Origin of the sequence: Cytobacillus kochii (genome assembly GCF_020171845.1) — a bacterium.
GTDB classification, from domain to species: Bacteria; Bacillota; Bacilli; order Bacillales; family Cytobacillaceae; genus Cytobacillus; species Cytobacillus kochii.
In genome coordinates this window covers 1-57,023 of record NZ_JAIVAM010000011.1, presented here as the reverse complement: position 1 = coordinate 57,023, position 57,023 = coordinate 1, and the positions used below count along the sequence as shown (strand labels likewise).

Annotated in this window: 61 protein-coding genes, 10 tRNA genes, 1 rRNA gene, 2 pseudogenes, 1 riboswitch and 1 other annotated feature (1 of these 76 running past the window's edge); of the genes and pseudogenes, 59 read left to right on the top strand and 15 right to left on the bottom strand. The window is 37.1% G+C overall.

Annotated elements, in window-relative coordinates; translation table 11 throughout:
* The 7 genes from LCM23_RS18085 to LCM23_RS18055 form a co-directional block, all read left to right on the top strand.
* Window positions 1-369, top strand: the end of a protein-coding gene (locus tag LCM23_RS18085) for an ABC transporter ATP-binding protein (RefSeq protein WP_224938164.1). The gene continues 648 nt to the left of window position 1, outside the view; the window shows 369 of its 1,017 coding nt (coding positions 649-1,017); its start codon lies beyond the left edge, outside the window; it ends in the stop codon at window positions 367-369.
* The gene (locus tag LCM23_RS18080; protein WP_224938163.1) at window positions 366-1,148 is read left to right on the top strand and encodes a serine hydrolase; all 783 of its coding nucleotides are present in this window, start codon (window positions 366-368) and stop codon (window positions 1,146-1,148) included. Before LCM23_RS18085 ends, LCM23_RS18080 begins: the two co-directional genes overlap by 4 nt.
* A gap of 594 nt (window positions 1,149-1,742) precedes the next feature.
* Window positions 1,743-2,699 carry an ABC transporter permease gene (locus LCM23_RS18075; protein WP_095370865.1) on the top strand — a complete coding sequence of 319 codons (957 nt, stop codon included), beginning with the start codon at window positions 1,743-1,745 and terminating at the stop codon, window positions 2,697-2,699.
* Window positions 2,686-3,642, top strand: a complete 957-nt coding sequence (locus tag LCM23_RS18070) for an iron chelate uptake ABC transporter family permease subunit (RefSeq protein WP_224938162.1) — start codon at window positions 2,686-2,688, stop codon at window positions 3,640-3,642. The genes LCM23_RS18075 and LCM23_RS18070 overlap by 14 nt, the downstream gene beginning before the upstream one ends.
* Window positions 3,639-4,409, top strand: a complete 771-nt coding sequence (locus LCM23_RS18065; RefSeq protein WP_224938161.1) for an iron ABC transporter ATP-binding protein — start codon at window positions 3,639-3,641, stop codon at window positions 4,407-4,409. The genes LCM23_RS18070 and LCM23_RS18065 overlap by 4 nt, the downstream gene beginning before the upstream one ends.
* Window positions 4,410-4,757: 348 nt before the next feature.
* On the top strand, window positions 4,758-5,780 hold the full coding sequence (locus tag LCM23_RS18060; protein ID WP_095370862.1) for a siderophore ABC transporter substrate-binding protein: 1,023 nt from the start codon (window positions 4,758-4,760) through the stop codon (window positions 5,778-5,780).
* A gap of 146 nt (window positions 5,781-5,926) precedes the next feature.
* On the top strand, window positions 5,927-6,172 hold the full coding sequence (locus LCM23_RS18055; RefSeq protein WP_224938160.1) for a hypothetical protein: 246 nt from the start codon (window positions 5,927-5,929) through the stop codon (window positions 6,170-6,172).
* 297 nt (window positions 6,173-6,469) lie between these two features.
* Here LCM23_RS18055 and LCM23_RS18050 read toward each other — a convergent pair whose 3' ends face one another.
* Entirely contained in the window at window positions 6,470-7,048 is a 579-nt protein-coding gene (locus tag LCM23_RS18050; protein ID WP_095370861.1) for a TetR/AcrR family transcriptional regulator, read from the bottom strand.
* 200 nt (window positions 7,049-7,248) lie between these two features.
* On the opposite strand from LCM23_RS18050, the gene LCM23_RS18045 reads away from it, so the two are divergent.
* Window positions 7,249-7,983, top strand: coding sequence for a glucose 1-dehydrogenase (locus LCM23_RS18045; protein ID WP_224938159.1), 735 nt, complete (start codon window positions 7,249-7,251; stop codon window positions 7,981-7,983).
* A gap of 45 nt (window positions 7,984-8,028) precedes the next feature.
* Here LCM23_RS18045 and LCM23_RS18040 read toward each other — a convergent pair whose 3' ends face one another.
* The 6 genes and pseudogenes from LCM23_RS18040 to LCM23_RS18015 all read right to left on the bottom strand — a co-directional run bounded on the left by LCM23_RS18040 (window position 8,029) and on the right by LCM23_RS18015 (window position 12,201).
* On the bottom strand, window positions 8,029-8,460 hold the full coding sequence (locus LCM23_RS18040; RefSeq protein WP_224938158.1) for a DUF4395 domain-containing protein: 432 nt from the start codon (window positions 8,458-8,460) through the stop codon (window positions 8,029-8,031).
* A 145-nt stretch (window positions 8,461-8,605) separates the two neighbouring features.
* Window positions 8,606-8,869, bottom strand: a complete 264-nt coding sequence (locus tag LCM23_RS18035; protein ID WP_224938321.1) for an ArsR/SmtB family transcription factor — start codon at window positions 8,867-8,869, stop codon at window positions 8,606-8,608.
* A pseudogene (locus LCM23_RS18030) lies at window positions 8,866-9,102 on the bottom strand (SRPBCC family protein); the annotation flags it as partial. The pseudogene LCM23_RS18030 and the gene LCM23_RS18035, both read right to left, overlap by 4 nt.
* A gap of 278 nt (window positions 9,103-9,380) precedes the next feature.
* Window positions 9,381-10,043: an ABC transporter ATP-binding protein gene (locus LCM23_RS18025; RefSeq protein WP_224938157.1), complete on the bottom strand. Its 663-nt coding sequence runs from the start codon at window positions 10,041-10,043 to the stop codon at window positions 9,381-9,383.
* Window positions 10,040-11,260: a peptide ABC transporter permease gene (locus tag LCM23_RS18020; protein WP_224938156.1), complete on the bottom strand. Its 1,221-nt coding sequence runs from the start codon at window positions 11,258-11,260 to the stop codon at window positions 10,040-10,042. Before LCM23_RS18020 ends, LCM23_RS18025 begins: the two co-directional genes overlap by 4 nt.
* Before the next feature lie 611 nt (window positions 11,261-11,871).
* On the bottom strand, window positions 11,872-12,201 hold the full coding sequence (locus tag LCM23_RS18015) for a hypothetical protein (RefSeq protein WP_224938155.1): 330 nt from the start codon (window positions 12,199-12,201) through the stop codon (window positions 11,872-11,874).
* Between the two features lie 220 nt (window positions 12,202-12,421).
* On the opposite strand from LCM23_RS18015, the gene LCM23_RS26225 reads away from it, so the two are divergent.
* The 3 genes and pseudogenes from LCM23_RS26225 to LCM23_RS18005 all read left to right on the top strand — a co-directional run bounded on the left by LCM23_RS26225 (window position 12,422) and on the right by LCM23_RS18005 (window position 13,193).
* Window positions 12,422-12,604 (top strand): hypothetical protein, encoded by a 183-nt coding sequence (locus tag LCM23_RS26225; protein WP_370873341.1) that lies wholly within the window; start codon window positions 12,422-12,424, stop codon window positions 12,602-12,604.
* A pseudogene (locus LCM23_RS18010) lies at window positions 12,578-12,685 on the top strand (IS66 family transposase); the annotation flags it as partial. The gene LCM23_RS26225 and the pseudogene LCM23_RS18010, both read left to right, overlap by 27 nt.
* 55 nt (window positions 12,686-12,740) lie before the next feature.
* Window positions 12,741-13,193 (top strand): GNAT family N-acetyltransferase, encoded by a 453-nt coding sequence (locus LCM23_RS18005; protein ID WP_224938154.1) that lies wholly within the window; start codon window positions 12,741-12,743, stop codon window positions 13,191-13,193.
* Window positions 13,194-13,289: 96 nt separating this feature from the next.
* On the opposite strand, the gene LCM23_RS18000 is transcribed toward LCM23_RS18005, so the two are convergent.
* The 3 genes from LCM23_RS18000 to LCM23_RS17990 all read right to left on the bottom strand — a co-directional run bounded on the left by LCM23_RS18000 (window position 13,290) and on the right by LCM23_RS17990 (window position 15,131).
* The gene (locus LCM23_RS18000; protein WP_224938153.1) at window positions 13,290-13,868 is read right to left on the bottom strand and encodes a pyridoxamine 5'-phosphate oxidase family protein; all 579 of its coding nucleotides are present in this window, start codon (window positions 13,866-13,868) and stop codon (window positions 13,290-13,292) included.
* A 143-nt stretch (window positions 13,869-14,011) separates the two neighbouring features.
* Window positions 14,012-14,458: a Dps family protein gene (locus LCM23_RS17995; protein ID WP_224938152.1), complete on the bottom strand. Its 447-nt coding sequence runs from the start codon at window positions 14,456-14,458 to the stop codon at window positions 14,012-14,014.
* Between the two features lie 97 nt (window positions 14,459-14,555).
* On the bottom strand, window positions 14,556-15,131 hold the full coding sequence (locus LCM23_RS17990; RefSeq protein ID WP_224938151.1) for a YqaA family protein: 576 nt from the start codon (window positions 15,129-15,131) through the stop codon (window positions 14,556-14,558).
* A 121-nt stretch (window positions 15,132-15,252) separates the two neighbouring features.
* Between LCM23_RS17990 and LCM23_RS17985 the strand changes: the two genes are divergently transcribed.
* Entirely contained in the window at window positions 15,253-16,119 is an 867-nt protein-coding gene (locus LCM23_RS17985) for a sulfite exporter TauE/SafE family protein (RefSeq protein WP_224938150.1), read from the top strand.
* A gap of 211 nt (window positions 16,120-16,330) precedes the next feature.
* On the opposite strand, the gene argS is transcribed toward LCM23_RS17985, so the two are convergent.
* The 3 genes from argS to mgtE all read right to left on the bottom strand — a co-directional run bounded on the left by argS (window position 16,331) and on the right by mgtE (window position 21,040).
* On the bottom strand, window positions 16,331-18,016 hold the full coding sequence (gene argS / locus LCM23_RS17980; protein WP_404294370.1) for an arginine--tRNA ligase: 1,686 nt from the start codon (window positions 18,014-18,016) through the stop codon (window positions 16,331-16,333).
* A 56-nt stretch (window positions 18,017-18,072) separates the two neighbouring features.
* Window positions 18,073-18,290, bottom strand: a binding site (T-box leader).
* A 45-nt stretch (window positions 18,291-18,335) separates the two neighbouring features.
* Complete coding sequence (locus LCM23_RS17975) at window positions 18,336-19,523, bottom strand: FtsW/RodA/SpoVE family cell cycle protein (protein ID WP_224938149.1); 1,188 nt, start codon at window positions 19,521-19,523, stop codon at window positions 18,336-18,338.
* Between the two features lie 158 nt (window positions 19,524-19,681).
* Window positions 19,682-21,040: a magnesium transporter gene (gene mgtE, locus LCM23_RS17970; protein WP_224938148.1), complete on the bottom strand. Its 1,359-nt coding sequence runs from the start codon at window positions 21,038-21,040 to the stop codon at window positions 19,682-19,684.
* 457 nt (window positions 21,041-21,497) lie between these two features.
* Between mgtE and LCM23_RS17965 the strand changes: the two genes are divergently transcribed.
* The 21 genes from LCM23_RS17965 to LCM23_RS17865 all read left to right on the top strand — a co-directional run bounded on the left by LCM23_RS17965 (window position 21,498) and on the right by LCM23_RS17865 (window position 42,673).
* Window positions 21,498-22,277, top strand: coding sequence for a hypothetical protein (locus LCM23_RS17965; RefSeq protein WP_224938147.1), 780 nt, complete (start codon window positions 21,498-21,500; stop codon window positions 22,275-22,277).
* 53 nt (window positions 22,278-22,330) lie between these two features.
* A riboswitch (cobalamin riboswitch) is annotated at window positions 22,331-22,510 on the top strand.
* Between the two features lie 107 nt (window positions 22,511-22,617).
* Entirely contained in the window at window positions 22,618-23,580 is a 963-nt protein-coding gene (locus LCM23_RS17960; RefSeq protein WP_224938146.1) for an ABC transporter substrate-binding protein, read from the top strand.
* The gene (locus LCM23_RS17955) at window positions 23,546-24,604 is read left to right on the top strand and encodes a FecCD family ABC transporter permease (RefSeq protein WP_224938145.1); all 1,059 of its coding nucleotides are present in this window, start codon (window positions 23,546-23,548) and stop codon (window positions 24,602-24,604) included. The genes LCM23_RS17960 and LCM23_RS17955 overlap by 35 nt, the downstream gene beginning before the upstream one ends.
* A gap of 7 nt (window positions 24,605-24,611) precedes the next feature.
* Window positions 24,612-26,087, top strand: coding sequence for a heme ABC transporter ATP-binding protein (locus LCM23_RS17950; protein ID WP_224938144.1), 1,476 nt, complete (start codon window positions 24,612-24,614; stop codon window positions 26,085-26,087).
* Window positions 26,077-27,030, top strand: a complete 954-nt coding sequence (gene cbiB, locus LCM23_RS17945) for an adenosylcobinamide-phosphate synthase CbiB (protein WP_224938143.1) — start codon at window positions 26,077-26,079, stop codon at window positions 27,028-27,030. The genes LCM23_RS17950 and cbiB overlap by 11 nt, the downstream gene beginning before the upstream one ends.
* Window positions 27,017-28,093 (top strand): threonine-phosphate decarboxylase CobD, encoded by a 1,077-nt coding sequence (gene cobD, locus LCM23_RS17940; RefSeq protein ID WP_224938142.1) that lies wholly within the window; start codon window positions 27,017-27,019, stop codon window positions 28,091-28,093. Before cbiB ends, cobD begins: the two co-directional genes overlap by 14 nt.
* Window positions 28,072-28,671: a bifunctional adenosylcobinamide kinase/adenosylcobinamide-phosphate guanylyltransferase gene (locus tag LCM23_RS17935; RefSeq protein WP_224938141.1), complete on the top strand. Its 600-nt coding sequence runs from the start codon at window positions 28,072-28,074 to the stop codon at window positions 28,669-28,671. Before cobD ends, LCM23_RS17935 begins: the two co-directional genes overlap by 22 nt.
* On the top strand, window positions 28,637-30,139 hold the full coding sequence (locus tag LCM23_RS17930; RefSeq protein ID WP_224938140.1) for a cobyric acid synthase: 1,503 nt from the start codon (window positions 28,637-28,639) through the stop codon (window positions 30,137-30,139). Before LCM23_RS17935 ends, LCM23_RS17930 begins: the two co-directional genes overlap by 35 nt.
* Entirely contained in the window at window positions 30,136-30,933 is a 798-nt protein-coding gene (gene cobS / locus LCM23_RS17925; protein ID WP_224938139.1) for an adenosylcobinamide-GDP ribazoletransferase, read from the top strand. The genes LCM23_RS17930 and cobS overlap by 4 nt, the downstream gene beginning before the upstream one ends.
* Window positions 30,891-31,496 (top strand): histidine phosphatase family protein, encoded by a 606-nt coding sequence (locus LCM23_RS17920; protein ID WP_224938138.1) that lies wholly within the window; start codon window positions 30,891-30,893, stop codon window positions 31,494-31,496. The genes cobS and LCM23_RS17920 overlap by 43 nt, the downstream gene beginning before the upstream one ends.
* Window positions 31,448-31,888, top strand: a complete 441-nt coding sequence (locus tag LCM23_RS17915) for a bifunctional adenosylcobinamide kinase/adenosylcobinamide-phosphate guanylyltransferase (RefSeq protein WP_224938137.1) — start codon at window positions 31,448-31,450, stop codon at window positions 31,886-31,888. The genes LCM23_RS17920 and LCM23_RS17915 overlap by 49 nt, the downstream gene beginning before the upstream one ends.
* 16 nt (window positions 31,889-31,904) lie before the next feature.
* The gene (locus LCM23_RS17910) at window positions 31,905-32,486 is read left to right on the top strand and encodes a cob(I)yrinic acid a,c-diamide adenosyltransferase (RefSeq protein WP_095370838.1); all 582 of its coding nucleotides are present in this window, start codon (window positions 31,905-31,907) and stop codon (window positions 32,484-32,486) included.
* Window positions 32,487-32,489: 3 nt separating this feature from the next.
* A complete protein-coding gene (locus LCM23_RS17905; protein ID WP_306470089.1) occupies window positions 32,490-32,996 on the top strand; it encodes an ECF transporter S component in 507 nt (168 codons plus the stop codon).
* Entirely contained in the window at window positions 32,993-33,712 is a 720-nt protein-coding gene (locus LCM23_RS17900; protein ID WP_224938136.1) for an ATP-binding protein, read from the top strand. Before LCM23_RS17905 ends, LCM23_RS17900 begins: the two co-directional genes overlap by 4 nt.
* Before the next feature lie 872 nt (window positions 33,713-34,584).
* Entirely contained in the window at window positions 34,585-35,661 is a 1,077-nt protein-coding gene (locus LCM23_RS17895; protein WP_224938135.1) for a D-alanine--D-alanine ligase, read from the top strand.
* A 96-nt stretch (window positions 35,662-35,757) separates the two neighbouring features.
* The gene (locus tag LCM23_RS17890; RefSeq protein WP_224938134.1) at window positions 35,758-37,125 is read left to right on the top strand and encodes a UDP-N-acetylmuramoyl-tripeptide--D-alanyl-D-alanine ligase; all 1,368 of its coding nucleotides are present in this window, start codon (window positions 35,758-35,760) and stop codon (window positions 37,123-37,125) included.
* A 206-nt stretch (window positions 37,126-37,331) separates the two neighbouring features.
* On the top strand, window positions 37,332-38,018 hold the full coding sequence (locus LCM23_RS17885) for an alpha/beta hydrolase (protein ID WP_224938133.1): 687 nt from the start codon (window positions 37,332-37,334) through the stop codon (window positions 38,016-38,018).
* 441 nt (window positions 38,019-38,459) lie between these two features.
* Window positions 38,460-39,941: a DEAD/DEAH box helicase gene (locus tag LCM23_RS17880; protein WP_224938132.1), complete on the top strand. Its 1,482-nt coding sequence runs from the start codon at window positions 38,460-38,462 to the stop codon at window positions 39,939-39,941.
* Between the two features lie 226 nt (window positions 39,942-40,167).
* Window positions 40,168-40,587 carry a FosM family fosfomycin resistance protein gene (gene fosM, locus LCM23_RS17875; protein ID WP_224938131.1) on the top strand — a complete coding sequence of 140 codons (420 nt, stop codon included), beginning with the start codon at window positions 40,168-40,170 and terminating at the stop codon, window positions 40,585-40,587.
* A 177-nt stretch (window positions 40,588-40,764) separates the two neighbouring features.
* Window positions 40,765-41,244, top strand: a complete 480-nt coding sequence (locus LCM23_RS17870; RefSeq protein WP_095370830.1) for a PH domain-containing protein — start codon at window positions 40,765-40,767, stop codon at window positions 41,242-41,244.
* A complete protein-coding gene (locus tag LCM23_RS17865; RefSeq protein WP_224938130.1) occupies window positions 41,237-42,673 on the top strand; it encodes a PH domain-containing protein in 1,437 nt (478 codons plus the stop codon). The genes LCM23_RS17870 and LCM23_RS17865 overlap by 8 nt, the downstream gene beginning before the upstream one ends.
* A gap of 57 nt (window positions 42,674-42,730) precedes the next feature.
* Here the strand turns inward: LCM23_RS17865 and LCM23_RS17860 are convergent, their stop codons facing one another.
* Window positions 42,731-43,456 (bottom strand): rhomboid family intramembrane serine protease, encoded by a 726-nt coding sequence (locus tag LCM23_RS17860; protein WP_224938129.1) that lies wholly within the window; start codon window positions 43,454-43,456, stop codon window positions 42,731-42,733.
* A 91-nt stretch (window positions 43,457-43,547) separates the two neighbouring features.
* Between LCM23_RS17860 and acpS the strand changes: the two genes are divergently transcribed.
* The 14 genes from acpS to LCM23_RS17790 all read left to right on the top strand — a co-directional run bounded on the left by acpS (window position 43,548) and on the right by LCM23_RS17790 (window position 54,974).
* Complete coding sequence (gene acpS, locus LCM23_RS17855) at window positions 43,548-43,904, top strand: holo-ACP synthase (RefSeq protein ID WP_224938128.1); 357 nt, start codon at window positions 43,548-43,550, stop codon at window positions 43,902-43,904.
* Window positions 43,905-44,132: 228 nt separating this feature from the next.
* Window positions 44,133-45,152, top strand: a complete 1,020-nt coding sequence (locus LCM23_RS17850) for a LolA family protein (protein WP_095370826.1) — start codon at window positions 44,133-44,135, stop codon at window positions 45,150-45,152.
* 275 nt (window positions 45,153-45,427) lie between these two features.
* Window positions 45,428-46,576, top strand: a complete 1,149-nt coding sequence (alr, locus tag LCM23_RS17845; protein WP_224938127.1) for an alanine racemase — start codon at window positions 45,428-45,430, stop codon at window positions 46,574-46,576.
* Window positions 46,577-46,793: 217 nt separating this feature from the next.
* On the top strand, window positions 46,794-47,075 hold the full coding sequence (locus LCM23_RS17840; RefSeq protein ID WP_095373546.1) for a CopG family ribbon-helix-helix protein: 282 nt from the start codon (window positions 46,794-46,796) through the stop codon (window positions 47,073-47,075).
* 4 nt (window positions 47,076-47,079) lie between these two features.
* Window positions 47,080-47,430, top strand: a complete 351-nt coding sequence (locus LCM23_RS17835; RefSeq protein ID WP_095370824.1) for a type II toxin-antitoxin system PemK/MazF family toxin — start codon at window positions 47,080-47,082, stop codon at window positions 47,428-47,430.
* Window positions 47,431-47,822: 392 nt separating this feature from the next.
* Window positions 47,823-48,641, top strand: coding sequence for an STAS domain-containing protein (locus LCM23_RS17830; protein WP_095370823.1), 819 nt, complete (start codon window positions 47,823-47,825; stop codon window positions 48,639-48,641).
* Window positions 48,642-48,645: 4 nt separating this feature from the next.
* Window positions 48,646-49,002: an STAS domain-containing protein gene (locus LCM23_RS17825; RefSeq protein ID WP_066192954.1), complete on the top strand. Its 357-nt coding sequence runs from the start codon at window positions 48,646-48,648 to the stop codon at window positions 49,000-49,002.
* Between the two features lie 4 nt (window positions 49,003-49,006).
* A complete protein-coding gene (locus LCM23_RS17820; RefSeq protein WP_095370822.1) occupies window positions 49,007-49,408 on the top strand; it encodes an anti-sigma regulatory factor in 402 nt (133 codons plus the stop codon).
* 12 nt (window positions 49,409-49,420) lie between these two features.
* Entirely contained in the window at window positions 49,421-50,434 is a 1,014-nt protein-coding gene (locus LCM23_RS17815) for a PP2C family protein-serine/threonine phosphatase (protein WP_095370821.1), read from the top strand.
* A 60-nt stretch (window positions 50,435-50,494) separates the two neighbouring features.
* On the top strand, window positions 50,495-50,827 hold the full coding sequence (locus LCM23_RS17810) for an anti-sigma factor antagonist (RefSeq protein WP_095370820.1): 333 nt from the start codon (window positions 50,495-50,497) through the stop codon (window positions 50,825-50,827).
* Window positions 50,824-51,297 (top strand): anti-sigma B factor RsbW, encoded by a 474-nt coding sequence (gene rsbW, locus LCM23_RS17805; RefSeq protein ID WP_095370819.1) that lies wholly within the window; start codon window positions 50,824-50,826, stop codon window positions 51,295-51,297. The genes LCM23_RS17810 and rsbW overlap by 4 nt, the downstream gene beginning before the upstream one ends.
* Window positions 51,275-52,069 (top strand): RNA polymerase sigma factor SigB, encoded by a 795-nt coding sequence (gene sigB, locus LCM23_RS17800; RefSeq protein ID WP_224938126.1) that lies wholly within the window; start codon window positions 51,275-51,277, stop codon window positions 52,067-52,069. Before rsbW ends, sigB begins: the two co-directional genes overlap by 23 nt.
* A complete protein-coding gene (locus LCM23_RS17795) occupies window positions 52,066-52,659 on the top strand; it encodes a PP2C family serine/threonine-protein phosphatase (protein WP_224938125.1) in 594 nt (197 codons plus the stop codon). Before sigB ends, LCM23_RS17795 begins: the two co-directional genes overlap by 4 nt.
* Before the next feature lie 149 nt (window positions 52,660-52,808).
* Window positions 52,809-54,974: a Tex family protein gene (locus LCM23_RS17790; protein WP_224938124.1), complete on the top strand. Its 2,166-nt coding sequence runs from the start codon at window positions 52,809-52,811 to the stop codon at window positions 54,972-54,974.
* A gap of 78 nt (window positions 54,975-55,052) precedes the next feature.
* Here LCM23_RS17790 and cmpA read toward each other — a convergent pair whose 3' ends face one another.
* A complete protein-coding gene (cmpA, locus tag LCM23_RS17785) occupies window positions 55,053-55,172 on the bottom strand; it encodes a cortex morphogenetic protein CmpA (protein ID WP_095370816.1) in 120 nt (39 codons plus the stop codon).
* A 115-nt stretch (window positions 55,173-55,287) separates the two neighbouring features.
* On the opposite strand from cmpA, the gene LCM23_RS17780 reads away from it, so the two are divergent.
* The 12 genes from LCM23_RS17780 to LCM23_RS17725 form a co-directional block, all read left to right on the top strand.
* Window positions 55,288-55,743, top strand: coding sequence for a SprT family protein (locus LCM23_RS17780; RefSeq protein WP_224938123.1), 456 nt, complete (start codon window positions 55,288-55,290; stop codon window positions 55,741-55,743).
* Window positions 55,744-55,834: 91 nt separating this feature from the next.
* Window positions 55,835-55,909, top strand: a tRNA-Asn gene (locus tag LCM23_RS17775).
* 4 nt (window positions 55,910-55,913) lie between these two features.
* Window positions 55,914-56,004 (top strand) — tRNA-Ser (locus tag LCM23_RS17770).
* A 39-nt stretch (window positions 56,005-56,043) separates the two neighbouring features.
* Window positions 56,044-56,115, top strand: a tRNA-Glu gene (locus tag LCM23_RS17765).
* A gap of 15 nt (window positions 56,116-56,130) precedes the next feature.
* A tRNA-Asp gene (locus LCM23_RS17760) sits at window positions 56,131-56,207 on the top strand.
* Between the two features lie 11 nt (window positions 56,208-56,218).
* A tRNA-Gln gene (locus LCM23_RS17755) sits at window positions 56,219-56,293 on the top strand.
* A 7-nt stretch (window positions 56,294-56,300) separates the two neighbouring features.
* Window positions 56,301-56,373 (top strand) — tRNA-Lys (locus LCM23_RS17750).
* 15 nt (window positions 56,374-56,388) lie between these two features.
* Window positions 56,389-56,475: transfer RNA gene (locus LCM23_RS17745), tRNA-Leu, on the top strand.
* Between the two features lie 65 nt (window positions 56,476-56,540).
* A tRNA-Arg gene (locus LCM23_RS17740) sits at window positions 56,541-56,617 on the top strand.
* Between the two features lie 8 nt (window positions 56,618-56,625).
* Window positions 56,626-56,702: transfer RNA gene (locus tag LCM23_RS17735), tRNA-Pro, on the top strand.
* 25 nt (window positions 56,703-56,727) lie between these two features.
* Window positions 56,728-56,801: transfer RNA gene (locus tag LCM23_RS17730), tRNA-Gly, on the top strand.
* Between the two features lie 118 nt (window positions 56,802-56,919).
* Window positions 56,920-57,023, top strand: a 16S ribosomal RNA gene (locus LCM23_RS17725); the annotation flags it as partial.

The window sequence follows — 57,023 nt, the reverse complement described above, 5'->3', positions numbered from 1 at the left end:
CATATTAGTGACCGAATCGGCGTGATGTATTTAGGACATTTAGTAGAGTTAACTTCAAGTGAAAACCTTTATCAGAAACCCTTACATCCATATACACAAGCACTACTATCAGCAATCCCCATACCTGATCCTGATGTAGAGGATAGGCGGGAACGAATTATTTTAAAAGGAGAATTGCCAAGTCCAGTCAATCCACCAAGTGGCTGTGTGTTTCGGACGAGATGTCCTCATGCTATGGAAGTGTGCGCGACACAAGCTCCTGTTTGGCAAGAGGTTGATGATAAACATTTTGTTGCTTGCCACTTATATAATGAAGACCTGCAAGACGGTAAGAATGGTAAGCAAGCAGCTGCATCGAGGGAATCATGAGTAAATTGGAGGTAATAAAACAAGCTGTTAATGAGTTGTTGCAGCAACATTGTCTAGATGCAGCTGTACATATAGAAACAGACGAAGGCATTTTATCAGTCAATTCCCATCAAGTGTTTTCGTCAGCAAGCTTAATAAAGGTGCCCATTTTATTAACAGCATTAAGTGAAGTGGAAAAAGGTCGTTTACACTTAGCAGAAGAAGTAAAGGGGGGACTATCTGTTGGAGGGGCAGGGGTTTTATCAGCGCTATCTCCCAATCCTTCCTTTACATGGCAAGATATCCTTACATTAATGATGATTGTCTCTGATAATAGTGCAACAAATTGGATCATTGATCGATTGGAGATGGAGACAATCAATCGTTTGATTAAAAGCTTAAATTTAGAACAAACATGTTTAAACAGAAAAATGATGGACTTTCAAGCGATTGAAAGAGGCGTGAATAACCTAACAAGTGCTTACGATATGGTGCAATTGCTAAGAGTAATGAAAGACAAAGGGCGATGGATAAAAGATAGCTACATGCTCATGGAGAGTATAATGGCGAAACAACAATTCACATTATTAACGGCAGAATTAGAGGAAGAGAGCCATCCAAATATTAGTTACGGAAGTAAAAGTGGCTCGCTACAAGGTGTTCAACATGATTGTGCTTACTTCTGTCATGAAAATAAGTATGTTCTTGCCGCTGTTTTAACAGCTAATTTACCTAATCAAATGATTGGTAAACAGCTTATTAGTGAAATAGGAATGGCGATTAAGAGGTATATAATATAGTTGTTATAGCAAATCAGGCTCTGGGTAACCATTGTGTTCGGAGCCTTTTTTTTGTTTAAGTGGCGATATCAGTATTGCTGTACGATTGGAGGATGGTAGCAGGGAATTACTGCATTCTTCACAGATAGAAACGTGAAAAAATGTGAGTCAATCAAGGCTACGGTAAAGTCGCCATTGCTGAGAAAAGAGTCAATTCGGTTTTACAAAAGCGGTTGAATTAGCTCCGAAAAAAAGTGAGGAATCGAGTTAAACATGAAGAGAAAACCGAAAGTCTACCTCTAAAGTATCAGAATCTCCGCAGTCAAAGCGCACACTTACCCATGCATCATAAGACCGGTGACTTGCCCGCAATCAATCCATCTCTTGTAAAATATAACGGCTACTAAAGAGACCAACGTAACTTTATGAGCATATATTCCTTGGTGGCACAAAATATATCCTCCTTTTTAGATTCGAATTGTCTAACTTTTCTTTCTATCTATAGGATTTCACTGTTGTTTTAGGGTTTTTTATACTATATAATGATAAATGGACTTAGATTGATAATCATTTTCAGTTGTCATGATGAGAATAAACAGATAATGAGGTTTACATATGAGAATATGGATGTTAATCTGTGCAGCTATAGTCCTGTCATTTATATCACTATTTATCGGTGCGATTGATATTAAACCAATGGATTTGCTAGATTGGGAGTCTGATGAAACACAAATTTTCCTGATTAGTCGTGTACCTAGATTAATAGCGATTATTTTAGCTGGTGCAGGAATGAGTATTGCTGGTTTGATTATGCAAAGTTTGAGCAGGAATAAATTTGTTTCTCCGACAACCGCGGGAACGTTAGATGCTGCTAAGCTAGGTATTATGATTTCCATGCTATTTTTTACGAACGTAACGTATACCCAGCAAGTTCTTTTTAGTTTTGCCTTTGCGCTTGTCGGTACGATGGTATTTATGCAAATACTTGATCGTATCAAATTTAAAGATGTTATATTTGTTCCTCTTATTGGAATAATGTACGGGAATATTTTGTCTTCTATTACCACTTTTTTTGCGTATGAAGCTGATATCCTGCAAAATATATCTTCATGGTTAATGGGGAGTTTTACTTTAGTAATCTCGGGCCGATATGAACTTTTATATGTAAGTATCCCAGTTTTCATTTTGGCTTATTTATATGCTAATAAATTTACCGTTGCAGGTATGGGAGAAGAATTTGCGAAAAATTTAGGATTGAGCTATAAGTGGGTTTTAAATATTGGTCTCATCCTTGTTGCTATCATTGCTACGACTGTTGTACTAACTGTCGGTGTCATTCCGTTCTTAGGCTTAATTGTACCTAATATCGTGTCTCTGTATATGGGAGATAATCTCCGAAAAACGATTCCACATACGGCTCTTTTAGGCGTTGTGTTCTTATTAATCTGTGATATTATTGGGCGCATTGTGATCCACCCTTATGAGATACCGGTGAACGTAACAGTTGCGGTAATCGGTAGTGTCATCTTCTTAATTATGTTGTTTAGGGGGAGAGCATATGCGAAAAAATAGTACCAAATTAATCGTTTTGGCGGTCATATCTATCGTTTGTATAGTACTGTATGGTTTTTACGATATAAAAGGTGGGTTTGATTATGCTTTCCCAAGGCGTATGATTCGTGTGGCAGCTATGGTGGTTACCGGAGTTGCGATTGCTTATTCTACAGTTGTATTCCAAACAATCACTAACAATAGAATCCTAACACCTTCTGTGATGGGGATCGATTCTATGTATGAAGTAGTTCAGACGATGATTTACTTCTTCGCGGGTTCTATGTCGATATGGGTATTAAACAAATATTTAAATTTTGGTGCAGCGATATGTGCCATGGTCATTTTTGCATTGTTGTTATACCGCTTCTTATTCAGAGCAGACAAACACCCGATTTACTTACTTTTATTAATTGGGATGATTATTGGTACATTGCTTGGCAGCTTGGTAACATTCTTACAAGTAATGATTGATCCCGTTGAATATTTAAGTTTACAAAGCAAGTTATTTGCAAGTTTTACAAATGTAAAAGCTGATTTACTAATGATTGCTTTTGGCATATTGTTACTTGCTTTTATATACGGGTATTTCATCATGGATAAATTGGATGTTATGTCGCTTGGGCGTGAAAATGCGATTAACCTGGGGATTAACTATGATCGTATGGTTATGAATGTACTAATTCTATCATCAGTCTTGATTGCCACTTCTACTGCGTTAGTTGGGCCAATTACATTCTTTGGGCTGATTGTTGCTAACTTGTCCTATCAATTTCTCTCGTCATATAAGCACTCTACGCTCATTCTTGGTGCTAGTTTAATTAGTATCATAGCTTTAGTCGGTGGACAATTCCTAGTTGAGCATGTATTTGAATTAAAAACAACATTAAGTGTTATTATTAACTTTATTGGTGGTATTTACTTCATCTATCTATTATTAAAAGAAAGTAGGTCAGCCGGATGATTGAAATAAAAGGATTAACGAAGCGTTTTAATAAAAAGCCTGTTGTTGAAGACGTTACAGTCGCAATTGAGCCAGGGACCATTACTTCTTTTATCGGACCAAATGGTGCAGGGAAATCTACACTTCTATCGATGGTTAGTAGATTGTTAGAAGCAGATACAGGAGAGGTATTGCTTGATCAAAACGATGTGACGAAATGGAAGTCCAATGAATTTGCGAAACGCGTATCGATTTTAAAACAAGCCAATCACATTAATGTCAGGTTAACAGTGAGAGATCTTGTAGAGTTTGGAAGGTATCCATATTCTAAGGGTAGATTAAATGATGCTGATAAGAAATTTGTTGATCAGGCCATTGAATATATGAACCTATCAAATATGGAAGATAAGTTTTTAGACGAGTTATCAGGGGGACAAAAGCAGCGAGCTTTTATTGCTATGGTTATTGCACAAGATACCGATTATGTCTTACTTGATGAGCCGTTAAATAACTTGGATATGAAGCACTCCGTCCAAATTATGAAGATTCTCCGTAAATTAGTTGACGATCTTGGAAAAACCGTCGTCATTGTTTTGCATGATATTAATTTTGCTTCTGTTTATTCCGATCGGATTGTCGCATTAAAAGACGGCAAAGTAGTAAAGAATGGACCGACTGAAGAGATTATTAATTCGGTCGCATTGCGAGAAATTTATGATATGGATATTCCTATTCAAGAGCAAGATGGTTGCCGTATATGTGTATATTTTAATTCGCAAATTTCTTAAAGAGATTCCTTATAGAGAGGGTTACTATCAACCCTTTTTATAAGGAATTAACATAACTAAAAATGCATATTTATTCATTATAATGCTTCTTTTATTAAACCATCTTAATTTATGCTTCTTTTTTAGCAAATGTTAAAAATCTAAATTTGACAAGTGTTTCGATAGATGAAATAAACAGTCAGTTAAATAATTGATTTCCAATTATAGCATATTTTTCTAAAAAAATTCAAAATAATTATACAAATGGTATTGACGGTTGGTCTAAATCAATCTATAATGATTATTGTTATCAGTGATAATGATTATCATTGCTAATAAGAGATTATACAATAGGGAGAGGTCATACATATGAAGAAATGGAAGTTAGCTAGTCTTTTTCTAGCGCTTGTTTTAATGCTTGCTGCATGTGGTTCCAATGACGATACTGCTGAAGATGCAGGCAACTCAGAAGATAAACAAACTGAAAATAATGCAGCGGAAGGTTCTGCTTATCCAATGACTGTGTCTCCGACTGTTGCTTCAACTGAAAGTCGTGATGCCGGAACAACAGTTAACTTTGAAGATGTAGAATTTGAAAGCATGCCTGAAAAAATTGTTGTTTTTGACTACGGTTTCTTAGATACACTAGATGCACTTGGAGTTGAAGGGGTAGTTGGTTTACCTCAAGAGTCTACTTTGCCATCTCACTTAGAGGCATATGCATCTGATGAGTATACAAATGTTGGTTCTTTAAAAGGTCCTCTTTTAGAAGATATTGCTGAACTTGATCCAGACGTTATCTTTATTTCTGGTCGTCAATCAGCTTTTTATGAAGAATTAAAAGAAATTGCACCAGTTGTTTTTGTAGGTACTAGCGAAGATGCTTATTGGGATACATTCCAAAATTCTGTTGACGTAGCTGCCAAAATGTTTGATAAAGAAAAAGAAGCAGAAGAATACCTTGCAAAATACGATACAGCACTTGAAGAAATTAACGAGTTAGCTGGTAACTATGAAACTTCATTAGTGACTATGTATAATGAAGGAAAACTTTCTGGATTTGCTGAAAACTCTCGCTTTGGTTATATCTATGATGTTTACGGCTTCAAACCAGTGACACAAGATATCGAATCTTCATCTCACGGTTCAAACTTCGGTTTTGAAGCGATTCTAGAATTTGATCCAGAAGTATTATTTGTTATCGACCGTACAGCGGCTGTAGATGGTAATTCTAATATCGAAAAAGATCTTGAAAACGATATTATTAAGAAAACACAAGCGTACCAAAATGATCGTGTGATCTACCTTGATGGTGCTCTTTGGTACTTAAGTGGTGGCGGCTTACAATCTGAGCTTGCTAAAATCGAAGAAGTATTAGCTGAATTAAAATAATCTGCTGTTAAAGTAAGCGATTATCCTATAGAAAAAGAAGCATTCATAAAAAGATGCTTCTTTTTTGTTTGGAGTACATCCTTTTTGAAGGGGGTTGCGGTTACAACGAGAGCGGAAAGACCAAAGAAAGAGGATTTGTTCGTACATTGAGAGTGAAAGTATCAAAGATAGCAGAGCAAATGGGGTTTGTTCGTACATCAAGAGTAGAAATCCCAAAGATAGCAAAGCAAATGGGTTTTGCTCGTACATTGAGAGAGGAAATACCAAAGATAGCAGAGCAAATGGGTTTTGCTCGTACATTGAGAGAGGAAATACCAAAGATAGCAGAGCAAATGGGTTTTACTCGTACATCGAGAGTGAAAGTATCAAAGATAGAAGAGCAATTGAATTAGCTCGTACATCAAGAGTAGAAAGCCTCTAAGTGGTCCAATATTAAAAATCCCCAATAAAATGAAGGTTAACTAATTCTCCCTTTTATCCGGGTTAATTGGCATAGTGCCGGTTAACGCGATGAAAAAATTTCCATTTTCACAGATGGTTAAACAGTCACAACTAAAGAAGGATAGGGTGGGAACAATTGTTGCACCACCCAAAGCTAAAATAAATAGTAATATAAGTTGGTATGCACCTATCAATGTAGAATGATTTCAATTTAATAGACAAATCTATGTATAGCTTATGTGTTCATTTTATTTAACAATGGCCTCTCCCAAGCTGGTTGAGTGAAGGAAAGAAAGTCTTTGAGCCATTTCCTCGGGAGTTGTTTGGAAGTCTTCTTTTATCCAAAAGATAAATAGTCCTAAAAGGGCGTAGGTTTCATAGAAATTAATCGCTTCTATATCAAACCATACTTCTTCTTTTAATTGTAACTCACTGCGACTAATGCTAGTAATGGTTTCACAAAAATGGTTTTGTGAACCTGGTATCACTTCGCCAATCAACATAAGGGAGAAGACGAATTGATTTTTTTGTACGTATTCGAAGATGGGAACATTACGTGTTGGGTCAGATAATAAGAAGCTTTTTTTTCCTTTAAAGCTATCACGGAAATATTGAGCGAGTTGTTCTAGGTAGTCTTGAAATATATCTTCTAATAAATGAGAGCTATCTTTATAATGCGAGTAAAATGTCACACGATTACAATTGGCCACTTTAGATATTTCAGTTATTGAGATCTCTTTAAAGTCTTTTTCGGATAACAGCTTTAACATGGCACTTTTTAAATTTGTACGTGTTCGCACGACTCGACGGTCTTCTTTTACCACCATGACTACCACCTTTCATACTGTGTCTTAATAAAGAGTATAACATGAAAAATAGAGCGTTAAGCAAATATTATTTTCATACTCGAAACATTTATTTTGACAACGGATTAGAATTCTGTTAATTTACATATGTAGTATAAAAAACGGTGACAATTTTCCTGGTTTCATGAATAACTTTTAATAGATTAGAGGAGGAATTATACATGGCAAGATTAGAGGGGAAAGTAGCAATTATTACTGGTGCGGCTCAAGGGATGGGTGCGGCTCATGCGCGTCTTTTTATTGAAGAAGGGGCAAAAGTAGTGATTACTGATTTAAACACAGAAAAAGGTGAGGCTGTTGCAAAGGAATTAGGTGAAAATGCTTTATTCGTAAAACAAAACGTAACAACCGAAAGAGACTGGGCAACAGTTGTAGCTAAAGCAGAGGAAGTATTCGGTCCTGTTAATGTGTTGGTTAATAATGCGGGTATTACAATGTCTAAATCATTACTTGAAACAACGGAAGAAGAATATCGTCGTATTGTAGATATTAACCAAGTATCTGTTTTCTTAGGGATGAAAGCGGTTATTCCTTCCATGCAAAAAGCAGAAGGTGGCTCGATCGTTAACATTTCATCAATGAATGGTATTGTTGCCGGTGCAGTCGGTTATACAGATACGAAATTCGCCGTTCGTGGGATTACAAAAGCCGCAGCAATGGAATGCTCTCACTATGGCATTCGTGTAAACTCTGTACATCCTGGAGTAATTGAAACACCAATGATTATTCAAGAGGATACGAAAGCACAAGTAGAAGAATTCGCTAAACATATTCCACTTAAACGCATGGCAAAACCTGAAGAGGTTTCTAACCTGGTATTATATTTAGCATCAGATGAATCAAGCTATTCAACAGGTTCTGAATTCATCGTTGACGGTGGATTAACTGCAATGTAATCAATATAAAAAAAGCGGGGTCTCATATTGACCTCGCTTTTTATTTTATGAACGCAAAGAGCGTCTATATTTATACTGATTGTACTGAAAGTGAATAAAACAGCCAATACAAAAGCCACAAAGAGCAATGGTTGCTGCTAATCCAACAATAATGGCGAAAGAGTAAGATAGTATGGTCCATCCAATGATAGAGCTAATGAATGCAATATTTAAACATACTACAGCAATTAGCTGATTAAATTGTTGTTGTGCTTTATCTTCAGGTATATAAGAGGATAAAGGTTTTTTGAGAAACTTTTTAGCTATCATCATCACCGGATTATTCCCTGTTAGTAAGCCAATCAAGCCAGCAAGTAAAGGAATAAGCAAAATGAAGAATTGCCCTGTAATCAATGTGGCGATTACACTTAAGGTGATTACCCACTGATTCGTTTTAACGAGAGGACGTGGAATAGAAGCGATTTGTTGGTTGTTCATTTTAAAAACCAACCTTTCCAATGTGTTTAGTTCATTATATCATGAAATTTAGTTGATTATACCTATTTTCGCTTCTTTACCAGGACTACTCTTCTTTATCATTCTCGACAATAAACTTTAATTTAGTGAGTTTGTTATTCCAGAATTATTCATAATAATGCAGCCACTGGCTTACTTCTGTTAAAGGTTCTGGATTAATATGATAGATGTTTTCTCTGCCTTTCCTGTGGCTCTTCACTAAGTTGGCATCAGAGAGAATATGCAGATGTTTGGCTACCGCCGTGCGACTGATTGGAAAATGAGCACTGATTGCAGCGATAGATAGTTCTTCTTTTGAAAGTAGCTGGAGAACATGTCTTCTAGTAGGGTCAGCAATTGCCTGAAAAACGTCGTGCTTAATTGCTGTCATGATTGCTCTATTGCCATCCTTAAACGTTTTTGCACGATGGCTTCCCATCCATTATTCATACGTTCACGAATAATTTCGCTTTTTTCATTTGGTTTAGTAAGAATTGTATTCGCTTCTTTCCAACCACTATGAATGAGTGTGAATTTTGTGCTAATGTCTACTTCTTCTAGTAAAAAGGTGACAACCCATCCGTCAGTATCCCAAGAGAAAGATAATTTATTGGGTTCATCAATTACTTATTTATATGGATGTCTATGTGCTTTTCAGTTCACTAAAAAAGCTGCGTAAATAAAATAAACGTTTCACCCAGATACTAAATATAACTCATTTAATGATCTATAATGATTATGATTCTTATTTAGGCCATCCTAGATAAACAGCAAAAAGAATGAGAATAATTCCTAGCGCTAATAAAAACTTATACAACAAATGACGTTTTCTGCGAGAAGTGCCAAGAATGGTGAAGAATATGCCAAGGATGAATGACATGACCATTGTAAGGAATCCCATTTTATTCATTCCTTTCGAGAGTAATTATTCGTTCATGACGATTGGCTACATCTAAATCATGAGTCACTGTAATGATAGTAGTATTAAATTCTTTATTCATATCAAATAGTAGATTGATAATTTTATTTTTATTTTCTAAATCTAAAGATGCAGTTGGCTCATCTGATAAAATTATTTGGGGATTCATAATTACAGCCCTAGCAAAAACAGCTCTAGATCGCTGACCCCCAGAACAATCAAGTGGTTTTTTTTCCAAAATGGACTCTATCCCAATTTTATTAGTAATCCGTTTAAATCGCTCTTGTACAGTTAGGTCTTTTTCAACGTTACCATACATAAGCGGCAGTTTAATATTGTCCTCTATGGTTAAAGAATTAATAAGCGAGGACTCCTGGAGAACAAAACCAATTTTTTGATTACGCCACTCAGCTAGTTTATTTCGGGATAAATCATTAACAGGTGAATCAAAAAGCTTATAATTCCCTTGATAGTCTGTATCAAGTAGACCAAGAATATTAAGCAAAGAAGTTTTTCCAACTCCAGACTCTCCTATAATAGAAAGTCTTTCCCCAGGTTTTACTTCCAAATCAAAGTCATTTAGAATAGAAAAATCTTTCTTCTTGAATGTTTTTTTCTGGATTTCTAGCTTAATTATACTATTCATTGTAACACCCCTACGGATATCGGAATACTTTTGATTTTTTTTATCGTAAGTTCAACAATCACAAATGCAATAATAACATCTATAAAAAGAACAATAAGTAAAGCCATCCAATCCATACTTATTAAACCAAGTATTCCGTAAGTAGCAAAAGTTGAATCGTTTCTTAACCAAGAGCTGTATCTATTATAAGCGGTGATCACAGATACTATGACTAGAATAATAGAGAACAACATTCCAAAATAGCTATAGAAAATTGCTCTTAGTTTTGAATAACTTAATCCAACTAATAAATTGATTGTAAAATCTCTTATCATTAATCGAACACTCACTAAATTATTCCATATAGCTAGACCTACAATGATTATAGTTAAAATAAGGGTGATAGTACAGATGATTATTAATGAATTTAAATAATAATCTTCAAAGAACTCAAAATTTTCTTGTTGATTAAAAAAGTTAAATTCTAAACCTAGATTTTCCTTGATATTTTCTCTTAAATTCATTGCTTCTTCTTTTGTAGAATCTAGAAGTATAAGATCCATTAAACCATTAACGTGGAGGTCAAGACCCGCATTTTGAATAAATTCTTCATTAATAGGTAGAAAAATTGAGAAGTTATGATAATTCTTTGAATTGGGAGCATAAAAATTAGAACTTTGAGCATTCTTCTTCAAAACTCCTTGAACTTTTAAATTAACTAGTTGTTGGGTCACAGGATCCGTGATCTCAATATTTGACCCTACAGGATATGTTTTGGCTAAACCTGCACCTATTAAAACAGGTATGTCATCTTTATTAAATTTATAATTGAAATTTAAGTGGTCTCCTTGAGATAATTCCAATTGATTTATCTTATAAGCCTCTTCATCGATATAATTAAAAGGAACTTCCATCTGATGTTCATTAGGCAATAAAGTAACAAAACCATCGACTCGCAGAGCATAAGTGTAATTGTTGTTTAAGTATTCATATACTTTTTGTGTATCTTCAATCTTAATTCTATTAAAATCAGCTTCACTATCTGGATCTAGATTAGCAATAATAGTCCCTTCTTGATTCAGTTTTTCCATTTCTTCATAGCCTTGAAAAGTTGATATAACTGAACGAACAGTAGTAAAAGAAAGATAATTGGCTAACAAAAGCAATGTTATCATACCCAAAACAAGTAACGGTCTTTTTAAAAATATTTTAAGTATAAAAAAACGTAAAATTCTCATTCTTTTTCCACCTTACCTGCACTAATTAATATATATATAATAAAAATAAAAACTAAGTAGAGATTACTGGTTATATTCAACTCTAAATAGAAGTTTAATAAGAGTGATAGTAAAAAACTAAACACTAATATAGCTAGACTATTCAAGATATACCGAATCACAACATTTACCATAGTATCTCCTACAAGTATTCGGCAGGATATTTCTGTTTTCTTACGATTTAAAAATTGATAGTGAAATACTATCATAACAAATGTAAGAAAAATATTTATTAAAAGCTGATACTCTATAATACTTTCTAAAAAAGTTCTTAAAATATAAGAATCTCCTAAATCCAAAGTTTTTACATAAGTAAATATTAAATTTGTAGAAAAACACATTAGGTAAATAGCAAAAGCCTCGATAACGTCGATAAATCTAAATAAAGAATATTTCAATAGTATCACCTTTTAGTTGACATCAACTACGTAGTTATTATTCATAATTATAGTAATGCGGTATTTTATAAGATTTAAAAGTCGAATCGGGCCCTGTAGAAAAGTACCTATCAGGCCCGAACGATTTCCTATATTATATTACAAAAAAATTATGAATATTAAAATCATAGAAAATTATTTTTTTGCTCCACGACTCCAAGAAAATTTCGTAGTATACTTGTCTCCCCATCTTAAATCGTCCCAAACAGAACCTGTCACTTTACTAGAATAGGCGGTTTTGTTCATTAAAGTTTTACCATTTCGTGAGTATTTAAACGAAGTAGACCTATAAGCCGAACTAGAGTAATTCCAGGCAGCCCCATTATACCTAATTTCAAGAACTTCTTTAGTAGAGGCTCCACTAGAAGAATTTCCGAAAGAGGCCCCAAACGCTGTATTTGCACCTAATCCAATTGAACCAACTACCAATGCCGAGCAAATAAGTTTTGTCATTTTCTTTTTCATATTTCATCCCTACTTTCTATTATTTGTTTACCACGAGTATAAAAATAACATAACTTTCTTTAAATTACAATAATTAGGAGTATAAATAATAATATTTTCACAAATAGTGTAATTATTAACAGGTGCTGCAATTGTAAGTGTCAAACAATCCCCACCTTTTCATTAGGTGGGGATTGTTTTATGATTTATTTATTCGTTTTCGTAAAACAAGAGGCTGCCAATGACTTGGACCATGGAAGAATGGCGTCTCTGTAAACAGGAACTTCAAATACTCATAAGGAATTATTCCATTTTCTTTCGTCTTTTTCTACAATACTATACGTTACAGCACTTGCTTGAGCTTCTTTTGGCGTATTGGCAAACATCCAGGCCCGATCCGATTATCTTGTTTGATTATCATTAAACAAGAGCGAGTAAGCATCCGAAGAGATTCCTCTCTCCGTTTGAAGGATATCTATATGTGGATGGATATGCGGGTTATCACGGCATTCTTTTAAAGCGATGATGAGGGAAGGTAAGATAAGAGAGGAGGTGTTGGTATGATTATCTTTCGAGAGGCAAAAAGAGAGGATTTAGAAAGAATTGTTCAATTATTAGCAGATGATATGTTAGGAACAGGTAGAGAAGATGTGTCCATCCCCCTGCATCAGGCATATGAGCAGGCGTTTGAAGCGATTAGCAAAGATAAACATAATGAATTAATAGTAGCAGAATGGGATGAGAAGGTTGTCGGTGTTTGTCAATTGACCTATATCCCTTATTTAACCTATCGTGGATCCTGGAGAGCAATCATTGAAGGTGTCCGCATAGCAAGTGAATGTAGAGGAAAAGGTTTTGGTGAAGCCCTTATAAAAGAGGCCATAGTTAGAGCGAAAGAAAAAGGAGCGCGGCTTGTACAATTAACAACAGATAAGCAACGATCTCAGGCGAAACATTTTTATGAGAAAATAGGGTTTAAAGCAACGCATGAGGGGATGAAGTTGAAATTGTAAATCTACACTTGGGTTGTAGCCGTAATGAGATTCCTTCTAAAAGATCTTTTAGAAGGAACCTATAAGCCTATTAAAACAATTGTAAGTCATAGGGATTTATACTTTTTCTATGACATTTGTAGCAATATGTGCAGCGAACATTTTCGCGGGTGAAGGAAGGGACTCTTTTGCGAGCCAAGTTTCAGGCTTCCAAATTCCCGCTCGGTTAAATGAGTTAGCGCAATGGAGGAAACATTCTTCAACTTCAACAGCGATCCCTAAGAGCGGTGCCTTTCCTTTATCGGCCATTTTAGCTAGGATGTCTTCATCTTGAATAATCGAAGCTTTTCCATTAATTCTTAATGTTTCATTTAGACCAGGAATGATAAATAATAGACCAACTTGTGGGTTGCTTAAGATGTTGTGCATACTGTCTAATCTCCTGTTACCCGGTCTATCAGGTATAACTAGATGCTTCTCATCTAACACTTGTACGAACCCAGGGTAATCTCCACGTGGCGAGTTGTCACATTGCCCGTCTTTATTCGTTGTTGCTAAAAAAAGAAACGGTGAACGAGCAAGAAAGTCTTTGCAATGTTCATCGATTATAGATATGACCTTATTAGCAGCTGCTTTACTTGGGGGAGTGAATAGAGCTTCTAATTCTTCTTCTGATTGAATGACATTGTTGAACATTTGTTGCCTCCTTTAATTTAACAGTCGTTGATTGTCTTATGTTTATTATACGGGGGAACAGCTAAATAAAAAAGAAGCGATTGCGAATAGACTGAAAAACTATTAGTCTATTTCGCTCGCTTCTTTTTTTATTTCTATTGTACTTAGCCTAGATAGGCATTAAGCATCCAAATATGTTTGTCTAAAGAATTGATTAAGCCAACTGCATAATCTTCAACTGCTGGTTCCTCTTCTTCATCCGCTAGCTTCGTAATCTCTTTTAATTCAGCACGTAACTGTTGATAATCACTGATCAAGTTCTCAACCATTTTTTCTGCTGATTTTTCATCAAGGTTTTCTTTTAGTGTAGCTACCTCAAGATATTCTTTCATTGACGCAACTGGTTTGCCACCGATTGTAAGAATGCGTTCAGCTATTTCATCGACTACCTCAGCTGCCTCATTATATAACTCTTCAAATTTTTCATGTAGTGTAAAAAAGTGTGGACCTGTCACATACCAGTGGTAGCGATGTAACTTCGTATAAAGTAGGCTCCAGTTAGCAACTTGTGTATTTAGGGCAGCGTTTAATTTCGTATCTAATGTAATCATTATTTAGTCATCTCCTCAAGAATGTTTTGTCTTAATTACATTATAACTGATTTAAAATTAAAATCAATACTTAATTATAATAATTATAATTAAGTAATTAATTTAATCTATTTTTGATATAGTGTGTTGTAATGAAGAGAATAATAATGAATATAGCCATATAAATGGTCAAAGATGTAAAGTGGTCTTTTATGAAAGGTACAGCTTTATTGCCTAATTGATGGATGAGAAAAGCTTCAAAATAAAACCTTGCGCCCCTTCCAATCGTCGCCCATAATATAACGGTCTGTATATTCATTTTTGAGATACCAGATAAAATCGTAAATATTTTAAACGGTAATGGTGTAAAGGCAGATATCAGAATGGCCAATGGACCAAGTTTTTTAAAGTAAAGTTCTACTTTCATAATTTGTTGCTCTTTAAAAAGTGCTCGTAGGACAGGCCTGCCAACTCGTAAGCCGATATACCAGCCAAAGATTGCACCGACAACAGAAGCGAAAGTAGTGAGAAAAGCGTACCAATACACGTGCTCACTATCTGCTAGTCCCATTGGAATCAAAAGTAAATCAGGAGGAATGGGGAAGAAAGAAGAGTCAGCGAACGAAACGAAAAACAGTCCAAACACACCATATTCCAATAACCATTCTTTAAGTAAATGTAAAATTTCTTGCATATATGAAAACCCCTTTTTAAGATTACATGGTTTGTCCTTTAGAAATTATATGTGCACTTTTTCTTTTCATTACTATGGGGTATGATGGGGATGGTTGTTTGCATAGAAAGGTGATGGAATTGTGGAATTGATATTGTTTTTTCTACTAGGTGCCTTAATCAGTGTGTTGTCAGGTTTTTTTGGCATCGGTGGAGGGTTTATATTAACACCATTATTAATGCTCATTGGACTTGCCCCTATTGAGGCAATTGCGACAAGTTTGTTATTTACAATTGGGAGTTCATCTTCTGGGATTATCGGTCATATAAAATTAAAAAATATTAATTGGAAAGCAGGGATTATTTTAGGGGTGAGTGGGATCATTGCTACCCAAATTGCCCATCCTTTTGTTGTCTTTTTAGATGCTCATCAGTTAGATGAATGGGCGATTCCTGTTATGTATATTGTGTTGCTTTCTTTCTTTTCTGTTCAAATGTTTAAGAAGAAAAATACGCAGCAAGGAGTGAGCGGGTTAGTTCAACCTTCCATATTAAAAATGGTCTTAATCGGCTTGTTTGCAGGGTTTGTCTCCACTTCTTTAGGTGTAGGTGGAGGGTTTATTATTGTACCAATGTCGATCGCCTTTCTAGGTATGTTACCTAAGAAGGCGGTAGGAACGAGCTTATTTGCAGTCCTATTTATTGTTTCAGCAGGTTTCTTATCCTACGCATTCACTGTAGAAATTAATTATTTTATGGGAATATTCTTACTTGTTGGTGGGCTTCTAGGTTCTCAATTCGGAGCTAGATCAACCGATGTTTTTGAAAACAAAGAAATTACTACATTACTAGCATTTCTATACTTAACGACGATTTTGAGTGTGGCACTTAAGGCATTTGAACAAAATATTTTGGGATTAATCATCGTTGTCCTTTATCTTCTCTACTTTTTCACTGTTCTAGGGAAAAGACATATTGCTCATTGGCGAGAAGAAAAAGGGTACTCTTAAACAGGGACATACAGGGTAGGCTTTGGTTTAGTGTGAATAAGAAATATGACGAAGTAAGCCTGTTTTCAGCTCTTTCCTGATAGATCGCATTTTTCAATAGGCTACATATTGTAGCCGCACTATTTTTGGTGGTAACTAACTGTGTACTTTTGCTTCATTCAATCAAATAGCTCCCAATTGGCTAAAGAGGGAGCTGGTGTGCAAGGTGAAATTACATCTCCTGAGGTGCCTTCATACCAAGTAAATGCAGACCGTCAGTTAAGATGATTGTTACTGCTTTGACAAGACCGAGTCTCGAAGATAAATGTTCATCTTTATGAAGTATTTTTTCGTTAGCGTAGTATTTGTTAAAGCTTTGCGCTAGACTAATTAAATATTTGGCAATGATGGACGGTGCTGATTTTTCATGGGCAAGGACGAGCTTATCTGGATAAAGGGATAAAAGTTTAGCTACTTGCCAAGCGTATTCACTTGATAAACCTTCTATTTTATAAGTCTTTTGCTGACTTTTGTGTAAAATAGATTGCGCTCTAGCTTGTGTATACTGTACATACGGACCGGTTTCCCCTTCGAATGTTAACATGTCTTCTAAAGAAAATTCTATTTGTTTCATTCGTTCATTCTTTAAATCATGAAAAATAATTGCTCCTACACCAACAGCTTTAGCTACCTCATCTTTGTTTTTTAGATGAGGATTTTTTTGTTCAATATTTTCTGAAGCTAATTGTATGGCATCTTGTAGTACTTCCTCCAATAATATGACACGACCTTTTCTTGTCGACATCTTCTTACCTTCTTGTAAATACAACCCAAATGGGATGTGATGGATATGTGTCGCCCAGGAATGCCCCATTTTAGATAATACGGCTTTGACTTGTTGGAAGTGGATGGACTGCTCTGGACCAACGATATAGAGAGCCTCGTCAAATTGGTATGTTTGTTTACGATAAATGGCCGCCGTAATATCGCGTGTAGCATATAGAGTCGCTCCATCTGATTTCTTAATTAAGCAAGGAGGTAGATTTTCATCTGATAAGGGTACGATTTCTGCTCCATCAGAGGTGCATAGCAAGTCAGATTGTTGCAGTGTATCGACAATCGCGTTCATTTGATTGTTATAAAAGGCCTCCCCATGATTAGAGTCAAAAGAGACACCGAGCAGTTGATAGGTTTTCTCGAATTCTTTTAAAGATTCGTCTCTAAACCACGACCAAAGTTGCTTTGCCTCCGCATCATCAAGTTCAAGTTTTCTGAACCAAGCTCTTGCTTCTTCATGCAAGTGGGGATGTTCCTCAGCTTTCTCGTGAAATTTTACGTATAATTGGAGTAATTCCTTAATTGGCTCCTTCTTAATTAAAGCTTCACTTCCCCAATACTTATAGGCGGTAATGAGTTTGCCAAATTGTGTGCCCCAGTCGCCTAAATGATTAATCCTAACTGTATCATATCCATGCTTTTCTGCTATAAGTGCAAGGGAATGACCAATGACTGTCGAACGAAGATGCCCCATTGAGAATGGTTTGGCGATATTTGGGCTAGAGTAGTCTACTACGATTGTCTTACCTTTACCGCTTCCTGATTGTCCGTAATTCTCTCCTTGATGTAGTACGGCTTGAATAATGAGTTGACTGATTGCTTTTTTATTAAAAAATATATTTACATATGGCCCAATAGCTTCAACATGATCTATCCATTCATGAGTTAGCTTTCCTGTTAAGTCTTTTGCTAATAGATTTGGGTTTTCTTTATAAATCTTTGCTAGTGCAAAACATGGGAAGGAGAGGTCGCCATGTTCGGATGTTTTAGGCGTTTCTAACAAGCGACGAATCTCACCTTCACTTAAGGCGTTATCTATTGCAACTTGAATACTTGAACTGATGGTCTTTTTCATATCTATCACCTTTTTCACCTCCAAAAAATATAGAAAACATAAAAAAGCCCGTCTCTCATAATTTGAGAGACGAGCCTTAAACCCGCGGTACCACTCTAATTGTTCGTAACGAACCCCTTTACTACTTGCCTGTAACGGGGCGAACAACCGACATGACCTACTTGGATTCTGCCATGCTTCTATCGAAGTGCGCTTCAATGTGGCTTTTCTCGCAGGCTCTCACCATCCCTGCTTCGCTTTAGAATTCACCTACATCTACTCTCTTCGTCACTGAATTTCCGTTTGATTTTCCATTATTATACGCTAGATATTTAAAAAAGCAACCTTAAGATGCACGATAATATTTAGAGCTGTCTTGGAACATATAACTCTTTTGGTGAAATCTAATGCTAAAAATAAGCCCCATAGCCATCATATTGCCGATTAAGGAACTACCCCCATAACTAATAAAAGGAAGAGGAATACCTGTAATCGGTAATACTTGAATGGTCATCCCGATATTTTGAAATACATGGAACGTAATATAACTAATAACGCCCACGCAGACATAAGTATTAAATGGGTCATTGACTGATAAGGCAATTTTCGTTAAGTGGAAAATAAGTATAAAATATAAGCATATCACGACACTTGCTCCAATAAAGCCGTATTCTTCACCAATGACACTGAAAATAAAGTCTGTGTGAACATCGGGGATATAAACTTGTCTCTCATAAAAACCTTTACCACCCAATTCTCCCGAGCCGATAGCATGAAGAGAATTGTACAGTTGTAAGCCAGCTCCTTGTTTATGTGTATACGGATCTAACCAAGCATAAATCCGCATTAATTGGTAGTTATCCACTGATAGATACTTTAATAATGTTTCAGGAGCCCAAATAATGTAATAGATGATGGTTCCACCTACAGCTGCAACCGTTCCGTAAACAGGGAGGATAATTTTCCAAGTAATACCGGACACAAGTAGAATCCCCGTGAAAATAGCGATAATAACGAGCGCCGTACCCAAATCTTCTAAAATGATTAGTCCTAGCGGAACACAAGTAACGAGCCCAAGTTTAATAAACAGTATAAGGTCATTTTTTACCGTTTTCATGGTGTATTTTGCATAATGATCTACAATCACTTTACTTAGTGCGAGGATAAGAAATATTTTAAAGAACTCGGATGGCTGCAAAGAAGGTCCTGGCAGACCGTTGTACCAGAGCTTTGCACCTTTTACTTCATAGGCAAGGGACTCTGGTGCGATAAAAAGTCCTGCTTGAAGTATTGTGCCAATACCGAATAAGATCCAGGTCATTCGCTTTATCTGATCAGAATCAAAGTACATAATGGCTGCGATCACAATCATACCTATACTATAAAAGATTATTTGTTGTAGCACGAAGTTATCTGGATACTGTGCTGTTGTTTGCCCGCTATAAATAGCAGTGCAACTAATGATGCAGAACAAAAATAATATTAGGGCTAATGTCCAATCAAAGCGATCATTCTTTTTTTGTATACGATCCATATATAAACACCTATCTTTATTTTATACATTAAGGTCATGCTACGAACAGAAAAAAACCATTAGGAATCTTCTGCAAGGGAATATGTTTAAACGTATATATAGACGTACAGAATTGAAAAAGAGTTTCCTTATTTACAATATAAAATAAAAAAGTAATGTTAAGTTAAGTAGGAAATAAACATTGTGGCAATACCAAAATACGTAACAAGTGAGAAAATGTCATTTAATGTTGTGATAAGAGGCCCGGAAGCTATGGCTGGATCTATCCCGAATTTGTATAACAATAAAGGGATAGTGGCTCCCGAAAGTGTCCCGATAATTAAAGTTAGAAGTAGGGAAACTCCGACTACTAAGCCTAAATAAATATTTCCTTGCCAAAAAAATGCAATCAGCGCGATTAAAATACCACAAGTGACACCAATAATCACACCTACCCCTAACTCCCTAAGGATCAGTTTCGTAACCACTTTTTTATTTAAATCATTGGATACAAGTCCTCGGACAACTACTGCTAATGATTGCGTACCTGTGTTACCTGTCATACCAGAAATCATGGGCATGAAAAAGGCGAGGGCTACGACTTGCGATAAAGTAGCCTCATACCCGCTTATGATACTGCCTGAAATAATGCCGATGAATAATAAAAGAATGAGCCACGGTAACCTTCGATAAGCGGCGACGAAAGCTTTCGTATCAAAGTCAATTGCCTTACCCGAAGCGGATAGCTTTTCAATATCTTCATTCGCTTCTTGGACCACAACATCCATCAAGTCATCAACAGTGGCAATACCCATTAGCACATTTTCTTCATTCACAATTGGAATAGCAAGGAAATCATATTTTAAGACCATGTTTGCAACTTCTTCTTGGTCTGTCGTCACTGCAGCTGAGATGACCCGCTCATACATAATGTCTTGGATGACCTCGAGAGGCTCTGCGATTAGTAAGTCACGATGAGAGACAACCCCAACTAATTTTCTGTCTTGATCAATCACGTATAAATAATTAATCGTTTCAGCATATTCTGCAAAGGATTTTAACTTTTCTACTGCTTCTCGGACTGTGTAATAATCACGAATCCATACAAAACGGTTAGTCATTAAGCGCCCGGCAGTTTCTGGTGGATAGGTCATCATATTCTGAATGATGCGAGATTCACTTTGTTTCATACCGGCAAGGAGATTTTCTATTTTCTCAGCTGACATATCATGAAGTAAAAGGGCAAGGTCGTCATTATCCATTAAATCCAAGACTTTTCCTGTTTTCTCATTTTCTAATTTATTTAAAACCTCTAGCTGCATGTCTTTATTCAATTCCTCTAGCAACTGGGCAAGGCGGTCAGCAGTCATAAATAATAAGAAACGTTTTTTATGCTTTTCAGGCAGATGATCATAAGCTTGAGCAATATCATACGGTTGCAGTTCATCTAAAATCCTGTTAAATTCTTTTTGTTTATTATCCTTTAATGCTTTGATGATCAATAAAGCGATTTGGTTTTCTGTCATCGTCTGAATCATAAAGCTCAAGTCCTTTCAACCGAGGATATACCTTAAATTGTAAACGGAGATTACATGCTTATCTTACCATTCTTTAACTGGGAAAATCATGATTTTTTTTAAGTAATATATGGTTTAAAAGTTAAGATTGTATGCTAATCCATTAGTTATTTTCATAGTATGTGTTAGAAGTGGAATGTTATCATTGGTTTGATACAAAAAGGCTTTTTTAGGGTATGAACAAAATTCAGGAATTGAAATAGTTATTTTGTAATGTTTTTTTAATAATCGTATTTCCTTATCTTTGCTAAAATGAAATGGATGAAATGAAGCATTGTATCGGTTGTTTATGATTGACATGTAGTTAGTATAAATTATTGCAGTAAAACGAAATAGTGTGTGGTATGAGGGTAATAACTAAGGTGGTACTATTGAATTTGCTCTTCGTCTTTCTATTTTCAGTTCGGAGGTTTCTAAATTGCGAAAGAAAAATCATAGTGTTCGAGATCTCATCTATATCTTATTAAACGAAAAGGACCAGTCCGTTATTTCTTATGGAATTGAATTTTCTGAGTTTATGCAATCATTACAGAACAGGACTGGGCATCTTCTATTAGTGAAGCACCAGTATGATAATGGGGAACTGAATGTACATACCATGTTTGATTGGGTGGCTCATGAAGACCTGCCAGCACTCATAAACGAAGATGTTTATAGTTATGGTGATTTTTGCTGGATAGATTTCGAGGAGGAAGAATCGTTAAATGAATTGCCCGCTCAAGCAATTGCTGAGCTCCTATATCTTAGTCATGTAAAGGAGCATTTAAAGAAACCTTTCTATAACCATTTAAGCAATCGTTATTGTTATTTAGCGCATGATGATGGTTGGTTAAATAAGGTCTATTACCGAGACTGGCAGGACTTTTACAAAATGCTTGGCGACGTTGCTGCTATGAAGATGGAGCATTTAAAAGTAGAAAAATCTTTATTAGGCCTAAAAAAGAAAAAAACATATCCACAAGTTCCAGAAGGCGCGTTAAGGGCATTAAGAAATTTAATGAAGGAAGGCCTGGTGATTTCTTTTGAACAGAGTGAGCAGACACGTACAAAAATTAATATACCGCTCTGGACAGTTGGAGATTTCGCTAATATGGATGATATGTATGATGAGTTCGAAGCAATGAGGAAGGAAGCCACGCCAGACGCGAGATTGGTTTTTGATAAAAAACTGAAAGAATGGCAAGTAACTGATTCATAAAAATAATAATGCACCACAAAATATGATAAGGTATAATAAAATCGACAGAAAATTGTAGATTTAAGGAAATAGGTGTCAATTTTTGACTTAATAGGGGAAATTGGTGTAAAACCAATGCGGTCCCGCCACTGTAACTGGTTAATAAACAAAGACAACTGCTATATAGGTTCTATAGGAGGAGCCTTTGATTATAAACCATAAGCCAGGAAACCTGCCTATCTTCCATAAACACTGTAACCTACGAGGATAGGGGGTGTTTGGTAAGGCTTCTTTGTCGTGATTATTCCTTCCAAACATCTCCTACTACTGGGGATGTTTTATATTTTAAGGAGGGTCAATCATGAAGAAATGGTATTTATTTTTAGTCTCGATTTTACTATCAGCAGGTATTCTTGCTGGATGTGGGAATGACACAGCTGAGCCGAAGAAAGATGGAGAAGAGAAGGTTGAAGAGAGTACTGAAACTAGCGCTTTTCCTGTAACAATAACGGATGCTGCGGATCAAGAAGTGGTGATTGAAGAGGAACCAGAAGCGATTGTTTCGTTAATCCCGAGTAATACTGAAATCGCTTTCGAATTAGGGTTAGGTGAGAAGGTAGTCGGTGTATCTGATTTTGATAATTATCCAGAAGAAGTGGCTGATATTGAAAAGATCGGTGGACAAGAATTTAATGTAGAAGCAATTATTGCTTTAAATCCAGATGTTGTATTAGCACATAATTCAGGAGCACATAATAGTACTGAAGGCTTAGATCAATTAAGAGATGCTGGTATTCCTGTTCTTATTGTCAATGATGCACAAAATTTTGAAGAAGTATATGACTCCATTGAAATGATTGGTAAAGCAACAGGAGCAACAGAAGAAGCAAGTCAAACAGTTGAGGGAATGAAAACCCGTTTGGCAGAAATCGAAGAAAAAGCAAAGTCTGTTGAAGAGAAAAAATCTGTCTTTGTTGAAATCTCTGCAGCTCCTTCTTTATATACTGCCGGTCAAAAAACATTTATTGATGATATGCTCAATTTGATCCAAGCGGAAAATGTAATTGAAGAAGAAGGTTGGCCACAAATTGACGAGGAAGCTGTCATCGAAAAGAATCCTGATGTGATTATCACTACATACGGGTATTATACGGAAAATGCGGTAGAAACCCTTTTAAGCCGAGAAGGTTGGCAAGATGTAACAGCCGTTAAAGAGAAGCAAGTCTATGATGTGCACTCTGATAAGGTAACTCGTACAGGTCCTAGACTTGTAGAAGGAGTAGAGGAGCTTGCAAAAGCGATTTACCCAGAAGTATTTAAATAATAGAGGTGTTGCTTATCTCTGTGCGTTCGTTTTCTTATGTGTAGCAATGATGATGGGGATTTCTATAGGCACTGTTTCAGTGCTACCGTTAGATATATTCAATATCATTGGAGCGGAAATCTTACGTTTACCGATAAGTAATGATGTTAATCCAATGCATAGTAATATTGTTATGAATATTCGCTTGCCTAGAGTAGTATTGGCGGGCTTTGTCGGGGCATCACTTGCAATTGCAGGTGCTGCCTTTCAAGGTTTATTAAGGAACCCTTTAGCTGACCCTTATACATTGGGGGTGTCTTCAGGAGCTTCTGTTGGTGCTGTATTAACGATCTTTCTCGGTTTATCCATTCCGTTTGTAGGCACCTTTACTTTACCGTTATTTAGTATTACAACAGCTTTTCTAACGATAATTGTTGTCCTTTTCTTTGCGCGACAAATTGATCGTGGCATGAGAGTAGAGACAATCATTTTAACCGGTATTATCTTCAGTTCTTTTCTAGGTGCATTTATTTCCTTAATGATTGCTTTAACGGGGGATGAACTGAGACAGATTATTGGGTGGTTGTTAGGAAGCGTATCGATGAGAGGTTGGGACTATGTTCAAATCATCCTTCCTTTCTTTATCATTGGGTCTGCGATGCTCATTGCCAATAGCAAGGAATTAAATGCGATGTCATTCGGCGAAGAAAGAGCTCGTCATATCGGGGTAAATGTACAGAAACGTAAGATGATGGTCTTAATTGCCGGATCGATTTTAACAGGTGCCGCTGTAGCAGTGTCAGGTACAATCGGATTTGTCGGCTTAGTCATTCCGCATCTAACCAGATTGCTATGGGGACCAGACCATAGACACTTGCTTCCTTTATCGATGATGACAGGTGCTGGGTTTTTAATACTTGCTGATTTATTTGCAAGAACAATCATTTCACCTACTGAGTTACCTATTGGTGTCATTACTGCGTTAATTGGTGCACCAGTTTTTGCTATCATTCTAATTAAAAGAAGAGCGGAAGGCAGAGGATAATGTGATGATGTATAGCTTACGACAAATTAACGGTGGTTATGGAGGCAAGCAGGTCATTCATGATGTTTCCTTTGAAGTAGAGAAAGGACAGTTATTTGGCATACTTGGACCGAATGGGAGCGGCAAATCGACGGTTTTAAAGATGCTAAGTGGTCTTATACCGGTCACATCTGGTGAAGTTTATTTAAAAGATCAACCAGTACAAAATTATAACACGAAGGAAATAGCGAAAATCGTTGCTGTCCTACCTCAACATGCCGAACATAGTTTTTCTTATACAGTAAAGGAAATTGTATCGCTTGGCCGCTATGCTCATCAAAGTGGTTGGTTCCAAACATGGTCTGAAGATGATGAAGAAGTTGTGCAACAATCGATGAAACAAACAGGTGTACAGCATTTTGCACATAAAAATATAACTGAGCTATCAGGTGGAGAGAGACAACGTGTGTTTTTGGCACAAAGTCTCGCACAAGAACCAGAAATATTATTACTTGATGAGCCAACCAATCATTTAGACTTATCTTATCAAAAAGAATTGCTAGATATGTTAAAAGAGTGGACTGAGAAAAAGGGTTTAACGGTCCTATCCATTTTTCACGATTTAAATTTAGCCGGTTTATATTGTGATCAAATCGTTTTATTAAATGATGGAAAAATAGTCTCTAATGATAAACCTAATGAAGTATTGCAAGAAGCACGTATTATAGAAGTCTATGAGACTGAAGTGAAGAAGCACGGACACCCGAAAGTACCAGCACCTCAAGTAGTCCTAATACCTGAGGAGAAATGGCAAAATGAAGAGATTATTACACCGGCTATATTAATGGTGAATGAAGAATATATTACACTTCAGTCTGCCCAACCTCTAAGGGTAATGTCATCAGGCGTTGTTGGTTCTGGCATTGGCTGGTATCAAACATTTGTTAATCGCCATGTTGATAAAAGTTATAACTGTGATGATTTTTATGAGGAGATGGTAGATTTTCTTATAGAAAAAGGGTTTGAGCCTTCGGAAACGGTTGGGATGATGACAGCGGTGTATACGGATGATGTGATCTACGGATTTTACGAAATGGATCTGTTCTCTGTGTTGATCGTGGTAACAGCAGGTGTAGGAAACGCTGTCGATGCTTCGATGGCGAGCAAACATAAAGAGGTAGTAACCCCAGGCACTATAAATAGTTGGATATTTGTCAATGGTCATCTTTCTGAAGAGGCATTTATTCAAGCAATGATGACGGCAACTGAAGCGAAAGCAAAAGTATTAATGGATTTAGAAGTACGAGACAAAGAAACCGGGACAGTTGCCACGGGCACATCTACGGATAGTATCTTAGTTGCTGCAACACAAAGCGGAGAGAAAATAGATTTCGCTGGAACAGTTACACCCCTAGGAAAAATAATTGGAAAAGGTATTTACGAATGTACACAAAAAGCGATTCACAAGAGTCGTAAAAGAAAAAAGGAAACAGATGATGATTGAACATTTAATCGCATTAACAGTAGCAGTGGTCATTGACCGATTCATAGGTGACCCGCCGCAATGGCCGCATCCTGTAAAGTGGATGGGTTCTTTAATAGGATTTTTAAGGAAGAAATGGAATATAGGGGAGCATAGAAAATGGAAAGGTGTAGCTATGTTAACAACCGTCTTATTGATTGTATTAGTTATATCGATAAGTATTGTGGTGATTGCCTATGCGGTCCACCCTATCGTGGGAATATTATTTGAGGCGGTGTTAATCGCAACTACCATCGCCCAAAAAAGTTTAAAGGAAGCGGCAATAGAAGTGTACGAGCCTTTAAAGAAGGAACAATTAAGTGAGGCAAGGCAAAAGCTTTCATATATTGTTGGTAGGGATACAGACGAGCTAGATGAAGCGGAGATTGTTAGGGGAACAGTTGAAACAGTAGCAGAAAATACAAGTGATGGGATTACTGCCCCGTTGTTCTTTGCATTAATTGGTGGTGCACCATTTGCCTTAGTTTATCGCGCTATTAACACTTGTGACTCAATGGTCGGTTATAAAAATGAGAAATACATTGATTTTGGCTGGGCGTCTGCAAAGCTTGATGATGTGGTGAACTGGGTGCCGAGTAGACTGACAGCATTTTGTATGCTTCTCGTGAATAAGCCGAGATTTATACAAAGGAAAGAGAGTTTTCAATTAGTGATGAGCGATGCGAAAAAACATCCAAGCCCCAATAGTGGCTGGGGAGAAGCAGCTGTGGCTTATTTATTAGGCGTTCAGTTAGGTGGTAAAAATACATATGAAGGGCATGTTTCTTATCGTGCCACGATGGGGGAAGCCAATATGCCATTATCAAGGAATCATATTGTAGAGGCGAATACTATTATTACTAAGACCATTCCACTGTATCTCTTTATCTTATGGCTAGGGGGTGTTTTGATTGCAATGGCCTAAGCATGGTGCGAATCCACAATATTTATACGAAGTATTAAAGTTAGATATGCCCGCAAAAACAATTGACTTTAGCGCGAATATTAACCCATTAGGGCCTCCACAAGTTGTAAAAAGGCAATGGTCAAGCTTACTTTCATCATTATACGAATACCCCGATCCGTTTGCCACAAGATTAACAGAGCGTATCAGTAAAACCACATTACTTCCAAAAGAAAATGTTCTCATTGCCAACGGTGGAGCCGAAATCATCTCAATGATTGGGCAATTATTTGCGAGAAAGCGTGTAATGATTGTCCAACCTGCTTTTTCCGAATATGAGACAGCTTGCCGAGCGAATGCGTGTGAAATCACCTATTTCTTCTTAAATAAGAACTGGCATTTAGATATAGAAGGTTTGATAGCTACTTTTAAGGAGATTGATGTAGTTTTTTTGACGAACCCGAATAATCCGACGGGTAAATACTTCTCGAAAGATTCAATCAAACGTTTGATTGAAGCCGCAGAATGTCTAGGTGTTTACCTCATTGTCGATGAAGCTTTTTATGATTTTGTGGATAAGTATGAAGCGATCTCACCGTTATTACTGCAATACGATCAATTAGTTATTATTCGCTCTATGACTAAAATGTTTGCCATTCCTGGGATTCGCTTAGGGTATGTGCTCGCGAATGAACAATTTATAACTGACTTAAGGGCAATACAACCGCATTGGAGTGTCAATAGTGTGGCGCAGGAAATAGGGTTACTGTGTATTGAGGATAATAACTTTCAGAAGAAAACACGTGAGTTGATGAAGGTAGAACGGAAGAAAATCTTTTCTTTTTTAACACGTAATGATTACCTACATTCAGATTCATCTACCAATTTTTACTTACTAAAAGATTCATTTTCCAAAGAAAGCGAGAGCCTTTTTCTTTTTTTATTAGAAAAGGGACTGATTCCAAGGCATACATACAACTTTCCCGGATTGGAAGGAAATTGGCTTAGACTAGCAATAAAATCACCGGCTGAAAACATTCGATTGATGGAGGCATTAAAGCGATGGCGCGAATCATCTTTATAAGCGGAGGAGTAAGAAGTGGTAAGAGTCAGCTTGCTGAGAAGTTGGCAATTGATAGGGCTCACTACCATGGGAAGCAATTACATTACATCGCGACAGCTCAACCAAGCGATAAAGAAATGGTGTTGCGCATTAAGCATCATCAAAAGCATAGGCAAGAGAGTGGTAAGAAGTGGATGACATGGGAACAACCAAGAAACGTTCACCAACTAGCTACCCACTACTCTTCAAACGATATTATTCTTCTAGATTGCCTAACAACTCTGCTTAATAATGAGTTTTTTTATGAAAATCGCTGGTCTGATTACGAATTTCAACAACAAATTTTTAAAAATCTTGTCCAAGGAATAAAAGAACTTTCGAGTAAAGTCGATACGTTAATTCTCGTAAGTAACGAAATATTCCATGATGTGATAAGTGATGAACCACTTGTACTTGTGTATGGAAAGATGTTAGGACGACTCCATCAAAAAATCGTGGCACTTGCAGATGAAGCTTATCTAGTAGATGCTGGCTGTCTCATTCAGATGAAAGGAGGAGAAGAATATGAAAGGCTTAATGGTCGTTGGAACAGCCTCTGATGTGGGGAAAAGTATGATTGCCACAGCTATATGCCGAGCCTTAGTAGAAGAGGGTGTGCGTGTTGCTCCGTTTAAATCACAAAATATGTCTAATAATTCTTATGTAACAAAAGATGGCAAAGAAATTGGACGGGCACAAGGTATACAAGCAGAAGCTGCAAAAATAGAGGCAACCGTCTATATGAATCCAATTCTCTTAAAACCAACATCAGACTCGACTTCTGAAGTCGTTTTGTTTGGGAAAGCTGAGACCATTCAGTCTGGTCGGGACTATAGAGCATCTTTCTATGAAAAGGGGCTAGAGGCGATTACGATAGCACTTAATAGACTAGAAAACACTTATGATGCGATTGTGATGGAAGGTGCCGGCTCTCCTGTAGAAATTAATTTAAAAGATCGTGAGTTAGTCAATATGAAAGTGGCTGAGATGGCAGATGTGCCTGTGTTGTTAGTAGCTGATATCGATCGAGGAGGCGTGTTTGCGAGTATCGTTGGGACGTTATCATTACTAGAAGAAAACGAAAGAAGTCGAGTGAAAGCGATTATTATTAATAAATTTAGAGGAGATCTGTCTCTATTTGCGGACGGTAAGAAGTGGATAGAAGATCACTGTGGTATTCCAGTTATCGGTGTGATGCCATATTTACATCATCATATGATCGATGCAGAGGATTCCTTATCTATACAGGTTTCTAAAAAGGATAACCCAATAGATATTGCTATATTGAAACCACCGTATCTTTCAAATTTTACCGATATGGACCCGTTTTTATATGAAGATGATGTATCTTTCCGCTGGGTTAATCATAGTGATGAAATGGGCATGCCTGATGCTGTCATTTTACCAGGAACGAAAAGCACGATTCATGATTGGCAATATTTCTGTGATAGAAAGCTCGATAAATGGTTAAAGGATTATATAGAAAATGGCGGCAGAGTCATCGGAATTTGCGGTGGTTTTCAAATGTTAGGTAGGCGATTAGCCGACCCTTATGGTGCGGATACGGGAATTGAAGGGAAGGAGATAAATGGACTCGGGGTAATTCCAGCTGACACCACTTTTATCACTGAAAAAACAACCATTCAAGTGGAAGGAACGCTTTACCCCAAGTTAAAAGGCTCATTTGTACAATCATTAAAAGGATATGAAATCCATTTAGGCGAAACAGTAGTAGAGAATCATGATAGGCATTATTTTCTGAAAAAAGCGGATGGCCATTATGATGGATATACAAGTAAAGGTGGCAAGGTTATTGGTACATATATGCATCATGTTTTTCATCACGATGAATGGCGTGCACATTGGTTAAATCAGATTCGCGTAGATAAAGGTTTGCCTTTAAAAGACCCGGTTTATATCAGTAACAAGAAGGATAAAAAGTATGCAGAACTAGCAGCACACTTTAAATCAAATATTGACTTTGATCTTCTTAAAGAAATCATCGGTATAGAGGATCACACCTTATGAAAATATGGCTAAAAGGATTATTAATTAATTTGCAATTCTTCACTGCCATTCCGATTCCTCTCCAATTACCGATGGATAATAAGCATTTAAATGGCGCGATTAAAACGTTTCCATTGTTAGGTATCATACAAGGTGTCATCTATGGGCTTATATTTTATTTGTTATTAATGATTTCTCCTTTTTCGCCATTAGCAGCTGCCATTTTTCTTTGGGTGACATTAATCGTTGTCACTGGAGGGATTCATTTAGACGGTTGGATGGATGCAAGTGATGCATACTTTTCCTATGGTGATCGACAAAAGCGATTAGAAGTGATGAAGGATCCAAGAGTTGGTGCTTTTGGTGTGCTATCGGTCATTCTCTTATTAAGTACAAAACTATTTTTTATTTATGAAATTGCTATTAAGTTTGAAAGCACATCTGTTTTCTTTTTTATTGCTTGTATTCCTTTTTTTAGTCGTATGGTCATGGGCATGATGCTAGTGAAGGTGAAGACAGCTAAAAATAGTGGGTTAGGTAAAATGTTTCAGGATGCAGCTACTTTGAGAAGTGTTGTGATGTATGGTGTATATATTTTACTAGTTGCAATAGGGCTGTTCTTCTTTTTTCCTTCCCTTATATTCGGATTTACTTGCATGTTAATCATTTCATTATGTTTGTTTATGATTATGAAACAAAAAAGCGTAGGTTGGTTTGGGGGCACAACAGGCGATGTCATTGGTGCATGTGTGGAAGGAGTGGAATGGAGTTTATGGATGGTTCTTTGGTTATCACATTATTTCGTCATGGGATGACAGAGGCCAATAGGAGGAAAGCTTATCTAGGGTGGAGTGATTCTCCGCTTGTTTCGGCGAAAGCTATCGTCCCGATAGTACCCCCTTGCGATATCATTGTAACAAGTGATTTAGGTAGATGTATTGAAACGAGTAAGAAATTATTCCCTAATGAACCGCTTGTCTTGATGAGTGATTTGAGAGAACTTAACTTCGGTGAATGGGAAGGCTGTACGTATGAGCAATTAAAGAATCATCAACCATATCGAAAGTGGTTAAATCATTGGCAAACCTTATCACCTCCTGATGGAGAAAGTTATAGTGAATTTAGTCAACGACTTGATCACGCCTGGGACTCATTAGTAGCAGAAGCGTTGGAGAAAGCAATTTCAACAATGGCGATTGTCACGCACGGTGGAGTGATCCGCCATATCTTACATACGAAAGTAAAAAATACAAAAGCTTTTTGGGACTGGAAGATTCCTTATAGTGGAGGCTATCAAATCGATGTTAAATTGAAAGGGGGAGAGATTATATGCACTTTGTTACAGGAGGAGCCTATAACGGAAAGGGAGAATGGGTAGAAAAACAATATGGTATTCACCGAGCAAGCCATTTCTGGTATTCCGCCTACCGTAGTTCGGCACCACCTGAAGTAGAAAATTTTACAGATATTGATGGTGTAATTGTATGGGAAGGAATAGAATATTGGGTAAAGGATGTATTAACTTACAGTCGAGAAGAGGAGATACAACAAAGAGTACAGCAATTCCTCGTTGATTTTGCAGCATGGGAAAACAGCAAACGTACACGCAAAGTCATCTTAATTGGTACGGATATAACAAAGGGCATTGTACCAGTAGATGAGAAAGATCGACTTTTACGGGATGTTTGCGGACGAGTGTATCAAAAAATGGCAAAACAGGCAACGCAAATGGATATTATTTGGTATGGTATAGCACAGAAAATTAAATAAGGGAGTGGGCGATTAGATGAGAATTTATACGAGAACAGGAGACAAAGGAAAAACGAGCATTATTGGCGGCAGAGTAGAAAAGGACGATATACGTGTTGAAGCCTATGGTACAGTTGATGAAGTCAATTGTTTTGTCGGTCAGGCTGTAACTGAGTTGGATCAAGCAAAATTCGCAGACGTCTTGGATGATTTAGAGAAGATACAACATGAACTTTTTGACTGTGGTGGAGACTTAGCAAACGTAACAAAGACACGTGAACTGAAGCTAAAACAAGAGTCCATTGATTATTTAGAAGAGAGAATTGATGTGTTTATTGCAGAAGCACCAGAATTAGAACGTTTCATCTTGCCAGGAGGTGCCAAGGCATCTGCTTCTATTCACATAGCAAGAACCGTCACAAGAAGAGCAGAAAGATTAGTCGTATCACTTAAGAAAACAGATGATACTGTTCCGGATGTAGCTGTTATGTTTTTAAATCGCTTATCTGATTACTTTTTTGCATTAGCCCGCGTCATCAACTTTCGCTTAGGGAATCCGGATGTAGAATATGTACGTAGTGCGAAAGTGTTCCGTGGAGGTAAAAGAAAAGGGGAATAAGTGATGGGTCTTTTGAAAGGAATTAAAATAACATGGCTAAGTGTTTTTGTTGCCCTATCGGTGATTGGTGCAGCAATTAAGATTCCAGCTGGGATTGTCACTAGTGTGGCACTAGATTCATTTCCTGCGCTACTCGCTAGTGCCTTACTAGGAGGTCCGGCTGGTGCAATCGTTGGAGGGACAGGTCATTTATTGTCAGCACTATTAGGTGGGTTGCCAATGGGGCCCTTTCATTTGGTAGTAGCGATGGAGATGGCCATTCTAAGTTATATATTTGCATTATTGTACCGCAATGGACATAGATGGATTGCTTCTATTCTCTTTGTGCTTGGAAACTCGTTTGCAGCCCCACTTCCATTTCTTTTTATTATGGGGGAAGCGTTTTATTTGGCACTCGTTCCTTCGCTTTTACTTGGTTCTATTTTTAACGTAGCTATAGCTCTTATCCTCATTCCAAGATTGGTCAAAATCATACAACCGGTAAAAACATCCATGGAAAATACCAAATGAGAGATGTACTGGTGATTCCATTTAACAAGGAAGAATCACTTGTCATAGCAAGTGATAATAGCGGTGGTATTGGATTAAAGCATGAGGATTTAATTAAAGTTTCTTATGAGGATGTCGCTTATTATGCTTTAAGGGTGTCGATGATGGAATGTATAGCTATAGGTGCAACGCCGTTAGCGATAATTTTGCAGAATTTTTCTGGAGATCAAGTGTGGCGATCATTAATAACAGGAATTGAAAAGGGCTTGCTGGAACTAGGCCTAACCGAATTATCTATAACAGGAAGTACAGAAAGTAACTTTGAGTTGAAGCAATCTGCAACAGCTGTATCTGTTATGGGGAAAATACATGCGAGTAAAGATATTCATGCGATAGAGTTTAAAGAAGATAATCGGATAGCAGTTATCGGTAGACCGTTAGTAGGAGAAGCCGTCATTAATGATGCTCTACATATAGCTCCGCTAGCGCTATGTTCAAAACTCGTCAATATGGAAAAAGTGACAGTCATGCCTGTTGGCTCTAAAGGGATATTAGCTGAGTTAAACCAATTATTTAAGAATCGTGTCTTTGCCCTAACTGATATCACTTGTGAATTAGACTTACTTACTTCTTCAGGTCCTGCAACCTGCTTCATTATTAGTTACACACTTGAAAATGAACAGAAAATAAAAGAAATGGCTACTGGTTATTTTTATCCTGTAAAGGTGAAAGAATGAGTTTAACTGTTTTTTAACAAAGGCATGGCAAACGGAATGGAGTATAGAGAATAGAATGCAAGGTCGATTATATTCTCTTTTTACTGACAAAAGAAAGTTACAAATTGGGAAAGAAGCATGTACGGCACATTGCCAATAACTGGCGTGCGGATGCTTCTTTTTACTTTGACAGCAGTCAATGTGGCATGGGTAGAAAGTGAATGTAGATAAAGGTGGTAGGTCTTTTGGCAGATTTTATTACTAAATGACAAATCGTACGATTGTAATCGTAACGATGCGATGATTAATCTTGCCATTTATTTTAGCTAGTATAAAATATATAAATGAGGTAAAATGGGCTGGCAATCATTTGCGCTATTTAGTGAATGATACCTAATGTCAGTTCGTTATAAAGGAAATTTTTTATTATATATTGATAACGATTACAGATATTAATCTTTTTGTAATAGAAAACTAGAGCTTTTGTAACATAATGTTAACAGAGAAGTAAGTGAAAAAAAGTATAATAGTGGTATATCAGTAGGTAGAACAGCTTCAAAGAATTTTGCATCTATATTGATGCTCTCTATAGGTTGTAGAAGGAATGAAGGGTATATGATTAAATATTTCAGGATAATGGGAATTAGGTCTTTATATCCTGAAATGAGTTCATTCTCATTGCCATTAATAATCGATATGAGGACAATCTCCAATGACGATATAACTTTTTTCAAGAGAGAAATGGCTATTTTTTAATTGAAGTAAGCTCCTTTTCCCATGGTTATACATACATATACTTTTATAGGCATTTATCTTGTTGAAACATTTACTCTCTTATTTTATAAAGTGGTAAAATAAATTTAAGTTACTTGTTAAAATTGGAGGTTTTATTGATGACGATTAAGATCGGACTTTTGTACGGTGGGAAATCTGCTGAACATCATGTTTCTATGCAGACAGCGCTTGCCGTGATTAAAGCATTAAACACAAATAAATTTGATATTTATCCTATTTATATTTCGGAAGAAGGTCAATGGATCAAGGGACAACAACTTGCTGGGCCCGTTGATACAGTGAAAGAATTATCTTTTTCAGAAGGCCAACAGCTATCACCTTTAGCGTTAGCACCAACCCTTTTCGAGACGCAAGAAAGTCGACCTTTTGATGTGATTTTTCCATTATTGCATGGTCCAAATGGGGAAGATGGTACGGTTCAAGGAATGCTTGAGCTTTTAAATTTACCATATGTTGGAAATGGCGTCCTTTCTTCTTCAGCAGGAATGGATAAAGTGATCATGAAAAATATCTTTGCTCAAGCTGGATTAAACCAAGTTAATTATGTTTGGTTCCTTCGAGGGGAATGGGAAACTGCGGAAGAGGATGCTTATCGCAAAGTAGAAGATACCATCGGATACCCGTGCTTTGTTAAGCCAGCAAATTTAGGCTCTAGTGTAGGAATTAGCAAATGTACGAATCGTAGTGAGCTCCATGAGGCATTCGTTGAAGCATTTAAATACGACCGTAAAATTATTATCGAACAAGGTGTAGATGCAAGAGAGATTGAACTAGGTGTAGTGGGAAATGATTACCCTGAGTGCTCTGTTGCCGGTGAAATTATTCCGAAAGATAAAAACTTCTACGATTATACGGCAAAATATGAAGATGGGAATACAATTTTAATGATTCCTGCTGATGTTACAGAAGCTGAATATAGCGAATTAGAAGCGATGGCAATTAAAGCCTTTAAAGCATTAGATTGTTCGGGACTTGTTAGAGCGGATTTCTTCTTAACAAAGGAAGGAAAAGTCTATATAAATGAAGTGAACACAATGCCAGGCTTTACACCATACAGTATGTTCCCATTACTTTGGAAGCATTCAGGTGTTGAATATCCAGCCCTTATTGAGCGTCTTGTCAACTTAGCAATTGAAAGACATCAAGAAAAACAAAAAATTAAGCATACAATGTAATTGTAAGCGGAACAGCTAAGCTGTAGCGTATACAGTTACATAGAAAGATAGGCTTTGCACCCCGCAGTGCACCTGTCAAAAAGGAGGCAGGAAAAGTTGATTAAGAGAACCTTGAATGATTTAGCAGAAATGATTCAAATAGAGAATTCACCATACGGAAAAAAAGAAATTCAAGGTGTAAGTATTAATTCTCGTGAGATTACTCCAGGACAACTATTTATACCCTTTAAAGGAGAGCGAACAGATGGGCATCAGTATGTGTCGGATGCTATTGAAAAAGGAGCTGCGGCTGCTTTTTGGCAAGAGGATGTACCAAATCCACCGACTCACTTACCCATTATCATCGTTAAAGATACGTTAACTGCATTACAAGAGCTGGCAAGAGCCTATCGTAATCAGTTAAGTATAAAAGTGGTAGGGATTACTGGTAGCAATGGTAAAACGACGACAAAGGATATGATGGCGAATCTTTTAGCGTTAAAATATAAAGTCCAAAAAACCGAAGGCAATTATAATAATCATATTGGTCTTCCGCTTACCATCTTAGCGCTAGAAGAAACAACAGAGGTAGCTGTATTAGAGATGGGTATGAGTGGAAAAGGTGAAATTGACTTTCTAACTAAGCTAGCACGCCCTGATGCAACGATTATTACCAATATCGGTGAATCACATCTACAAGATTTAGGCTCAAGAGAAGGAATTGCTGAAGCAAAGCTTGAGATTATAAATGGCTTAAAGTCAGATGGATTGATGGTATACATGGGGGATGAACCCCTTTTAAGAAATTACTTTGATTCATATAAAGGGCAAGCTACGGTTAAAACCTTTGGAAGAACCGAACAAAATGACCTATATCCTGTGAATATCCAACAATTAGACAACGGCAGTAAGTTTCAGGTCAATGCGAGCGAAATAGAATTCACTTTACCTATTTTAGGTATGCATAATGTCTTAAATGCTCTATCAGCTATGATTGTTGCACAACATTTTAATGTGTCATTTGCGGAAATGGAAGCAGGATTAGTGAAAGTGAGACTGACAAATATGAGGATGGAAATACTACAGGGTCAAAATGGCGAGAAAATAATAAACGATGCATACAATGCGAGCCCTACTTCAACGCAAGCTTCAATAGAATTATTAGCGAATTTACCAGGATATAAGAAGAAAATACTTGTTCTTGGTGATATGTTGGAACTGGGGGCAGATGAAGAGAGATTTCATGAAGAAATCGGGTTATCCATCTGTGCGGAAAACATCGATGCCGTATTTACCTATGGTCGATTAGGACACTTAATTGCAAAGGGAGCCAAGGAAGTATTGTCTGAAGACCGTGTATTTGCTTTTGATGAAAAGGCACCATTAATTGAAGAACTAAAAAAACATGTCAATGATGAAACAATTGTACTCGTTAAGGCTTCTAGGGGAATGAAGTTAGAAGAAGTCGTTGAGGGATTGCAATAATACTATACTAAAATTCAAAAAACCTTATTGTTTCACATGGAACATAAGGTTTTTTCTATCTTTTGAATTATATTATAATAATTCACATTTTTTACGTTATGAGGATTTAATTTTCCGTATAGAGGGTAAAAAATAAACTAGATGCTTATGTTAAAGTTGAAAAGCTGTTCAATAGCCTGATAAATTTACCATTGGCGGTGTAAAAGATGATTGGATGTTTATGCATACATGGATTTACAGGTGCACCTTATGAAGTTGCCCCATTGGCGAATTATATAAAGGAACATACGGATTGGGAAATAGCGGTTCCTACATTACCTGGTCATGGAGAAAGGCAGTCCTTAAAGGGGATTGTGTTTCAAAAATGGATCAATCATGCAGAGGAAGAATTAAAAAACTTACTAGAAAAATGTGAAGTTGTTTATATTATTGGATTCTCCATGGGAGGCATGATCGCTAGTGAATTAGCGGTAAAATACCCGGTAGCGAAACTGGTTTTACTTAGTGCAGCTGCCTATTATTTAAATCCAAGACAAATTTTCCTTGATATTAAAGGGTTATTAAGAGAAGGGCTTCAAGGCACAAGAATAACGCAAAATCCATTATTTATACATTACAAACAAAAGATCAGCTCCACGCCGATTGCTGCAGCTAGGCAGTTCCAAAAGCTAGTAGCGACGGTCCGCCCACGATTAAAAGAAGTGAAGGTTCCAACTTTCATCGCTCAAGGAGAGGATGATGGCATCGTTCCTGTACGCAGTGCAGATTATCTTTACAAACACATCACCTCAGAACAGAAACACAAAATTATTATTAAACGGTCAAAACATTTAATTTGCCATTGTGATGAAAGTGAGCAACTGTTTAAAGAAGTACTTCAATTTCTTTCATAACCTTTTAGTTAAGGCGATTTTCTTCAAATGAACTCTCTTTCGTCAATGGTTTATTTTTATACTACTGTCATACTATGTCCTGCTAAAGCATTGCAAATCATGCGTTGAGATGGTAATATATACAACAAAGTGTCAACAGGAACTCCATTGAAACCCGGACATACTCCACTGGTAGGAGAATGTCTTTTTTCATTACATGTCTGAATAAAAATTTCTATTTGTAATTGTTCGTTAGATTTAGGATGCGGAAGTCATCATACATTTATTTTTTTATACAAATAAGCATAGCACAATTCATGCATTGGTAATAAATTCTCCCTCATCCTCTCTATAGTGGGTTTCTCTTAAATCGTTGTAATTATAACAACTTTGATTGGGGAAATTTCCTGCCTACTTGATGAAATAAAATATTTTTCAAAGAACAGAAGGAGATTGGATACATTGACTAAGTTTCAAGATTTGGGTATAAGCCCTGAAACAATGAAGTCTCTTAAAAGAATGGGGTTTGAAGAGGCAACCCCGATTCAAGCAGAGACGATTCCTTTAAGCTTGCAGAATAAGGACTTAATTGGACAAGCGCAAACAGGTACAGGTAAAACAGCCGCTTTTGGTATTCCTATGATTGACCATATTGACTATAATGATAGTTTTATTCAAGGTTTAGTCATCGCACCGACAAGAGAATTAGCCATTCAAGTGTCAGAGGAATTATACAAACTCGGTTTTGGGAAAAAAACGAGAGTGTTATCGATTTATGGTGGCCAAGATATTAACCGTCAAATACGTGCTTTAAAAAATCGACCTCATATTATTGTCGGTACACCTGGAAGAATCCTTGATCATATTAATCGAAAAACACTAAAACTAGATCATGTCAAAAAAGTGATTTTAGATGAAGCTGATGAAATGTTAAATATGGGCTTTATTGATGATATTGAAAAAATCTTATCAAGTGTCCCAGAAGAGAAGCATACTTTACTCTTCTCTGCGACGATGCCACCAGCCATTCAACGTATTGCTGAGCGGTTTATGAAAGAGCCACAAATCGTTCGAGTGAAAGCGAAGGAAATGACTGTACCACTCATTGAGCAATATTATATTGAAGTACAAGAAAAAAATAAGTTTGATGTGTTAACAAGACTGCTTGATATTCAATCACCAGAACTTGCGATTGTTTTCGGACGTACGAAAAGAAGGGTGGATGAACTTTCTGAAGCCTTAAGTTTAAGAGGTTACAATGCAGAAGGAATACATGGTGACTTGAGCCAGGCTAAACGTATGTCTGTCCTTCGTAAGTTTAAAGAAGGGTCCATTGATGTCCTTGTCGCAACAGATGTAGCAGCTCGTGGATTAGATATATCTGGTGTTACACATGTGTATAACTTTGATATACCACAAGATCCGGAAAGTTATGTTCATCGTATTGGTCGAACAGGTCGCGCGGGTAAAGAAGGAATGGCCATGACATTTATTAACCCACGTGAGAAATCATACTTACGTATCGTTGAAAAAACAACGAAAAAGAAAATGGAAAGAATGGCTGCTCCGACGTTAGATCAAGCATTAGAGGGGCAACAAAAGGCTGTTGCAGAAAAAGTCGAGCAAATCATTGAGGATAATCATCTTCAATATTATCAACAATCTGCACAACAATTACTTGAACAACATGACGCAACAACGGTAGTTCAAGCATTGTTGAAGCTCATGATCAAAGAACCGGACACGACTCCAGTAAAACTAACAGAAGAGAAACCTTTACCGGCTAAACGAGACAGAAGATCCACAGATAGAAGTAACCGTCCTAGAGGTGGGTATAGCCCGAAAGGAAGACAAAGTAACTCCTATCGCTCCCGTGATGGTAAACCTTCAGGTAAAAGGAATTATCAAGGAAATAAGAAAACAAATGCAAATAGCTATAGATAATATATTGGGAGAACCGAGCAATAAATGAAGCTCGGTTCTTTGTGTTATGTAGACATGTAGCAATAGGGTCTATGGTGGAGGAAATCAGAGGAATAAAAAGCCCACATAAAACCTATAACCGTTAACCTAGATGTGTTTTTATCTATAGTATTTGCTGCTGCTTCAGTATAATGGATAATAGGATGCCAGATAAATTTAATGAAATCAAGATGAGGTGAACGGCAGTATGATTAAAGGTTTGAACCATATGTTATTCTCTGTTTCTGATTTAGATCGTTCTATTGCTTTTTATGAAAAGGTTTTTGTAGCTAAGTTGCTTGTAAAAGGGAGAACGACAGCATATTTTGATTGTCAAGGCATGTGGATTGCCCTTAATGAAGAAAAAGACATACCTCGTCAGGAGATTACCCAATCTTATACTCATATTGCATTTTCTATTGATGAAGATGATTTTGAAAGTTGTTATCAACGTTTACTAGACTTAAAAGTGAATATTTTATCCGGGCGCATAAGGGACGAAAAAGATAAGCGCTCGATTTATTTTACTGACCCGGATGGTCATAAATTTGAGTTCCATACGGGTACCTTACAAGATCGATTAGCTTACTACCGACAAGATAAAGATCATATGACATTTTATAAGTAAATGAAGTAGATAGGTAAGGGATTAATCAACTTCACTCCAATTGAAACCTTTTTCTTAGATCATCGTATAGAATTAATAACTAAGAATGAAAAAATATCCAAGTTTTTACTGAGAAATAGTATGGCTTTCATGTATACTATAGTTGTTCAATAAGGAATTTTTAGGGGGTTTACATATATGTTATCAAAGCCGCAAAAGCGTATTTCTAAACGGGGTCTGACTGTTTGGAAAATATCTGGTGCACTACATTCCCTTATCCCATTTGTATTGGCAATTGGCGCTATTGTTTTAACATTCATTTTTGATTGGCCGATGTGGATAATTGGTGTTGCATTAATTATATTTGCTCTTTATGCTTATTTAGCGATTAAAGTTTTCCCGACTGTGCGGTGGAAAAGGTGGCGCTATGAAGTGAGAGAGAATGAAATTGAACTACAGCATGGAATATTTATTATCAAACGTACACTCGTCCCAATGATCAGAGTGCAGCATGTAGATACTCACCAAGGACCTATTCTTCGAAAATATAAACTAGCTACCGTGACGGTTTCAACTGCGGCAACTGTTCATGAAATACCCGCTTTAGATCTAGAAGAAGCAGAAGAACTGCGATTTTTTATATCTAACTTAGCAAGGGTGGCTGTAGATGATGTCTGAGCCGAGAAGACTTCATCCGATTGCAGCCGTATCAAATGTACTGAAAACATTAAAGGACTCCATTATTCCCATTTTAATTATTGTCGTATTTGGTAATAGCGAAGGGAAGATTCAGCTTTTTATTACAATAGGTATTATCGCTCTTATTCTTATATCCGGTATTCTTACTTGGCTTCGTTTTACCTACAGAATAGAAGAGGGAGAATTACGAATTGAATCAGGGTTAATTATTCGGAAAAAAAGATATATCCCCTTCGAAAGAATTCAAAGTCTTGATTTATCAGAAGGGATTTTACAAAGACCTTTTGGTTTAGTGAAAATGACCATTGAAACAGCTGGTTCAGGACTAGAGGCAGAAGCTATATTGACTGCTATTTCTAAAAATGAGGCACAGCAGATTCAAGATATCCTATCGCAATCTAAAAAGGCACATATAGAGTTAGATGAGCAAATCGAAACAGAACAAAAAGAGGAACAAATACTTTACCAAATTAAACCTGGAGAGTTGATTTTACTTTCTTCGACCTCTGGGGGAGTAGGTGTTGTGATTTCAGCTGTTTTTGCCTTTTTATCACAATTTGCTGAAGTCATTCCTTATGAGAAGGTATTTGATGAATTGAGTGTCTTTATTACAGGCGGTGTTATGCTCATCAGTTTAATGGTTTTCCTTGGTTTCGTTCTTGCTTGGCTTATTGCTCTCATTGGATCAGTGTTAAAGTATGCTAATTTCACTGTAAGAAAAGTGGGAGATGAATTAGTTATTACCCGCGGTCTATTGGAGAAGAAGCAACTAACGATTCCTCTACATCGGATTCAAGCATTAAGGATAAATGAGAATCCAGTTCGCCAAGCAATTGGCTATGCATCTGTTTACCTTGAAAGTGCAGGTGGGTCATTAAAAGATGCGGATAGCTCGAAAGTGATGCTGTTACCGATTATTAAGAGAAACCGAATCCGCGAGAAGATAGAAACTGGATTAAATGATTACCAATTGACAGATATGTTTGTTCCAGCACCAAAAAAGGCTTTAAGAAGATACATATTGAGAGGATTATTTATCTCTGTTCCAGTCGCAGTTATCCTTCTTTATTTCTTCTCAGTGTGGGGTTTATTTAGTTTAGTGTTCGTTGGATTGATGCTTATTTTATCTTATTACCGTTATAAAGCAGCTGGTTGGACGATTATAGGAAATCAACTCGTTCTTCGTTCACGATTTATTTCTAAAACAACTGTTTACTTGAGGAAGAATAGAACACAATCAATTTCAATGAAAGAAACGTATTTTCAGAAGCAAAATCAGTTAGCTACTATTTCTGCTAAGGCTATGTCTGGTTCAGGTGCAACTGGAGGAGATGTAGTTGACCTAGAAGTAGAAGATGTATTATCTATATACAAGTGGTATTCTTATACCCCTGAGAATACAGAATGAGAAACAGCAAATCCGAACATAAATTGTTCGGATTTGCTGTTTGTTTGAACGATTTCATTAACGTGACAATAGACCGATAATGGCAAGAAGAATAATGCCCCCAAAGATAAGAATGGTTGATAGGGGGACGCCTTTTAATCGTCTGGCTGAAGATTTCCATTGGTTTGTTGGTCTCGTTGCACCATATCCAGCTTTTAATTTCGTTTTAATCATTGCTGAACCAGTGAGGAAACCTGCTAATAGACCAAATAGATGGGCAATCACATTTACATTCGCTTGCAAGAAGGTCATAATTACACCAATAACTGTGATGGCAAGAATGAGCTGAGTATTTTGCTGTGAAAGTAAATCTCTACGGTACACAATAATAGCAATAAAGAAGCCGAAGATACCATAAATCGCTCCGCTCGCGCCAACGTGAATATATGTTAACGGTTCAAGGATGAGTGTTGCGATATTCGCGCCAATACCAGCTAGGAAGTAAACAAGGAGGAAACGCCCCTTGCCAATTGCTCTCTCTAGTGGGGGTCCAAATAAAACAAGTGAGAAGCAATTAAATAAAAGGTGAGCAAATCCGCTATGCATGAAGATAGGTGTAACAAGTCGCCAAAACTCCCCTTGCATAATATAAATATTAATACCTGCAAAATGCGCCATTAACCAATTGGTTGGTAGGATGGGCAAAACAGTAAGTAAATACAATACAATATTAATAGCGATAATAGAAGTAACGATGGGATAGAAGCGAATAAATTCTTTAAAGCTTTCTGTCCTGATAAACAATAATTGACTCCTCCTAAAATGTTCTCATACATTAAATATACTATAGTTTGTTTTATGCAGCATTTATTTTATTTAGAAGATGGTGATTAGAATGATTAAAGGCATTGGTATCGATATGATTGAATTACAGAGAATTAAACAATTAGTAAAAAGAAAAGAACGGTTTGTCGAACGTATTTTAACAACAAGCGAAAAACAGAAATATGAGACACTAACTGGGCATAGAAAAATAGAATATTTAGCAGGGAGATTTGCTGCGAAAGAAGCCTTTGCTAAAGCGAAAGGAACAGGCATCGGGCAATCACTTTCGTTTCTAGATATTGAAACAGCTAACCATATGACTGGACAACCGATCATTGTTCGTCCGGTTGATGGCTGTCTTGTACACTTATCTATTTCCCATAGTAGAGAGTATGCCATTGCTCAAGTGATAATTGAAAAAGAGTAATATTCATTAGGACAGGAAGTAAAGTTGATTAAGCTACTATTCCTTCAAATAAACGCCTGTAATTAATTACATACGAATCATCCCCAGGCTCCAAAAAATATTCTTGATCTATTAGAACGTCTGGAATAATCTTTGAGGTTGTCTCATATATTCAATAGTGCAATGGAGGAGACAGGCCACGGAAGCGTTTGACTGCACTGTTGATTATAAGATAAAGGGGTTGAAGGAATGAAGAAGAAGTTTTTCTGGCTACTCATGGGACTGGCCATAACTGTCACACTAGCTGCATGTGGGACAAAATCCCAGGAGGATGTGACAAAAGATTTATCGAGCAAACTAGAATCATTAAAAAGCTATAAGGCGGAAGCGAAAATGACGCTGCAAACAGGTTCCGAGCCGCAATCCTATGATATAGAAATATGGCATAAGAACCCGGAATTTTATCGTGTGGCACTTAAAAACACTGAAAAAGATCAAAGTCAAATGATCTTAAAGAACAAAGAAGGTGTGTTTGTTCTTACGCCAGCTTTGAATAAAAGTTTTCGCTTCCAAAGTGACTGGCCAAACAATAGTAGTCAAGCGTATCTTTATGAGTCATTAATTGAAGATATTCAAAATGATAAGGAAGCAAAATTTAAAGCAACGGAAGATCATTATGTTTATGAAACAAAAACGAGTTATCAAAACAATCAAATGCTGCCTCTCCAAGAGATTACCTTAAATAAATCGGATTTATCTCCAGTTAGTGTAAAGGTAATGGATGCAGAAAGAACGCCAGTTGTGACGGTGGATTTCTCCAATGTGAAATTTAATGAAGAGCTAGATAATAAAGATTTCGATACGAAGAAAAATATGACAGGTGCGCAGCTAGAATTCCCAGTCATGGCTGAAGTAGCAGAAGAAGAAGATTTCACTGTCTTCTATCCAGAATCGCTACCTGAAGTTGAACTTGTTTCTGAAAAAGAAGTAGAAACAGAAGAAGGTAAACGTGTCATTCTAACCTATGAAGGTGAAGACAAATCATTCACAATGATTCAAGAGAAGGCTGTTATTGTTCAAACCTCTGGTGGTGAAGAGGCGATGATGAATGGTGACCCTGTTGACCTTGGCTTCACTGTAGGAGCCGTATCAGATAATATGGTATCCTGGACGCAAAATGGCGTGGATTATATGATTGCATCGACTAACCTATCGAAAGAAGAAATGATCCAAATTGCACAGTCTGTACAAGGGGAAGTTGTAAAATAAATATAGATAAGATAAACCCGAGGTAGATTCCTCGGGTTTCTTTGCGTTGTTTGCGGTTTCTACGGATGATAATTTTGCCAATATTAACGCCATATCATCTAGATTAATTGGTAATCAAAGGTAACTTAAAGTTACCAAGTTTAACATACTTCTTAATTACATCTTACACTGCTTTTACTTCACTCGGTCTAAGAAGAAAGTTTGTCTTTTCTGTTATACGTTAATGTGACATAATCAAATAATAGAAGGAAAAGTATAAAGAGGAAGTGGACGGTATGAATCAACAGGTCCCATATTTTCGTGATACTTGGGCAGAGATAAATTTGGATTATATCACATATAATGTAGAGTCAATGATTAAGCATATTGGAGAAGAAGCAGAGTTGTTTGCAGTTGTGAAGGCAAATGCATATGGCCATGGAGATATAGAGGTAGCCAAGACAGCTCTAAAGGCAGGTGCCACTTACTTAGCGGTGGCGACTTTAGATGAGGCTTTTGCTCTTAGGAATAAAGGGATTGACGCGCCAATATTAGTTTTAGGACTCTCACGACCAGAGGATGTCGGGTTAGCTGAACAAGCAGGAATTACTTTAACCGTTTGCCAAGCTGAGTGGTTGATGAAAGCTGCACCATTCATAAACAAAGAAGTAAAAGTTCATGTGAAGATGGACTCGGGGATGGGTAGATTAGGGATTAAATCAAAAGAAGAATGGGGAATATTTCAATATCAACTACAGCAAGGAAAGTTCCATGTTGAAGGAGTTTTCACGCATTTTGCGACAGCGGATGAACTTGAGACAGCCTATTTTAATGAACAGTTAAGCACTTTTAATGAAATGATAAGCTGGATGGATGAACAACCAAGATATATTCATGCTAGTAATAGTGCAGCTGGCTTGAGACATCCTGAGGCGAAATTTAATGCAGTTAGATTTGGGATTTCAATGTATGGCATGTCACCATCTTCTGAAATTAAAAATCATTTACCTTTTAAATTAAAAGAGGCCTTTTCACTTCATACGAAAATAGTTCATGTGAAAAAATTGCTACCGGGCGAGAAAGTGAGTTACGGAGCAACGTACGAAGCTGAAAAAGAGGAATCAATTGGAACCTTGCCAATCGGTTATGCAGACGGGTGGATTAGGAGGTTAGCTACACAAGAGGTCCTTGTTAATGGAAGAAGAGTAAGTATTGTCGGCAGAATTTGTATGGACCAATGTATGATTCGTATTAGTGAGGAAGAGCAAGTTGGAGATGTCGTTACGTTAATCGGGACTCAAAATGGTCAGACCATCTCTGTAGATGACATAGCTAACACACTTGAAACAATTAATTATGAGGTAACTTGCCAAATAGGTATGCGCATACCAAGAATCTATATTCAGGATCAAACAAAAATTTCTACAAGAAATGGGATTCTTTAATGCATATCAATGAACATGTTGGTAGATAATAGTTATTAATAATTTGGGAAATTATCACTGAAATTCCTAGGAAGACATTGAAAGAAAATGCAACTGTTTTTATGGATAATTTCTTACTAAATAAAAAACCCCCTTTGCAGCCTAAGAGAATAATGGTAATATGAAAATTGGTAGATATAAAAAATATGGTGTGTAGTGATGGTGGAGGTGTATGTTTGTGTCTGAATCCAGCGCAACAACAGAAATAGTGGTGAAGCTGCCGCAACATCTATTAACGGAATTAGATGGTTATGCGAAGCAAGAGAACGTAAACAGAAGTGAGTTTATTTATCAAGCAACGAAAATGTATTTGCGTGAACGGAAGAAAAGACATATTCGTGAGTCCATGAGACGTGGTTACATGGAAATGGCAAAATTAAACTTGACGATAGCATCTGAAGCATTTCAAGCGGAATACGAGGCAGAAAACGCAGTTGAACGTCTTGTAAGCGGAGGCTGATCCTTTGATTGTTAAACGTGGTGACGTTTATTTTGCAGACCTATCCCCAGTTGTTGGCTCAGAACAAGGCGGTGTCCGTCCAGTACTTGTTATACAAAACGACATCGGGAATCGGTTTAGTCCCACAGTAATCATCGCAGCAATTACCGCTCAGATTCAAAAAGCAAAGCTGCCTACTCACGTTGAAATTGATGCGAAGCGATATGCTTTTGAGAGAGATTCAGTAATATTGTTAGAACAAATTCGTACAATTGATAAGCAGAGATTAACCGATAAAATCACCCATCTTGATGACGAAATGATGGATAAGGTAAATGAAGCCTTACAAGTCAGTTTAGGTCTTATAGAATTTTAGAAAACGCTCAAAAAAGTTGGGGCGTTTTTTTATATGCTTCCTAATCTTAAACAAGTCCATTCATTGTAATGATAGGACTTATTAATATATGTAATACACTTATTGAAACGAGCTTAAACTTTAAATCCCCCAATTTTATATTTGAGATATTCTTCTGAACAAAAAGAAATAAAAGGAATTTAATGTTTTAGGTTTGATAATAAGCAAAAAAGGGTACACACTTAATTTGGATATATTGTTAAAGACGTTTCAAATAGAAAGCGTTATAATATAAGGCAATAGTTGTAGATTTTTGCTGGATTTTTTACAATCATGTAGATTTTTTTACAATCAATGATAATAAGGAAAAACTAACCAATAGATGTGCTAGTATAGGAGGTAAGGGAAGACAAATGACTTTGAAATATATTCAACACAATAAAGAAGATATTTTTAAAGAATGGTTGAACCGATTGAAAGAAGATTCTGACGAAACAATTACCAATGTCATCCTAGATCAAAACTTCGAGACATATGGAAGAGAGTTAGTGGAGCTCGCTATCTTGAAAATTTCTGGCAAAAAGGACGAGTACGAACGTCAATCAGAGAATTTTTCAGATAGAATTGTCAGTTTAGGCTGGCCTCTACGTTTTGTCGTAAATGCTCTAGATGTACTGGGCGATGTTGTATTTGATGAAATGGTCAAAGATAAGTATATTCGTCCAGAGAATGAAGCGAAAGTGATGCATGATTTGAATCATTGGTTAAAAGCGATGAATAGTGAAATAATTAATGATTACACTGTTTCTTGGGAAAGAACGATCGCTAATCAAAAGATTGCATTGCAAGAACTATCGGCACCTTTAATTCCTGTATTTGAAGGCATTACAGTTATGCCATTAATTGGGATGATCGATACAGAACGTGCGAAGCAAATTATGGAAAACCTTCTTCAAGGTGTGGTAAAACATCGTTCAGAAGTTGTCTTGATTGATATTACAGGTGTCCCTGTTGTTGATACAATGGTTGCTCACCATATTATCCAAGCAGCAGATGCAGTCCACTTAGTAGGAGCAAAATGCATGCTTGTAGGTATTCGTTCGGAAATTGCGCAAACGATTGTGAGCCTTGGTATCGACTTAAACCGAATTATTACGAAAAATACGATGAAATCAGGCGTAGAAGCAGCATTGGAAATGACTAAACGTAAAATTGTGCCATTGGAGGGGTGACGTTTTGAGAATTCCGATTTTAAAACTACATGATTGTTTACTTGTTTCTATTCAATGGGAACTAGATGACCAGACGGCACTTCAATTTCAAGAAGACTTGTTAAAGAAAATACATGATACGAGTGCAAATGGTGTTGTAATCGATTTAACATCAATAGATTTTATTGATTCTTTTATCGCTAAAGTATTAGGTGATGTGATTGAAATGTCCCATTTAATGGGTGCTAAAGTTGTCATTACAGGCATTCAACCAGCAGTAGCAATTACGTTAACTGAATTAGGAATCGGTCTGAATAATGTATTGACCGCCCTAGATTTAGAAAAAGGTTTGGAGAAATTACAACAGGAATTGGGGGAATAGCCGAATGGACAACCAATCCTGCGTTAAAATAATCAATGAATGGGATATCGTTTCAGCGCGTCAGCTTGGTAGGAATGTTGCAAAAGAGCTGGGCTTTGGGACGGTTGACCAAGCAAGAATTACAACAGCAATAAGTGAACTTGCGAGAAACATATTCTTATATGCAGGTCAAGGTCAAATTTGTATAGAGAAGCTCTATGAAAATGGCAAAACGGGACTAAGATTATTATCGATTGATAGTGGTCCAGGTATTAAAGATTTGCGCCAAGTAATGGAGGATGGATATTCGACATCGGGCGGACTAGGAGCAGGTCTCCCAGGGGTAAAAAGACTGATGGATGATTTTCAAATAGATTCAAGCCCAGGTGAAGGTACAGATATAAGGGCGATTAAATGGCTCCGTTAGGGGGAACTTGAGATGGATTTCAGACAGAAATTGGAGTCCAAATATAGAGAGATATTAACGAATTATTTAGCTGACCGTTCAGAGCAGGCATTATATCAAGGACAAAAGTTAAGTAGGAATGCAATTGAACGGAACATTCCTCCAGAGGAAATTGTCAGCATCCATAGAAATATTATGGCTGAGATGTTTCCAGAAAAATTTAACGATAGAATGCAGGAGTCTTTTGATATACTGCTTGAAGTGATGGTGGCATATGGTTTTGCTTACCGCGAACACCAAAATTTAAAACATATTCAACAGGAATTAAGAACCGAAATGGAAATCGCGGCTAATGTGCAAAAAACATTGCTTGGGACAGAGATTCCATGTAAAAAAGACATGGATATTGGAGCAATCAGCGTCCCAGCAAAACATATGAATGGTGATTATTTTAATTTTGTTGAGGATGAAAATAATAGTGTAAGTATCGCAATAGCTGATGTTATTGGAAAAGGGCTACCAGCAGCCCTTTGTATGTCTATGATTAAATATGCTATGGACAGTTTACCAGAAAATCGTAAAACACCTACTTTGGTGTTGGAGAATTTAAATCGTGTTGTGGAACAAAATGTTGATTTAACTATGTTTATTACGATGTTTTATGGCACATACCATATCGATCATCATATCTTTTCCTATGCCTCTGCTGGGCACGAACCGGGCTTGTTTTATCATGCGGAAACACAGACATTTTCTGAGTTGCCTGCAAAGGGTTTATTATTAGGTATTGAAAAGAATACGAAATATAGAAAGTACGAAAAAGAAGTGATGCCTGGGGATATGATTATTTTGATGTCTGATGGCGTAACTGAATCAAGAACAAAAGAAGGCTTTATTGAACGTGAAGAATTATTGGCCTTAATCGAGAAAAATATACACTTAAAAGCACAAAATATCGTGCAAAACGTATATAAAGAACTTGAAAAATTACAAGATTTCCAATTAAGGGATGATTTTACTTTAATTATATTAAGAAGAAATGTTTAAGCTAAAATTAAAAGGGTAAATGAGGAGTAACCAGCTATTCCTAAAAGGTGGGCAAAAAATATGAACATTAATATAGATGTAAATCATAATCAAAATATTACTGAGGTAACTGTAGGTGGAGAGATTGATGTATACACTGCACCAGAATTAAAGAAAGAACTTATACCGCTTTCTGAAAAAGATAATGTGGAGATGATTGTTGATCTTTCGGGTGTATCCTATATGGATAGCACCGGGTTAGGTGTTTTTGTAGGACTTTTTAAAAATGTACGTGCGCACGATGGTCAATTTAAAATCATTGGGCTTTCTAGTCGTTTAAAAAGGCTATTCGAAATTACTGGTCTTGCTGACATTATTGATATCAGCACCAAAATGGAAGGTGAAAAGAAATGACCGAGTCGTACGACTACATTGAGATGAAAATCCCATCGAAGCCGGAATACGTCGGTATTATTAGATTAACCTTATCTGGTATTGCCAGTAGAATGGGATTTAACTATGACGAAATTGAAGATTTGAAGATTGCAACGAGTGAAGCTTGTACAAATGCAGTTCAGCATGCATACAAAAACAACGAAAATGGTGAAGTGCTTGTAGGATTCGGCCTTTATAAAAATAAATTAGAAGTCATGGTTGCGGATGAAGGTGAGAGCTTGGATTTTCAACAAGCAAGAGACAGTGCAGGTCCTTACCAAGCAAATGATTCTGTTGAATTTTTACGAGAAGGAGGATTAGGCCTTTACCTAATAGAAACATTAATGGATGAAGTGAAAATTCATCATCAAAAAGGTGTAACAGTCTTTATGACTAAGTACCTAGAAGGAGAGCAGGTGGAGAGTGATGCAGAAGCAATCTCAACCTAAACAACGATCAAAAGAAGAGATTAATGATCTCATACAACAATATCAATTACATCAGGACGAATACGCACAGGAACAACTTGTTGAACAGTATTACAAATTGGTTGAATCCATCGCACGAAAATATTCTAAAGGTAGACCTTATCACGAAGATATTGTTCAAGTAGGTGTGATTGGACTACTTGGTGCGATTCGTAGATATGACGCCTCTTTTGGTAAAACGTTTGAAGCATTTGCTATTCCGACAATCATCGGTGAAATTAAACGTTTCTTACGAGACAAGACTTGGAGCGTGCATGTACCGAGACGAATAAAAGAATTAGGGCCCAAGATTAAAGCTACGGCGGAAGAATTAACAACTGCTTTGCAACGTTCGCCTAAGGTCGAGGAAATTGCTGATGCTCTAGAAGTAACAGAAGAAGAAGTTTTAGAAGCAATGGAGATGGGCAAAAGTTATCAGGCGTTATCAGTTGACCATTCCATTGAAGCTGATTCTGACGGTGGTACTGTTACGCTCCTGGATATTGTCGGTAATGTGGATGATGGCTATGAAAAAGTCAATCAAATGCTCGTACTTGAAAAAGTGTTGCATGTTTTATCAGACCGAGAGAAACAAGTTATCCAGTATACATTTCTAGAAAATCTAAGCCAAAAAGAAACAGGGGAAAGACTGGATATTTCTCAAATGCATGTATCAAGGCTGCAAAGAAGAGCAATTAAAAAATTGCAAGAAGCCATCCATGCCGAAAATGAAGGCTCGGAGTATATTCTATGATGAATGATCCACATCAAATGGACGTCATTACCGATCAGCTTGCTAAACGTGGTCAGTCCGTTTGTGGTGATTCTTTTTATTATCACACAACTGATGATTATTTTATTTGTGTATTAGCTGATGGTTTAGGTAGTGGAGAATATGCAAATGAAGCTTCATCTGCTGTTGTCAATACCGTTAGAGAAAATCACGATTTAGATATTTCAACCATTATGGATTTAAGTAATCAGTCACTTTTACATAAAAGAGGCGCTGCAGTAGGTGTGATTAAGATTAATTTTCACACAAAAGAATTAGCCTACTGTTGTACTGGAAATATTCGTTTTTTCTTTTATGGAGATACTGAGAAGCTCATTTACCCTCTGCCAACATCGGGTTATTTGTCAGGAAAGCGTCAAGCATTTAAAATTCACCGTTTTGATTATACAAACGGAATTAAATTCTTGATGTTTTCAGATGGATACCCCATTTCTGGTATAAAAAAACTGATGAATAAATATTTACCAATCGAAGCAACTGCGAAGTTAATTAGGGCGCAGAACATGAATCTTATAGACGATGCAACATTTATAATCGGAAGCTTGCAATGATTGTTTCAATCAGCAAGCTTTTTGTTTTGCTCTTTTATACTCTACATAAAACACGAATCAAGACGGGGCTATAGCCAAAAATGCTTTACCTTTAAAATTTTGGTAGAATAAAGCAATAGTACAGTTTGCACTTAGGAAGGTGAAGAGACATGGATGATAAGAAAGATATTTTTGAACGAATAGCAAAAGAATTTTCATTATCCACAAAACAAATTGATCGAACCATCGCGTTAATTGAAGAGGGAAATACCGTTCCGTTTATTGCGCGTTATCGAAAAGAAATGACCGGTGCGTTAAATGAAGTACAAATCAAGGATATTGTTGAAAGATGGCAATACATACAAAACGTAAAGCAGAGAAAACAAGAAGTACTTAGGTTAATAGAAGAGCAAGGGAAATTAACCCCGGAATTATCTAATCAAATAGAAAAAGCGGAGAAATTGCAGGAAGTAGAAGATTTATATCGTCCGTACAAACAAAAAAGAAGAACAAAAGCAACCGTAGCGAAAGAAAAAGAGCTAGAACCATTAGCCACTTGGTTATTATCCTATCAAAATGATGATACGCCTGAAGAAAAAGCAACACACTTCCTAAATGAGGAAAAAGGTGTCACAACAGTTGAAGAAGCTCTTCAGGGGGCGCGAGATATCATTGCAGAAATGGTATCTGATGATGCGCAAAGTAGGAAGTGGATTCGCGAAAAAACATATAAACTAGGAATGATTGAATCAACTGTAAAAGATGAAAGCATCGACGAAAAGCATGTGTATGAGATGTATTATGACTATAGTGAAAACGTAGGTAAGATTGTTCCTCACCGTATACTAGCATTCAATCGTGGGGAAAAAGAAGGCGTGCTGAAAGTCAGTATTAAGGTGGAACAAGAGCCAATCTTACAGTATTTAAATCGAAAATGGATCACTGTATCAAACCATATCAATGTACCATTTGTGGAAGAGGCGATTGAAGATGGTTATAAACGCTTAATTCAACCATCAATTGAAAGAGAATTAAGGGGTGAACTTACTGAAAAAGGTGAGGAACAAGCGATTAAAATTTTCTCTGAAAATCTTAAGAATCTCCTTTTACAACCACCGCTAAAAGGGAAAGTCGTCCTTGCGGTAGATCCAGCTTATCGTACAGGCTGCAAATTAGCGGTCATTGATGAAACAGGTAAGGTATTAAAGATTGATGTAATCTATCCTCATCCGCCTGTTTCTAAATTAGGTGTAGCCAAAGACAAAGTCCTTTCCATGCTCAAAGCATATGAAGTGAAGATGGTGGCCATAGGTAATGGAACGGCATCAAGAGAAACAGAACAGTTTATTGCTGACTTATTAAAAGAATTGAATGAAGAAATCTATTATTTAATCGTAAATGAAGCGGGGGCAAGTGTCTATTCCGCATCTGATATCGCACGTGAAGAATTCCCTGACTTTCAAGTTGAAGAAAGAAGCGCTGTTTCAATAGGGAGGAGACTACAAGATCCACTTGCTGAATTAGTAAAAATTGACCCTAAATCAGTCGGTGTCGGTCAATACCAACATGATGTCTCTCAAAAAAGGTTAACGGAATCATTAGATTTTGTTGTCGAGACGGCTGTAAACCAAGTTGGAGTGAATGTGAACACAGCTTCTCCATCGCTATTACAACATGTAGCTGGTCTATCGAAGGCTGTCGCAACGAATATCGTTAAGAAAAGAGAAGAAGAAGGCAAATTTACTAATCGAAAACAATTAAAGAAAATTCCTCGATTAGGCGCGAAAACGTACGAGCAAGCCATTGGATTTTTACGAATTGTTGATGGAGAAGAAGCATTAGACAGAACATCGATTCACCCTGAAACCTATGGGGAAGTAAGTAAATTGCTTAAAATGTTAAAGATGAATTCTAACGATTTAGGCTCTGCACAATTAATCGAAGCGCTAAGCCAGTTATCTATAAAAGAAACAGCAGAAGAGTTAAATATTGGTGAATTAACGCTCAAGGATATAATTGATGCATTAATGAAACCTGGTCGAGACCCTAGGGATGAATTACCTGCTCCGCTATTAAAGAAAGAAGTATTAAAGCTGGATGATTTGAAGGAAGGGATGGAACTTCAAGGGACTGTCCGAAATGTAGTTGATTTCGGAGCTTTTGTAGATATTGGCGTGAAGCAAGATGGGTTAGTCCATATCTCAAAGCTAAGTAATCGGTTTGTGAAACATCCATTAGATGTCGTATCTGTTGGTGATGTTGTTACTGTATGGGTTGATTCGGTAGATCAACAAAAAGGCAGAGTGGCGTTAACCATGCTCCAACAAGGTAAATAAATAAGCATAAAAAGCCGTGGTATTTCCCCCAACGGCTTTTTATGTAGATCATTGTGGGGTTGTTTGAGAAGGAGTTTCCTACGTACCAGAACAATGCTTCTTTCTATAAAAGTACCAGCATTGATTCAATAATTTAATTTGATAACGGTCCTTCTCTAAGAAAGCACGTTTCATTTGGTTCTGTAACCAAACAGGCATGGAATAGCCTCCTTTCTCTCACTTTCCACGATCCTTTATGCTATGCTAATGTATATCAATTGTATGCGCCTATAGGTTGTCACGTGCTAATTTTATCCTTGAAAGGAGTGAAGAAATGAGTGATAAGGAATTACAAAGGTTAGTTGAAGAAGTATCCTTGAGGTGGTTCGATCTTCCTTTTCGTCATACAGCGAAATTCAATAGTAGATTAAGAACAACCGGAGGACGATATATGCTGTCTGATCACCGCATTGAAATTAATCCGACATATTATCAGCATCTAGGAATGGAAGAATTAGTTGGTATTATTAAACATGAACTATGTCATTACCATCTGCATTTGGCTGGGGCAGGCTATCAACATCGAGATAGTGATTTTCGGAGGCTAATGGCTAAAGTAGGTGCACCGAGGCATTGTTCGTCTTTACCTCAGAAAGTTTCTTACATTATGTATAAATGTAACCAGTGCAATCAACTCTATAGAAGGAAACGTCGAATCAACACAAACAAGTATAGATGTGGCCAATGTATGGGCAAATTAGTGTTAATATCTGCTGATAAAAATAATTGAAATTCATGCTTGACTTTTTACATGGTGGTAATTATAATTTAAAGAGTCGATAAGGCAGTGCTTGTTGACTACATATTCTCTTTTAACATATTCCGCAGTAGCTCAGTGGTAGAGCATTCGGCTGTTAACCGAACGGTCGTAGGTTCGAATCCTACCTGCGGAGCCATTTTGGAGAAGTACTCAAGTGGCTGAAGAGGCGCCCCTGCTAAGGGTGTAGGTCGGGCAACTGGCGCGAGGGTTCAAATCCCTCCTTCTCCGCCATTCTTATATACATATTTGTTTTTTCTTTTTTTATGTTATGGCCCCTTGGTCAAGCGGTTAAGACACCGCCCTTTCACGGCGGTAACACGGGTTCGAATCCCGTAGGGGTCATCTTTTTAAAGGTTAGGTCCGGTAGTTCAGTTGGTTAGAATGCCTGCCTGTCACGCAGGAGGTCGCGGGTTCGAGTCCCGTCCGGACCGCCATATCTTAATAATGGGCTATAGCCAAGCGGTAAGGCAACGGATTTTGATTCCGTCATTCGCAGGTTCGATCCCTGCTAGCCCAGCCATTTTTATGAGCCATTAGCTCAGTTGGTAGAGCATCTGACTTTTAATCAGAGGGTCGAAGGTTCGAGTCCTTCATGGCTCATCTTAAACAATTTATGCGGTCGTGGCGGAATGGCAGACGCGCTAGGTTGAGGGCCTAGTGGGTGAATAACCCGTGGAGGTTCAAGTCCTCTCGGCCGCACCAAAAAGATTTTAAAAAATACTTGACTCATTAAAATTAGTGTGATATTATAATAGAGTTGCTTCAAGGCGCCCGTAGCTCAATTGGATAGAGCGTTTGACTACGGATCAAAAGGTTAGGGGTTCGACTCCTCTCGGGCGCGCCATATACTTACGGGAAGTAGCTCAGCTTGGTAGAGCACTTGGTTTGGGACCAAGGGGTCGCAGGTTCGAATCCTGTCTTCCCGACCATGCGAAACCAACAAATTAATTAAATGCGGGTGTAGTTTAGTGGTAAAACCTCAGCCTTCCAAGCTGATGATGAGGGTTCGATTCCCTTCACCCGCTCCATTACCGAAAAAGATTGTTCTTTGAAAACTGAACGAACGTAAAACGTCAAGCGTAATTCTAAAAAAGCTGATTTATCAGCAACAAAGCACCATAGGTGCAAATTAGCTAATCAAACACTTTATTGGAGAGTTTGATCCTGGCTCAGGACGAACGCTGGCGGCGTGCCTAATACATGCAAGTCGAGCGAATCTGAGGGAGCTTGCTCCCAAAGATTAGCGGCGG

Bases quoted from the DNA above. Each gene is read 5' to 3' on its own strand.
- LCM23_RS18080 (WP_224938163.1), top strand. From the start codon at position 366: ATGAGTAAATTGGAGGTAATAAAACAAGCTGTTAATGAGTTGTTGCAG.
- LCM23_RS18075 (WP_095370865.1), top strand. From the start codon at position 1,743: ATGAGAATATGGATGTTAATCTGTGCAGCTATAGTCCTGTCATTTATA.
- LCM23_RS18070 (WP_224938162.1), top strand. From the start codon at position 2,686: ATGCGAAAAAATAGTACCAAATTAATCGTTTTGGCGGTCATATCTATC.
- LCM23_RS18065 (WP_224938161.1), top strand. From the start codon at position 3,639: ATGATTGAAATAAAAGGATTAACGAAGCGTTTTAATAAAAAGCCTGTT.
- LCM23_RS18060 (WP_095370862.1), top strand. From the start codon at position 4,758: ATGAAGAAATGGAAGTTAGCTAGTCTTTTTCTAGCGCTTGTTTTAATG.
- LCM23_RS18050 (WP_095370861.1), bottom strand. From the start codon at position 7,048: ATGGTGGTAAAAGAAGACCGTCGAGTCGTGCGAACACGTACAAATTTA.
- LCM23_RS18045 (WP_224938159.1), top strand. From the start codon at position 7,249: ATGGCAAGATTAGAGGGGAAAGTAGCAATTATTACTGGTGCGGCTCAA.
- LCM23_RS18040 (WP_224938158.1), bottom strand. From the start codon at position 8,460: ATGAACAACCAACAAATCGCTTCTATTCCACGTCCTCTCGTTAAAACG.
- LCM23_RS18035 (WP_224938321.1), bottom strand. From the start codon at position 8,869: ATGACAGCAATTAAGCACGACGTTTTTCAGGCAATTGCTGACCCTACT.
- LCM23_RS18025 (WP_224938157.1), bottom strand. From the start codon at position 10,043: ATGAATAGTATAATTAAGCTAGAAATCCAGAAAAAAACATTCAAGAAG.
- LCM23_RS18020 (WP_224938156.1), bottom strand. From the start codon at position 11,260: ATGAGAATTTTACGTTTTTTTATACTTAAAATATTTTTAAAAAGACCG.
- LCM23_RS18015 (WP_224938155.1), bottom strand. From the start codon at position 12,201: ATGAAAAAGAAAATGACAAAACTTATTTGCTCGGCATTGGTAGTTGGT.
- LCM23_RS26225 (WP_370873341.1), top strand. From the start codon at position 12,422: ATGACTTGGACCATGGAAGAATGGCGTCTCTGTAAACAGGAACTTCAA.
- LCM23_RS18005 (WP_224938154.1), top strand. From the start codon at position 12,741: ATGATTATCTTTCGAGAGGCAAAAAGAGAGGATTTAGAAAGAATTGTT.
- LCM23_RS18000 (WP_224938153.1), bottom strand. From the start codon at position 13,868: ATGTTCAACAATGTCATTCAATCAGAAGAAGAATTAGAAGCTCTATTC.
- LCM23_RS17995 (WP_224938152.1), bottom strand. From the start codon at position 14,458: ATGATTACATTAGATACGAAATTAAACGCTGCCCTAAATACACAAGTT.
- LCM23_RS17990 (WP_224938151.1), bottom strand. From the start codon at position 15,131: ATGCAAGAAATTTTACATTTACTTAAAGAATGGTTATTGGAATATGGT.
- LCM23_RS17975 (WP_224938149.1), bottom strand. From the start codon at position 19,523: ATGGATCGTATACAAAAAAAGAATGATCGCTTTGATTGGACATTAGCC.
- mgtE (WP_224938148.1), bottom strand. From the start codon at position 21,040: ATGATTCAGACGATGACAGAAAACCAAATCGCTTTATTGATCATCAAA.
- LCM23_RS17960 (WP_224938146.1), top strand. From the start codon at position 22,618: ATGAAGAAATGGTATTTATTTTTAGTCTCGATTTTACTATCAGCAGGT.
- LCM23_RS17950 (WP_224938144.1), top strand. From the start codon at position 24,612: ATGTATAGCTTACGACAAATTAACGGTGGTTATGGAGGCAAGCAGGTC.
- cbiB (WP_224938143.1), top strand. From the start codon at position 26,077: ATGATGATTGAACATTTAATCGCATTAACAGTAGCAGTGGTCATTGAC.
- LCM23_RS17935 (WP_224938141.1), top strand. From the start codon at position 28,072: ATGGCGCGAATCATCTTTATAAGCGGAGGAGTAAGAAGTGGTAAGAGT.
- LCM23_RS17930 (WP_224938140.1), top strand. From the start codon at position 28,637: ATGAAAGGCTTAATGGTCGTTGGAACAGCCTCTGATGTGGGGAAAAGT.
- cobS (WP_224938139.1), top strand. From the start codon at position 30,136: ATGAAAATATGGCTAAAAGGATTATTAATTAATTTGCAATTCTTCACT.
- LCM23_RS17920 (WP_224938138.1), top strand. From the start codon at position 30,891: ATGGATGGTTCTTTGGTTATCACATTATTTCGTCATGGGATGACAGAG.
- LCM23_RS17915 (WP_224938137.1), top strand. From the start codon at position 31,448: ATGCACTTTGTTACAGGAGGAGCCTATAACGGAAAGGGAGAATGGGTA.
- LCM23_RS17910 (WP_095370838.1), top strand. From the start codon at position 31,905: ATGAGAATTTATACGAGAACAGGAGACAAAGGAAAAACGAGCATTATT.
- LCM23_RS17905 (WP_306470089.1), top strand. From the start codon at position 32,490: ATGGGTCTTTTGAAAGGAATTAAAATAACATGGCTAAGTGTTTTTGTT.
- LCM23_RS17900 (WP_224938136.1), top strand. From the start codon at position 32,993: ATGAGAGATGTACTGGTGATTCCATTTAACAAGGAAGAATCACTTGTC.
- LCM23_RS17895 (WP_224938135.1), top strand. From the start codon at position 34,585: ATGACGATTAAGATCGGACTTTTGTACGGTGGGAAATCTGCTGAACAT.
- LCM23_RS17885 (WP_224938133.1), top strand. From the start codon at position 37,332: ATGATTGGATGTTTATGCATACATGGATTTACAGGTGCACCTTATGAA.
- fosM (WP_224938131.1), top strand. From the start codon at position 40,168: ATGATTAAAGGTTTGAACCATATGTTATTCTCTGTTTCTGATTTAGAT.
- LCM23_RS17870 (WP_095370830.1), top strand. From the start codon at position 40,765: ATGTTATCAAAGCCGCAAAAGCGTATTTCTAAACGGGGTCTGACTGTT.
- LCM23_RS17865 (WP_224938130.1), top strand. From the start codon at position 41,237: ATGTCTGAGCCGAGAAGACTTCATCCGATTGCAGCCGTATCAAATGTA.
- acpS (WP_224938128.1), top strand. From the start codon at position 43,548: ATGATTAAAGGCATTGGTATCGATATGATTGAATTACAGAGAATTAAA.
- LCM23_RS17850 (WP_095370826.1), top strand. From the start codon at position 44,133: ATGAAGAAGAAGTTTTTCTGGCTACTCATGGGACTGGCCATAACTGTC.
- alr (WP_224938127.1), top strand. From the start codon at position 45,428: ATGAATCAACAGGTCCCATATTTTCGTGATACTTGGGCAGAGATAAAT.
- LCM23_RS17830 (WP_095370823.1), top strand. From the start codon at position 47,823: ATGACTTTGAAATATATTCAACACAATAAAGAAGATATTTTTAAAGAA.
- LCM23_RS17820 (WP_095370822.1), top strand. From the start codon at position 49,007: ATGGACAACCAATCCTGCGTTAAAATAATCAATGAATGGGATATCGTT.
- LCM23_RS17815 (WP_095370821.1), top strand. From the start codon at position 49,421: ATGGATTTCAGACAGAAATTGGAGTCCAAATATAGAGAGATATTAACG.
- LCM23_RS17810 (WP_095370820.1), top strand. From the start codon at position 50,495: ATGAACATTAATATAGATGTAAATCATAATCAAAATATTACTGAGGTA.
- rsbW (WP_095370819.1), top strand. From the start codon at position 50,824: ATGACCGAGTCGTACGACTACATTGAGATGAAAATCCCATCGAAGCCG.
- sigB (WP_224938126.1), top strand. From the start codon at position 51,275: ATGCAGAAGCAATCTCAACCTAAACAACGATCAAAAGAAGAGATTAAT.
- LCM23_RS17795 (WP_224938125.1), top strand. From the start codon at position 52,066: ATGATGAATGATCCACATCAAATGGACGTCATTACCGATCAGCTTGCT.
- LCM23_RS17790 (WP_224938124.1), top strand. From the start codon at position 52,809: ATGGATGATAAGAAAGATATTTTTGAACGAATAGCAAAAGAATTTTCA.
- cmpA (WP_095370816.1), bottom strand. From the start codon at position 55,172: ATGCCTGTTTGGTTACAGAACCAAATGAAACGTGCTTTCTTAGAGAAG.
- LCM23_RS17780 (WP_224938123.1), top strand. From the start codon at position 55,288: ATGAGTGATAAGGAATTACAAAGGTTAGTTGAAGAAGTATCCTTGAGG.